This window comes from Herpetosiphon sp. NSE202 (genome assembly GCF_042688385.1).
Classification (GTDB): Bacteria; Chloroflexota; Chloroflexia; order Chloroflexales; family Herpetosiphonaceae; genus Herpetosiphon.
In genome coordinates, this window is the sequence record NZ_JBHUPY010000026.1 from 1 (window position 1) to 57671 (window position 57671).

Below are 57671 nucleotides of genomic sequence, written 5' to 3' on the forward strand. Positions count from 1 at the left end.
CCAGGCCGTGAACGCGACACACACCGAGGCTACTGCAGCACCCGCTGTGGGAACGTAGGGGGATGCGTACCATTCCAAACACCACCGTGAGTAATCCTCACGGTGGTGTTGTTTTAGCGTCGATTTATCAAGCAAAAAAGGAGGACACTTGGTTCAACCAAGTGTCCTCCTGCGTTTAACCGCGCCGTTTGCGGCGGCGTGGCGAACGCCGTTCAGCGTTAGTATCTCCTTTAGCTGCATCTGGCGTTGGCTTTTCTGCTGCTCGCTCAGGCTGGGCTGCTTGCTGCGCCTTGGGCTTTGCCGCTTGCTGCTGGCCTTGCTGTTGATTGGTATTGTTGCCGCCATTGCCGCGTCGCCGCCGGCGCATTGGTTGCTTTGGCTCATCGGGGTCGTTAGTCGATGGCTGGCGACCACGCGGTGTTAGCTGCTCAGGCACGCCTCCCAGCGATTGTTGGCGCACGGTTGCTGGTAATTTTGGCCGCTCAGGAGTTGGTGTTGTATCGCCCTTACGCTTGAAGGCATGGCGTGGCTTGCGCTCGCTTTGCTCATTCGGTGCACTTGGCGCTGGATTCGGCTCTGGATTGGGATTTTCTGAACGGTTGAAGCGCTTTTGGCGCTCAGCGCGGTCAAATCGTGGCCGTGGCTCGTTGGGATTTGCCCGCTGTTCGCGTGGCTCAGCTGAATGTGGGCGTGATTGCTGCGCTTGCTTGGGCCGTGGCTTGGGCTTGTCGCTTGAGCCGTTTGGTTCATCATCAAAGGAACGTAGCTCATCCAAGCCCCAATCTTCATTATCCCAATTGTTGTTGAGTGATGATTTGAGGGTTTCGCCAACTGGGCGGTTGAACCGCTTTTGGGCAATCGGCGCAGCTTCGCCTTGCTCAAGTCGTTCGCGGGCAATCGCTCCAGCTGCACTGGTGATCGTTTCAAGCTGATCGGCTTTGAAATCTAAATAGTTGCTCTCAATATCCACGGTCACGGTTTCGCGAATGGTGTTGACGGCAACCACATAGCCGATGCCTTCAGGGGTTTTGACCTGCTCGCCACGGGTTGGCAGCTCAGCCTTAATTTCAAGATATTGCTCTTGTTCATACGATAAACAGCAGAGCAAACGCCCACAAACGCCCGAAATCTTCGAGGGATTGAGTGGCAAATCTTGATCTTTGGCCATTTTGACCGACACCCGCGCAAAATCGGGCAAGAAGGTGGAGCAGCATAATGGCCTTCCACATGGGCCTAATCCACCAAGCAGCTTGGCTTCATCTCGCGCTCCAATTTGACGTAATTCGATGCGCGCATGGAAAATTCGTGCCAATTCGCGCACTAAATGACGAAAATCAACCCGTTGCTGTGAGGTGAAATAGATTGTCAAGCGTGTGCCATCAAAATTCCAATCGCTGCGAATTAATCGCATTGGTAAGCGATGGACGCTAATCCGTTCGGCACAAATCCGTAATACGTCGTCGCGGCGCTCAGCAAGCACGCGCATCCGATCGTAATCTTCGGTCGTCGGCTGGCGAATAACTGGTTTGAGTTCAGCAATCAAATCGGAATCAGGCAGATCTTCGATCGGCGCTGCCACTTTGCCAAGCTCAAGCCCGCGCACGGTTTCAACAACCACCGCATCGCCTAGCTCTAAATGGTGTTGATTCGGGTCAAAATGATAAATTTTGCCCGAATCTTTGAATTTAACTCCAACAACCAAGGGCATAGATCAATCCTAAAAAGTATGAAGGATGAAGGATGAGGTAGGAAGAATATTAAAACTATCAGAGTGTTAGTGTCATTAAGAAACGTAGATAGTTGCTTTGCAAACTTGGCAATGACCGAAATGAGCTGTTAGAAGCGATTGAGGATGAATTCATCCTTCATCCCTCATCCTTCATCCTTTGAATAATTATCCTTCAAAGCCTTCGCTAGGGAGCGTTTTTCCCATCACGCGGAAGACTTGGACAGTCAGGGCTTTGCCTTTGAGTTGCAATGGCCCAACTTCCTGGACTTGGTAGCTCGCACCAAGCTTGGCAATCGTGGCTTCGCTGGTGTAGACGCTGTTTGGCTCGGCTTTCCCTTCAAGCCGCGAGGCAGTGTTTACGGTGTCGCCATGAACAGTATACTCCAAACGTTCGCGCGTGCCGACGAGACCAGAAATAACGCGTCCAGTGCTGACCCCAATTCGAATCCGAAAGTGTTTGCTGGAATCGATTTTGGCCATGAGCTTTTGATGCTGCACCAGCATATCAAGCGCTGTATCAATTGCCCGCTGTGCGTGATCTTCATAATACACGGGAGCGCCAAAAAGCGCCATAATCCCATCGCCAATAAATTTATCGAGCGTCCCGCCATGCTCAAAAATCACGTCGGTCATTACGCTCAGATATTCATTCAGGAGGTTTTGCAGTTCTAAGGGCGGCAGGGTTTCGGTCATGGTGGTGAAACCCTGAATATCTGAGAATAGCACGCTGGCTTCTTGCTCAACTGGCTTCATGAAGATCTCGCCAGTTTCGTTAATTTGTTGGGCAACGGTGCGCGCAACATCGGGCGAGAGAAAACGGGCGTACTGTTGACGTAATTTTTCTTCGTTGCGAATCTGGTCGGTTAGGTTGGCACGTTCGATGCCCAACGAGGCTTGGTAGGCCACTGCGGTCAATAATTCGCGGTCGCGGATGCTAAATCGCTCAAGCCCAGGACTATCGAGGTGAATCAAGCCCAGTACGCCAGCGCGGCCAATTAATGGCACACACAGCACTGAGTGAATATTTTGGCTGATGATGCTATCCTGCGAGCCAAATTCTACCCGGGCATCGGAGGTGAGCAAGGCCACGCCCTCGCGTAGCACACGCCGCGCAATCGTCGAGCTAATCGTCAGCGATTGGGTTTCGCTAGGCGCACGCACGACCATTGGCACTAGCCCGTCTTGGCGCGTCATCAGCACCAAGCCACGTTCGGCGGGCACCAAACGCAGCACTTCATCCATAATGGTGTCGAGCAATTCGCCCAAATCAAGAATCATATTCAAGCGACTACTGACTTGATAGAAATTTTGTAAAATATCGTTAGCATCAAGATTGAGATCGGGCAGCTTGCCCGATGAGATCGAGCGGCTATTGCTTTGCAATGGCACCAGCTCCTCATCGGAAATAATCACGCTGGCAGCAGCCCGATCATCAAATTTAAGCTCAAATGGCCCGATGCTAATCAGGTCGTTCGCCCGCAGCGCTGCTTCCTTGACCCGTAGCCCATTGACAAATGTGCCGTTTGAGCTACCAGTATCGCGCACAAAAACATCGCGGCCACGGCTCTCTAACGAAGCGTGATGGCGCGAAACATGAGGATGGTTTAACACAATATCATTTTGGCGCGAACGACCAATTTGCAGCCCGCGACTTGTAATTGGAATATTCAGTGATTGCCCATCGATGGTCGCAAGCAAACGTGCCATGAAGTTCTTTCCTACTAGGTTTTGCCTGATCAATCTGTGTGCAAGTATAGCAGATGGCGCAATGATTAGACAGTATTCTTTGCCTGATTGTTGCTCACCCCAAGGCAGTATTTTAGCCCTTGGGGCAAGCAGTAATTAATAATCAAAAGATGCTGAAAAGCGCTCATCTGTCAGTTAGGTTGGTGGTGAAATGCCAACAATTGCCTAGGTTTGGTTAACGGATCTCTGCCTAATTGCTGGCGAAATGGTCGGTTGCGCAGCGGGCAACGTGCTATAATCGGACTGTGGCATCGACCATAGCACTAGGAGGTGTTCAATGACTGAACTCTGGAATAGCCTTAAGCAACAAATTGCCCAGCACAATTGGGGATTATTTGGGCCAACAAGCTATGTGCTGGGGGTTGATTTAGGCAGTTATGGTTTGCGCGCAGTGATCACCGATATTTGCGGCGAGCATCTTTTTCACGCCAATCGCGAACTGGCTGCCGAAAGCAACGCTACAACCGTGCTCGAACAAAGTTTTAGCCTGATCCACGAATTACTTGAAACCAATCAGGTTCCTGCCCAACAAATTGTGCGGATTGGAGTTGGCTTTGGCGGCCCAGTCGATGCAGTGCGTGGCATTACTCGCCGTTCGTATCGCATGCCTGGCTGGGATGATTTGAATGTTTGCGAGCAATTTGAAGCTGCATTTGATGCTCAAACCTTGATCGAAAATGATGCCAGCTTGATTGCCTTTGGTGAATATATGTTTGGCGCTGGCCGCGATGTGCAAGACCTGTACTATTTGCATTTGAGCACAGGCGTTGGCAGCGGCTTAGTGTTGAATGGCCAATTGCATCGTGGCGTAACCACGAGTGCTGGCGAAATTGGCCACGCCCGCTATTCCTTGAGCCATCAACGCGAAATCGAAGATTTGCTCTCGATTCGCGGCTTGCTGGCGCGGGCCAATGAGCTTGGCTTGCAAACTGATGATCTTGACATATTGTTCAATGATGCTGATGCTGGCGCGAAAACGATTAGCGAAGCAGTCGATGTGTTGGGCTTAGGCTTAGCTGGCGTGGTGCAATTGCTTGATCCAGCCTTGTTGGTGCTTGGCGGGATTGTAACGCGCAAGGGTGGCGATGGGTTATGTAGCGCGGTCGAAGCCCAAGTGAATCAACTGATTAGCCCAACGCCCCAGCGCCATGTGCCGGTGGTGCATTCGTTGTTGGGTGCTGAAGCCGTGGCGATTGGCGGCTTGGCCTTGGCTTTGCAAAGCCTGAATCAATAATATTCCCTCACCCCCAACCCCTTGCCCACTGAACGCGGGCGAGGGGAGCCGACGGTGGAATACCCAATATCCTGCTAAATTAGGAACTTCAAAGCCCGTCGGACGGGAGAGGGGTTGGGGTGAGGGAACGAACTAAAAACCCGCCGCAAGCTTTATAACTTGCGGCGGGTTTGTTTAAGCAGATTTTAGCTATCGCCGCGGAGCGAGCTACCTTGTGGTTTGACCTGCGGCGCATTATCATCGTTCAGTTCGTGACGGTTGATGGGCTGTGGCGAAGCAGTGCCAGCCAGATGGGGCGGCACGAGCGCTGGCAAATCTTTGCCTGCAGTGTTATTGGGCTGATCGTCGCGATGGGTTGCTTGCTCGGCCAAAAAGGCTTGATGGGCTGGATCTTTCGATGCTTCTGCTGCTTCTTCGGCAATTTGGTTGAGCACTGGAGCAACCACTTTTTCCAGTTGCTCATGATTGGCAGCAATAACAGCATTTTTGCGCTCGAAGGCCTCGCGTTCAGCGGCGACAACTTCGGGAGTAAATGGGCGTTCATGCTCAGTCATACAATCCTCCTTGATTATGCTGAGATCTGAATAAGCAAAGACTATGCCTTAAACAATTAGGACACAGGTTTTGCCTGCGTCCTGAGGGTGGGAACCGACCTAAGCGAGATTAAGCAGTCTTGCCGGCTGCGTTGCTCACTTCTTCAAGTGTGAGCTTATGCACAAGCAGGTATTCATAGGCACTGACGGCGGCACGAACGCCATCGCCAATTGCAATTAACACTTGTTCACCAAGCACACTGTTGCTTACATCGCCAGCGGCAAAGATGCCATGGCAGGGTGAGCTGTTATATTCATCGACAATCACAAAGCCATCTTCATCGAGCACATCAACATTGCCATTGTTGAGAAAGCCAGTGTTGGGCTGAATGCCAATATCAACAAACAGCCGATCGACTGGAATATGCTGCAATGATGAGCCACGTTCAATCACAATTTGCTTGACCGAATTAATCCCCACCACATCGCGAATCGTGGCTTGGGGAATAATCGTGACATTGGGCATGCGCCGAATTGCATCAATCAACTGGCCTTCGGGCAAGTGCTCATCGGGCGTGACCCAATAAATATGGCTTGAACTCAGCACAATCTCGGCAACCCCACGAATGGTGCGCGGGGTTATGCCATAGACCGCAACTCGTTGGCCTTGGGTTTGATGGGCGAAGGTTGTGATTGAATAACCTAAGCCCACCCCAAACAGATGTTGAATGCCTGGTAAAGGCAAACGATTGGGTGCCGCGCCGCTGGCAACCACGACTGAACGAGCATAGCGTTCGCCGTATTGTTGGGTATCGACCACAAACATGCCATTGGTTTTGCGCAGCCCCACCACGTGATCGTTAATGTGTGCGACTGACGATTGATGGTTTGAAAGCTGGCTAATCAGCCGTTCCACAAGATCGTGTCCGGGCAGAACGTTGATCGTGCCGTTGACTGTGCGGTTATGTGCCCAGCCCGCCTTGCCGCCGAGATCGGCGTAAATCATCAGCGTGCGTAATTGTTTGTTTTGGGCATAAAATGCCGCTGCCAATGCCGATGGTCCGCCGCCAATAATCAAAATATCGTACACGATACTCATGGTCGCGCTCCTATTCGACGATTAGCGCTGTAACCATCCCAAACATGCCGTGTTCGCTTTCAGCGTGCGACAAAATGTGGCAGTGGAAGGCCCAGACACCTGGGTCAGTACAATCGACAATCACATCCCAGCGTTCGCCTGGGGCAACGTTGAGCGTATCGCACATAAATGGTTGGGGTAAGTTCCAGCCATCTTTGGCGAATACCAACTGTGGCATCCCGTGCAAGTGCATTGGGTGAATCATCAAGCCTTCATTCATATAGCGAATCCGAATTTTTTGGCCCAATTTGGCGGTCAGCGGCACAGTTGCTGGGAAACCTTTGCCATTAATGGTGAAGCCTTGGGCGGTATCATTCAAGACCAAGGTAAATTCTTTATCGTAGGCTGGGTCTTGGCTCTTATCTTTTGGCTCGACGATAAATGGCCCAAGCAAGCCCATCGAGACTTGTTTGGTTGAGTTATGGTGCGAGTGATACATGTGCGAGCCAGAGTTGCGCACGGTAAATTCATAGGTATAGGTTGAGCCAGGCGTAATTGGTGGCTGGGTGATAAATGGTACCCCATCTTGATTGTTTGGCACAAACAACCCGTGCCAGTGCACAGCCGTGCTTTCATCAAGCTGATTGGTGACCAAAATCCGCACTTTATCGCCTTCGGTGACGCGAATTTCTGGGCCGGGCAATTGGCCGTTGTAGGTCCAAGCTTCGAGCTTGCGGCCTGGTTCAACTTCCCACATGGTTTTTTGGCAGGTCAACTCAAATACTTTGACATCGCCTTCCATGCGATATTCGAGTGGTTGCATGCTGAGGCCTTCGGTTTTAGCTGGAAACAGCTTAATGCCGGCTTCATGCATTTTATCCATTTCTTCCCAAGCTTTGGCCCCGCTATCGGTGGTTGGTGTACCGGCATTGCCAGTGCCATGGCCACCATTGCCGTGGTCGGTGCCAGCGGGAGCGGTTGTGGCGGTTGCTGGCGGAACAGTTGCTGGCTCGATGGTTGTTAGCGCACTTTCGCGGCCACACGCGACCATGGTTCCTGCGGCAGCCGCCATCCCCGTCCAGCGCAAGAAGCTGCGGCGCGAGGTTGGCGCATTTAATACTTGTTCGATAGGTTGTTGTTCGTTGCGGTCCATGATCGTGTATCCCCCTAAATTGCACGCCATATCGGCTTTGATATGCATCTAGTGTACTTGCCAATCGACCGCTGAAACTAAAAGATTTGTCTACCCTTCGTTGTCGTTCGGCTACTTTTGAAGTAAGAACATAGAGCATAGAGCATAGAACATAAGGATTGGGGGCTTAGGTTTTAACGCAGAGGCGCAGAGGGTTGAGAAGGATGAGGGATGAAGGATGAAGGATGAAGGATGAAAAACGTGGGAGTTGGGTTTTAACGCAGAGGCGCAGAGTGAGGATGTGAGGGGCCAGGATTCAGGGGTCAGAGGTTAGGGAACAGCTGGTAAGCGCAGTAGGCTTCGGATACGCTACAAAAAAAAATCTGTGGAATCTGTGGCTAAAAATAATCTTCGCGTCCTTCGTGTCCTTCGCGGTTCCTCTTCTTCGTGCTCTTCGTGTCCTTCGTGGATCAAAAAGGGCTCCAACAGCACCCAAAACTAGGCACTGCTGGAGCGTTCCTCACTCATCACGCAACAAATTTAGAGTGGTTGACCCCGTTCAGCTGCTTGCTCAACTGCGCGTACCAAGAAGATTGGTTGTTGGCTAGTGCGAATCAGCTTGGTTGCAACGCTGCCCATCCACATGCGGCTGAAGCCGCTGCGGCCATGAGTTGCCATAACGATCATGCTCGCAACTGCTTCGTTGGCAACTTCATTGATCATCTCTGCTGGGATACCGCTCACCACGAGGTGGCGCGTGCGCAGGCGTGGCGTTTGCAACGATTGCTCAAGCTGCTGCAAATATTTTTGGGCTTGCTCACGAGCTTGCGATTTTTCGCCAGCGCTCCACATTGGCACAACTCCCGCCTCGACCAAGCCCGGCTCGTCAAGACCAGGTGTAACGCTGAGCAACACCAGCTCCGCTTGATGGGCTTCGGCTAATTGGCTGGCCAAGGGCAAGGCTTGTTCAGCTAAGTCTGAGCCATCGAGTGGCACAATAATCGTGCGCAATTCGGGCGGAATTTTGAAGGTTTCAACCTTATTTTCATCGCCATGGATCACCAAAATTGGCACAGGCGTTGCTTGGACTACTTTTTCAGCGACGCTGCCCAGCACCCAGCGCCCAAGCCCACTGCGGCCATGGCTGGCGAGCACAATTTCGCGCACATTGCTTTGATCGGTCGCAAATTGCACAATTGCCTGGGCTGGGTCGCCTTCAAGCACGCTGGTTCGAATGCTCAAACCTTGTTGCTCATAGCGAGCTTTGAGTTCATCGAGATAGGTTTGGGCTGCTTGGCGCTCGTCATCGAGCCATTGGCGCGTATCAACTGCACTTGGCACTGGCCATGCATAGGCTGTGACCAGGGTCGGGAAGCCAACAACCCGAATTAAATGCAGGACACTGCTGTTACGGCGGGCTAAAACCACCGCATAATCCAAGGCCTGTTCCGCTAAGCGTGAACCATCAAGTGGAATCAACATTTGGCGTTCCATAATCAATCCTCCTTTGGATTGGAGAGCGACATTGCTCTCAACAAGGTGATCAAGTTCACCAAGTAGGGGCGCTAACGAGCTAGGTTTTTCGAGGTACGACGTGATTGGCAAGTTGCGTAAGCGTTGGCGCATGCTTGGCGAACTGCCCGATGCCACCACGGCAATTGCCGTTGATGGTTGCTCCTCACACAATTGTTCCAGCAACCGCAATCCATGCAGCCGATATGGAGCAGGATCAATCACAACTAAGTTGGGTCGATGCGCCTGAACACTAGCCCAATCAGCTTGTTTGACAATATTGACTTGGACGTTCTGGCCCCAACGGCGCTGAAAGCGCGCGGCGGTTGTTTGGGCTGAACCTTGATCTGGGTCAATGATGACGATTGAGAAGTTCATGGCTTGCTATCCTTATTATCACTATACATAGTGTAGCGCGGATAGCATGTCAATCGGGTTAAGAGAGGATAACCAAAGGGTGTTAAAATCCTTACCAATGCGAAAAGCCACGTTTCGCCATTGAATCGTGGCGGCTTTTGGGGTCGTTTGAGGCTTAGAGCAGCACGCTATAGGCGCTTTCGATATCGGCTTGATTGTTAATGTCGGTCAAAGTTTCGGCTGAAATTGCTTCATCGACCGTGAGCACCATAATTGCCGTGCCGCGTGGGCTTGAACGCCCAACGTGCATCGATGAAATGTTGATGTCAGCACTGCCAAGCAAGGTGCCAATCCGTCCGATAAAGCCAGGTCGATCTTGGTGGAAGGTGAACAACATCGAGCTAGTTGGCACCAAATCCAGCCAAAATTCGTTGATTTGGACGATGTGAGCTTCGCCACGCACCACCGTGCCACCGAAGGTATGCACCACGCCATCGGTTGTGGTCACGACCAATTGCAACAATTCGGTGTAGGTTTCTGCGTCTGGGCGATGGGTTTCGTTGATGCTAAGGCCGCGTTCGCGTGCCAAGAATGGGGCATTAACTGGCGTAACCCGCCCTTCTGAGCCACCTTCGAGCAAGCCCTGCAACACCGCCAATTTGATTGGTTCGCTGGTGAGGCCCGCCAAAGCACCGTTATAAACAATTTGATATGACTGGGCTGGTAGATCGATTAATTGAGTGCTGAGCCGAGCCAATTTGCGGCCAAGATCGAGATATGGTCCAACAATCGCCCATTCTTCGGGAGCAACGAACGGCGCGTTAACTGCATAGCGTGGCGAACGGCCAGCCAAGGCATCAACCACACCTTCGGCCACGTCGGCGGCGGTCAAAGCTTGGGCTTCTTCGGTCGAAGCGCCTAAGTGTGGCAAAACAATCGCTCGTGGATGATTGACAATTGGTCCAGTTGGTGGCTCTTTTGCAAATACGTCGAGCGCTGCGCCGCCAAGATGGCCCGATTCCAAGGCTTCGAACAAGGCTTCTTCATCGATTACGCCGCCCCGAGCACAATTGATAATATAGCTGCCTTTTTTCATTTGGCTCAAACGTTGGGCATCGAACAAATTGCGAGTGGCATCGATCAACGGAATGTGCAATGAAATAACATCAGCGCGGCTGGTTAATTCGTCGAGCGTCACTGGGGTCACGCCAAGTTGCGCTGCACGTTCAGCATTAATAATTGGGTCGTAGGCGATGATATTCATTTCTAACGCCCGCGCGCGGCGAGCCACTTCCGAGGCGATGCGGCCAAAGCCAACTAAGCCTAGGGTTTTGCCACGAACTTCCCAACCGCCATATTTGCTGCGTTCCCATTTACCATTTTGCAAGGCTGCATGGGCTTGGGGAATGTTGCGCGCAAGGTCAAGCATCAAGCCAATCGTCAATTCGGCGACGGCGATGCTATTCGATGCTGGGGCATTAACCACCAAAATACCTTGCTGATTGGCTGCTGCCAAATCGATGTTGTCGACACCCGTCCCGGCGCGGCCAACAACTCGTAATTTGGTGCCTGCTGCAAGCACTTTGGCGGTAACTTTGGTTTGCGAGCGCACGATCAAGGCATCGTACTCAGGCAAAACATCCAACAGGGTTTCTGGTGTAAGATCAAGACGAACATCAACCTCGGCGACCTCTTTGAGCGCCGCAAGGCCTTCGGCACCAATCTTCTCCGTGACCAGGATACGATCCATGAGGTGGTTACTCCTGTGGTAGTAAACAAAAAAGGGCAGATGGACACGCTCTGCCGCTGCCAGCATTGGCTGATGGGAGTTTTGTGTATTGTATCACAAGCAACAAATGGCGCTGTTGCTGCCAATGTATCGCCGAATGTATCTCGCGATGTATTCGTTGCTGACGCTAAAAGCCTATACTGCCTGCATCAACCCAAGGAGATACACCGATGAACCACCCAACAATTCAAAAAGATACTGGTGCTTGGATCGCGTTTACCTGGATTTCGTTTTTCATTTCGATTGCGGCCTTGATCTTGGGCATTTATCATGCGCCGGTCGATATTTGGGTCAAGAGCTTTTTGGCAGTTGCCGCCTTATTTGCCGTTGGGAGCACCTTTACCTTGGCCAAAACCATCCGCGACAACTCTGAAGCTGGCAAAATGCTCAATCGCTATGCCGATGCTAAAACCGAGCAAATTATCTCCAACTACGAATTTAGCTCGGCTCCGCGCAATGTTTGAGCGATGATTGACTAGATCTTTAACATGATCCCCTCACCCCAACCCCTCTCCCGTCCAACGGGCGAGGGGCTTTAACGCCGTGGTTCTTGCGCACTGCGTCGGTAAAAACCGGTGCTCCCCTCGCCCGCGTTCAGTGGGAGAGGGGCTGGGGGTGAGGGCATGCAATTGGTTTCCAAGCCAATCACTTAATCACACAGCCAATAGCCTACAGCCAATAGCCACATACCTCATAAGCGCTTATGTTCTATGCTCTATGTTCTATGTTCTTTCGCCCCTACCTTACAAACGCCTGTTGATAAATTGTATGCACTTTGACCAAAACAGCCTGGGCTTGTTGGGCGGCTGGAAGGGCTGTATTGCGGCCTTTGTTGATAAAACTGCCACTGGCAAATGCTTGCTGGTTGAAGGCGGCGCGATACAACTGCTCAGCGCCCGTACTTGGGTGCTTAAACAGCAAGCCGTGGATTGGACGTAGCCACCAAGGCAAGCCTGCATTGGTTTTGAGCGAGCCACGATTGGCCCCAGGACAAACGCTCAAAACGGTAATGCCTTCTCGTTCGAGTTGGGGGGCGAGCGCTTGGCTCCAGAGCGAAAGCGCAAGTTTGGAGCTAGCATATGGCCCAAAGAGCTTCTTGAAGCGTTGGGGCTTTTCCAGCTGATCAAGCTGAAATTGTTTGATCGTTAACAGGGCATTCGATGAGGTGTTGATGATGGTTTTGTGCTGGCCGCGTAAGAGCAATGCTTTCAGCTCCATGGCGATGATATAGGGCACAACACTTTGTAATTCGAAGCTTAATTCGCGGCCTTGCGGCGAGAAAAGCAAGCGTTCTGTAGTTCCACCAGCATTGTTGAACAGCAGGTCGATGCTGGTTTCGTGCTGTTTAATTGTTTGTAAGGCCGTGCGAAGTTGGCCAAAATCGCTGATTTCGGCCTGATAACTGCGCAGCATGCCAGCAGTTTGGGCCGCTTGAAGAATTGGCTCGTTCATGGGAAACTGTGAACGCATCAGGCTGATGATTGCCCAGCCCTCGTTGAGCAAGCGTTTGGTCAGTTCAAGCCCGATTCCCGAATTTGCTCCCGTAATTAAGGCCGTTTTGGGTAACGATTGGGTGGCCATCCGCGCCTCCATTGATTTATTTTATAGAACGCTATAAAATAAATCTAGCGGATCTATTCGTGATTGTCAAATTTTAATAGTGATCGATAGACAATTATGCAAGCAACCAGACCGCGAGGCCGACCGCGCACCTTTGATCGGCAAGCAGCCCTAGAGGCGGCGATGGAATTATTTTGGCGACATGGCTACGAAGGCACCTCGATTGCCGATTTGACGACGGCGATGGGTTTTACGCCACCGACGTTGTATGCAGCCTTTGGCTCAAAAGAAGATCTGTATCGCGAGGTGATTCAGGTTTTTCTGCTACGCAGCGAGCGGCGGCGCATGCAAGCGGCCTTGGCGCAACCCAGTGCCTATGCCATGTTGCGCTCGTATTTGTATGCTGCTGCTGAAAACTTTACCGATCCGCAAACGCCTGCTGGCTGTATGGTGGCTACGGCGGAGCTGCAATGTGCAACCGAAAATCAGCCAATTGCCCAAGAAGTTGCCCGCATTCGCCAGCAAATGTTGCTCGCCTTTGTCGAGCGCTTGAATGAAGCAAAAACTAGCGCCGAATTGCCAGCAATGATCGATGCACTGGCCTTGGCCAATTTTTATACAGCGATTGTGCAAGGGATGTCGGTACAAGCGATTGATGGCGCAAGCACCAACGATTTGCTTGCGGTTGCCGATTTGGCGCTCAGCGCGTGGCCGGGCGAAAAGTCAGAAGGCAAAAGTCAAAAGTCAGAAGCATGAGGGATGAAAGCAAAAGTCAAAAGGCAAAAGCCTAATCCTAAAAATCTGTGCCAATCTGTGGCAAAAAATACTCCTTCGTGCTCTTCGTGGATCGAAACTTAACGCAGCGGCGCAGAGGATGTGTGGCTCTAGGCTGAGGGCTATGGGCTATCGGAGATTGGTTGGATGATCCCAAAGCCAATAGCCAAAAGCCTAGAGCCAATCTCTCTTCGTGGTTAAAAAAGCTTCTATGCTCTATGCTCTTTATGTGTTCTATGTTCTTCAATATGCTATACTTGGGGCGTGTCTGTAGGAGACTGTACTGTGTCAACAAGTATTGCTTTAGCCCTCTTCTTTGTCTTACTAAGCCCCATTTTAACTGCGATTCTGCTGCGTTTTCTGCGCACGCGCCTAAGCGCCTTGCCCTTCTATTCGATTGCTGGGGTGCTGTTTGGGCTAGCTGCCTTTGCCGCAATTTGGCTGGTGAGCCAACATCAAGCCAGCGTTCAGCTTGGCAGTTTGGTGATTATTCAGCAGCAAGGGATTGATCTCGATCTGCCGCCTGAGGTTGAAGCAACCGCCCAGCAAACCCAAGTGTTGCCAACTGTAGCTGCAACCGCAACGCGCCCAGCGCCAACCGCGACAATCCGCCCGAGTGCTACGCCAACCAGCGAGCCAACCGCAACCACGGAAGCAACCAGCGAACCGACTGCTACAGCTGAGGCAACCAGCGAACCAACTGCTGAACAACGTACCTACACCGTTGAAGATGGTGATACTTTGCGCTCGATTGCTGAGGCTTTTGATGTGACGATTGCTGAATTGCTTGAAGCCAACGATTTAACTCCCCAACAAGCTGATCAGCTTCAGCCAGGCGATGTTTTGATTATTCCATAGTGAGGTGTTGTGCGCGTTATTGGCTTCGTATTGGGTTTGTGTTGCTTGGTTGGTTGTGCTTCCACAGCGCCTAATCCGCCAACAACGCGCCCTGAGATTGCAACCGCAACTAGCGTGAGCGCGAGCGCAACCGCACTTGCGCCAACACCAATTGCATTAACCGCCACTCCGATGGCCTTGGCATTGACATGGCAATCGTACACAGCCTATCGGGTTGAAGCTGGCGATAGCTTAGAATCGATTGCTGAACGAGGTGCGAGCTTTCCGCTGTTTATTAGCCGCTACAATCGGCTCAATCGCCCAATTGGCGCGGGCCAACTCTTAATTGTGCCGCGTTTAGAGAGCGATCAAGTTAATAGCTTGCCCTCAACTTCTGCGCTGATTCGCCGTGGCCTCACCAATCAAGCTTGGGTTGGCCTTAGCTGTGATTTAGGTGCTGCGGCTAGACCAATTGAGCCAATCGTGAAGACTCTCGCGAGCAGTGCAATCAGCATCACTTTTTTTATTGACCACAACTGGATTGAGCAAAATCCGCAAGGCTTGCAACAGCTGGCCACAGCGGGCCATGAATTGGCGAATGGCGTAGCGCTGGTACAACTTGAGCCTGAAGCGTTGAGCCAAGCCTTGCTGCGCACCGAAACCAGCCTGACTAATCAGCTCGGCATGGATGCTTCAATTCGCCCGTATCTGCGGATTTGGGGCCAAGCAAGTGGCCCAGAATTGGCCGAACTGGCTGCTCAAAACGGCTATTTATTGCTTGACAATGCTCAAGAACGCGACGCTGCCAAATTGGCTGAAAGCTTAGCTGACCCTCAGCAAGCAGCCAGCTATCGCGGGGAGTTGATTGCGCTTGATTGCAACAGCGCTGAAACTGCCGCCGCCTTGCCATTAATTATTGAACGCTTGCAGCAAGCAGGTTTGCTGACGCAGCCAATTGCAGAAATGATGCAGCCATGAGTTTATTGATTGCGCTCTTGCCCCTATTTGGCTTGGCCCTGTTGGCCGATGGCCTAGTTGCGCCTAAGCGTTGGCATTTATTTTTAGCTTGGTTAATTGGTGTAGCGAGCGTTGTTAGCCCGCATGTGGGGCTTTCGGCGTTGGCATTATTACTGGTTGGTGGCTTGCTCGGCCAAACATGGGGCCAGCGGTTAGGTGGTGTTTTATCGGCGTTTGGGCTTGGTTTATTGGGTTTGCAGGCTGATAGTTGGGCGTGGCAAGCGGCCAGCGTAGCAGTTAATCTCAATTCAATCCATATTGGGTTGTTAATTGCTGGAGCCGCTTGTGCTTTTGGCTGCTGGCCTTGGCCCGCCAAACCTACGCCACCCGCTAGCACGTTGGCCTTGGTGCAGCTTGGCAGTTTATTGCGCTTATATAGCCTTGTGCCTTTGGATTGGGCTTGGACAGCGGTTGCAGCCATGATTGGAGCTGGCTCGGCGCTTTGGTTTGCTTGGCAATTGCTGCCAGCGCAAGCGGTCGAGCAACGGCGAGCATTGGTTGTACAGGTTGTGTGGTGTTTGGTGCTGACAACTAGTTTATTGGCTAGTGAAGCTGGCATTGCCGCAACGTGGGCCTTGGCGCTGGCGGCATGTTTGGCGCATCCCGTATTCCAACGCCATAGCAATTTGGCGAGTGTGGTTCCGCTGGCGATGGCGCTGTGGTTGACGGCGGCGGCAAGTTTGGCTGGCGGCTTGGCCTTGCTCAGTTGGGTCTGTTGGATTGTGCTCATGCTGCTTAGTTTGAGTACTTTTCGTTTGCCACCACAAGTTTCGCGCTGGCAATGGCCTTTGATGGCATTGCAACTTGGGCTTGGCTTGGGCTTGCCATTCTTACTTGAGCTGTTGTTGAAGCCGGTTTGGCGTGAGCTTGGCGCAGGCTTGACCATTTTTGGCAGGCTGGATATTGCGCCGTGGACAGGTTTGGCGACGCGCAACCCCGGCTCGCAAGTGGTGGCAACCTTGCCTTCGCTGGTGCTTGCAGGCTTGCTTGTGGTGGGCATTGCGCTGAGTTATTTGGCCAATCGTTGGCGTAGTCAGCCAACCAACGCCGACCAAGAACCGTTGCGCGAACAAACGATGTGGCAATTGGTGAAGCGTGGCTTGCCATGGGGGAGCCAACCCCGCGATGAGTAGCGAAGCATGGCGTTTGGGGGTTGCTGGCCAGTGGGAGCGGCTTTTGCTCTATCCTGGCGGCTTGAGTGCGCTGCTTGCGGTTGGCTTGGGCTGGCTGGTTTGGTGTTGGCTGACTCCGCGCACCAATTCGGTTGGCGCTGCACACCCTTTTGCTTGGCTCTTGCTGCCATTGCCCTTGTTGGCGCTGAGCCTGTGGCCATTTGCCGAATCAAGCGAATTGCGGGCGACGCTTGATCTGGTGAGTTATTGGTTGTTGCTTGATCTGCCGTTACTCTGGGCGATTGGCCAAGATTGGCGCAACGGTGCGCAGGCTGGCTTGCGCGCTGCCCGTTGGTTGGTTGGCCTGATTACTGGCTGGCCGCTGCTGGGCTTGGTTGGCTGGATCATCGTAAGTTTGCATGGCGGTTTATTGCCCAACGATCTTTTGATCTTGGGCGAGGGTTGGCTGGGCTGGTTGGCGCTAGCACTCTGGTTGGCTGGCTTGCTGCCCTATCTGCAACTTGGATCTTGGGAAACCGCGCCAACGCAAGGGGCTTTGGCTTGGGCCTTGGGTGCACGCCGATTGGGCCATTTGACCTTGCCAGCTTGGTTAATTCAATCGCAATTAACTGGGGCTTGGCTTGGCTCGGCTTGGGGTTTTGGCGCTATTTTGCTCGCTTTATGGCTGCTGCTGCTTGGTTTGACCGCTTGGTTGCGCCGCTATCAACAAGCCAAACTTGGGGCATGGCTTTGGAGCGGGGCAATGCTTGGCTGCCTAGCTTTTGGCCTAAATAGCTGGTTTAATCGCTAAGCCCCAATAAATCGGCGTTTGTTTGATTTGATAGTGCTGAATGCCTGTCTCGTGCAGCATTGCTTGAATTTCGCTGCCGCGCCATGCCCGCAACACTGATAGCGGGCCATCGTGCTTGCCAAGACTGGTCAATGGGCCTAATCCAGCGAGCCACGCCCCCCAATAACCCAACCAACTCCGTTTCAGATCGACAAGCACAATGCCGCGTCGCGCGACGCGCTGGGCCTCTTGCAATAGCTCAATTATTTCAGCGCTGGTGCAATGATGCAGCATTTGTGCACAAAAAACGATGTCCATGCTGCGATCGGCAAAAGGCAAACTTTGGCCTGCGCCAACCACGGCCTGCTGATTGCTGCGCACAATGGTTTGGTTGAGATCAAGGCTGATTGGGTGGAGTGATTGTCCTTGTTGCTGGCTCGCTGTTTGGAGCCAGCGCCCAATTTGGCCGTTGCCAGCCCCAAGATCAAGTATTGTGTTTTGGGCTTGGAGTAATGGTTGCAGCAAGCGCCAACCCAAGCGATAGCCACCGCTCAAACGATAGAGCCACGCCATTTCGGCTAAATTGGCTGCCAACTCTGGATGCTCAGTCAAATCGTCGAGCAATTCGGCAGATTGTGAACGTCGGGGAATCCAAGCCATCGTTGTTTCCTTGAGTGCTACCAATTAACCACTGACCCTCGGTATAATACCGCGTGATGCATCACTCTGATGCATGTGTATTGATGGAATGATTATGCGTTTGCGGCGTTCTTGGCTCACTGTTGCGATTCTTTTTGGCCTGATGGGCTTAGGGTTGGGGCTGCGGCTCGCCGCTTGGCATTGGCATGAATTTCGGCCACTTGGCGGCGATGAACGCGAATATTTGGATTTGGCGATTGCTTTGGCCCAAGGCAAGCCCTATTACGATTTGCAATTTATGCGCCCGCCATTGTTTCCTTTGGGTTTGGCGGCTGCGGTTTGGCTCGTCGATGGCGATTTGCAGGGCTTGCGGCTGATTAATGCGCTGATTAGCACCGCCACAATTTCTTTGGTTTGGTGGTGGACGCGGCTGTTGTTGCGGCGCAACGATCTGGGCTTGATTGCTGCTGGCTTGACAGCTTGCTCGTTTACCTTGGCCTTGAACGCGACCGAATTGCTCAGCGAAACGGTGACCCTCGCTGGCTTAATGCTGGTGTTTGGGTTAATTACTTTGAGTTTGCGTCGCCCGCAACTGCGTTGGGCGATTGCCGCTGGCGTAGCGATTGCAGTCGTCAGCTTAATTCGCTCGGTAGCGTTACCTTTGCTTCCATTAGGTTTATTGCTGCTCTGGCGCAGCGATAACCCACAGCGCTGGCGACAGATGCTTGGTTTGCTGGCAGCAACCGTATTGACCATCGCGCCATGGACAATTCGCAATGCGCTGAGTTATGGCGGCCTCATTTTGATCGATACAACTGGCCAAGAAAATCTCTGGCTGGATAACGATCCACGTGGCCGTGATCTGGTTAAAGCCGAATTGTATGCGTTGGGCGATGCCCGCATCGAACGCAGCCAATTGGCCTCGCAGCAAGGCATTGCGGCAATTACTGAGCATCCTGCTTGGTTTTTGGCTAAGTTTGGCCGTGAGTTTTGGCATAGTTGGGGCTTGGAGCATAGCGACGATTTGCTGGCGCGGCGCGCGATTTGGCAACCAGCCAGCGAAGTTTGGTTGCGCTTGATTTTTGGCGATGGCTGGTGGTTGTTGCTGATTGGCTTGGGTTTGGCTGGTTTATGGTCGTTGCCCTGTGAGCGATGGCTGAAATTGCTGCTGCTGGTGTGGGTTGGCTACACCGTGTTTACTTCATGTTTATTTCATGTTGAATATCGTTATCGTTTGCCTTTGCTGCCCGTGCTCTTGCCCGCAGCGGCGTGGCAACTGCGCCAATTGCGTTGGGCTTGGCCGCAGCCGCGCCAGTGGTTGGCGTTGGCAACGGGCGCAAGCGTATTGGCCTTGAGCTTGAGCTATGCCAATTATCCCCAAGAAGCTTGGCGTTTAGGCCAAAAACATTGGTATTTGTGGCGGGCCGAGCGTTATTTAGCCGCTGCCAACGGCTTGCCAGCAACTATGAACCAACAAGCAAGCTCGGGCGTGGCAGTATTCGAGGCGCAAGCAGCGGCCAGCAACGCCTTGCGCTTTGACCCGGATTCGGCCTTAGCGCGAGTCTTGTTGGCGCGCATCGCCTTTATCAGCGATCAGCCCGCTACTGGTGAGCAACAATTGCGCGCGGCAATTGCTGTGTTGCCAGCCCATGCTTATGCCCATTTATTGCTGGGCGATTATTTGCGCCAGCAAGGCAATTTGAGCGCAGCCCGCAGCGAATTGGCCTATGAAACCAGTTCGACCGAAGATTTGCAAGCGTGGTCACGCCAACGCATGCAGTTTCTGCCCATCACCAACACCCTCGATTTGGGTTCTGGCCTCGATTTGGGCTTGATTGCCGATTGGTATGCTGCCGAAGATGGCAGCCGTTGGTTTGGCGAGCAGGCCACAGTTTGGCTGCACGCCCCAGCTGATGCCACAATGCTCCGCTTGCGCATTGCCAGCCAACGCCCAGTTAGCCTTGCTGCTCCCACATTAAGTTTATGGGCGAATGGACAATTAATCGCCGAAATCGCGATCGATTCCAGCTGGACGGTTCATGAAATTGCTTTGCCAAATAGTTTGCGCAACATACCATTGGAGCTAGAATTGCGCAGCGGTAGCACCTTCGTGCCGCACGATCTGGAGCCGACCAATCCCGATGGGCGCGATTTGGGCTTGCGAGTCGATTGGATTCGGGTGGAATAGGCTTTTGAATTGGCCAAGATTCTGCTATAGTCGGAGTCTATTCCCTCACCCCCTAGCCTCCTCTCCCGCAAGCGAGGCGAGGGGAGGCAGCCATTGTTTACCAAGAATTGCGCAGAAGCATGGGGTTAAAGCCCCTCGCCCGCGTCGAGTGGGAGAGGGGTTGGGGTGAGGGAACGTACCGATTTAGTAGCTGAGGGCAACATCCCAATGAAGTTGATTGATTTACCCTATAGCTCACGGCGCTTGCCAGCGATTGCGCGGCGCTCGATGGTGGCGACCAGTCAACCACAGGCGGTTTTGGCAGGCTTATCGATGCTGGAACGGGGTGGCAACGCAGTTGATGCAGCAATTGCTGCCGCCGCAATGCTCACCGTCGTCGAACCAACCTCGAACGGGATTGGGAGCGATGCCTTTGCCTTGGTGTGGGATGGTCGCAGCTTGCATGGGCTGAATGGTTCTGGGCGTGCGCCGCAATCTATCAGCCTTGAAACAATGCTCCAAGCTGGCCATGAAACAATGCCAGCCTATGGATGGCCCAGCGTTACTGTGCCCGGTGCGCCGCGAGCATGGCGCGACCTGCATCAACGTTTTGGCCGCTTGGATTTTGAGGAAGTATTGATGCCAGCGATTAGCGCTGCTGAAGATGGTTTTGCGGTTACGCCGATCGTTGCGCACTATTGGAATCTTGCTTTGCGCCGCTACGAAGCCATGACCGACCCAGCGACCAGTGCTTGGCTCAACACCTTCTCGTATCGGGGGCGTGCGCCGAGCACTGGCGATATGTGGCGTTCGCGCCGTCAAGCCCGCACGTTGCGCCGCATCGCCCAAACCGGAGCCGATGATTTTTATCAAGGCGAATTGGCAACACAGATTGTGGAGTGGGCACAGAAAACAGGCGGTTTTATCAGCGCCGCCGATTTAGCCCAACACACTAGCACATGGGTCGAACCAATTAGCACCAGCTATCGCGGCTACCAAGTCTGGGAGATTCCGCCGAATGGTCAAGGTTTGGCGGCACTGATGGCCTTGAATATTTTGGAAGGCTTTGATCTGAGCCATAATGCCCGCGACACGATTCAATCGTATCATTTGCAAATCGAGGCCATGAAATTAGCTTTTGCTGATGCCCACCGCTATATTGCCGACCCAGAGCATGTTGAGGTACCAACCAAAGCCTTGCTTTCCAAACGCTACGCCGCCAGTCGCCGCAGCCTGATTGGCGATTATGCGCTCGAGCCGCAGCATGGTGAATTGCCAAAAGGTGGCACGGTCTATCTGTGTGCGGTCGATGGCGATGGCATGATGGTCAGCTTTATTCAATCCAACTACATGGGCTTTGGCTCTGGCGTGGTTGTGCCCGAAACCGGAATTGCCTTGCAAAATCGGGGTGCTAATTTCTCGCTTGATCCCCAGCATCCCAATGTTTTAGCGCCGAATAAACGTCCATTCCACACGATTATTCCCTCGTTTTTGACCCGTGATGGCGAGGCGGTTGGGCCATTTGGCGTGATGGGCGGCGCGATGCAACCCCAAGGCCATGCCCAAATGATTCTCAATCGGGTTGATTGGCAGCTTAACCCGCAAGCAAGCCTTGATGCTCCGCGCTGGCAAGTTGGCGCTGGGCGCAAAGTATTTCTTGAATATGGCGTGCCTCAGTTTATTGCTGAAGGCCTGCGCGCAATGGGCCACGAGGTCGAAATTCATGCCGAAGGCGGCATGTTTGGGCGTGGCCAAATTATCTGGCGCTTACCAAATGGCTCATTAATGGGCGGCAGCGATATGCGCGCCGATGGCTGTGCCTTGGGTTTCTAACGCCGAATATTCGATCTGCTTTGTAAACAGCTATAGCCTGGCTATAGCTGTTTTTTTGCCTTCTTAATGGCCTGAAATGATAATTTTCACTCATTGTTACTGCCAAAAACATCACTCCAATTGCACGGAGAACTAGGTCATGGATAGGACTAAATAGCATTGACGGGGAGCTAGCCTGCGTGGCAAGATCGTTAGTGATCCTTCCGTTCTCGCCACATCTGTTTCTTGCTGAGGAGTATTGGTATGCAATTGCGCTCGTTGCGGTCGTTATTGACTGTGGATCGTGCCCGAATTGGCTCGTTGTTAAGTGTTTTCTTGGTTGGCTTGATGGCATGGATGCTGCCGCAAGCAGGCGCACGCCCAACCTTCGCCGCCTCAAACGGCGTGGTCATTAGCCAGGTTTATGGCGCGGGTGGTAATAGTGGTGCCACTTATACCCATGATTTTGTTGAGTTATTCAATCGAGGTTCAGCAGCTGTTTCCTTGAATGGCTGGTCGATTCAGTACGCAGGAGCTACAGGGACAGGGAATTTCAGTGGCAGTGTTACCACATTACCAAATTTTTCACTTCAGCCTGGTCAATACTATCTTGTACGTATGGCTGGCGGAACAACTGGTGCTGCATTGCCAACCCCTGATGCTACTGGGAATGCTACAATGTCTGGTACTGGTGGGAAAGTTATTGTTGCCAATACCACAGCTGGTTTAGCTTGTAATGGTGGTTCTACATCTTGTGATGCTGCCCAACAAGCACAAATTGTCGATTTAGTTGGCTATGGCGGAGCGAATTACTTTGAGGGTAGTGGGCCAACACCTGCCCCCAGCAATACCACCAGCGTCATTCGCACAAATCCATGTGTTGATGCAGATAATAATGCTAGCGAATTTACCGCAGTTGCGCCAAACCCACGCAACAGCGCCAGCACAACTCTGACGTGTTCAGCAGCAACCAACACGCCAACCAACACGCCAACGAATACCGCAACGAACACGCCAACCAATACCGCGACGAATACGCCAACCAATACTGCGACAGCGACAGAAACTCCGGCTCCAACCAGTACCCCAGTGCTTGGCGGCGATAACAATATTTTGTGGGATTATCTCTATCACAGTGCAACAAGCGCAAATCCCCAAACCGAGCTTGTGCCCGGCGAAAGCTATAGCTTCTTGCATAGCGCTGCTGGCACAATCAACGAAACAACTGCGGTAACGATTTCTGCATTAACCGATGCGCTGGATGTGCAAAACGCCAGCCTGCGCTACTGGGATGGCGCTACTTCAACCACCATTCCGATGACCCGCAGCAAATCGTTGACTGCAAGTTTTCGCAACCAAGCAAGCCATAGCTACGACTTATGGCAGGCCAGCATTCCAGCCCAAGCAGTGGGCACAACCGTTTTCTATCGGGTGATTGTGCAAGATGGCGGCTCAACGGCCTATATGAAGCAAACAAATGGCCAATATGTGAACCCACTTGGCCAGCACGTTCGTGGCTTTAACGATGATCCCGAGGATTATAGCTACACGGTTGTAGCCTCAAATCCAACTGCAACCCCGACAAGTACCGCGACCGAAACGCCAACCAATACCGCAACCATCGCGCCAACGGCGACCGATGAACCAACGGCGACGGCAACCGTCGCGCCAACGGCAACCGATGAACCAACTACGACTGCAACCATCGCACCAACGGCGACCGACGAACCAACTGCGACGGCAACCGTCGCGCCAACGGCGACCGATGAACCAACTACCACCGCAACCCTTGCACCAACGGCAACCGATGAACCAACTACCACCGCAACCGTTGCACCAACGGCCACCGATGAACCAACTACCACCGCAACCGTTGCACCAACGGCCACCGATGAACCAACAACTACCGCGACCCAGACGGCAACGCCAACAATCACGGTGACGGTAACGGTGACACCTGGTTCGCCAACCGCCACCGCGACCCAAACAGCCACGCCGACCATTACGGTGACGGTAACGGTGACACCTGGTTCGCCAACGCCAACCAATACCCCAACCAGCACGGCGACCCAAACACCAACCCACACGCCAACCGCGACCTTGGTTCCAACGGCAACCAATACCGCGATTCCAACCCAATACAAAGTCTATTTGCCTTGGACTGGCAAATAACGCTCGGTTCATCAACGGGGTTCCCAAATGCGAGCAAGCGGCAATCAAAGCGCCGCTTGCTCGCTAAAGTGGGAGCTAGCAAAAAAAAATTATGCATGTGAAACTAGAAGAGCGAAGCAAAAACGAGGCTAGAACGGTGTATAATCTGCGGTACACAAAGCGAGCATTGGCTCGGCACTAATTTTTTTGCTGCCTATTTGGTATACGTTGCGTTGATCGATAGCGCTTTATCCACCAAGCTTGATCTCAAAGGCAAGCTTATGCCGTTCGGCTACAAGCTGAATCGTTGAGAGCAAATAGGCAAAATCAATCGGTTTTTCAACATAACCATCGCAGCCAACCGCCAAGCAGCGTTGCCGATCGCCAGCTAAGTTGTAGGCAGTAATTGCAATAACTGGAATCGCGCGGGTTTGGGGTGAGGCTTTGAGTTGGGCGGTTGCACCCCATCCATGCAGTTCGGGCATCGACATATCCATCAAAATCAAATCAGGCTTTAATTGCAAAGCCAACATCAATCCTTCAATGCCCGTTTTCGCGGTGCTAATCTTAAAACCCCGTCGTTGCAAGCGGGTTGTGAGGATGGTGCGGTTGTCTTGGTCGTCATCGACAATTAAAATGTGCATAGCTTGCTCCTACCATCAATCAAGCGCATTCAAGAAACGCGCTCCAGTGATTGATACTCTGATCTTGTTGTATACCATAAAGTCCTAGCTGTAAATAGTTACTTTCGGGTGATATTGCTCACCACAACGGTGGCTTTAAGCAGTTGGATAGTTGGTTTGATCAAGCTTAATCGCTTGTGTAGCGCAGCTTTTTCATTTCAGGTTGCAGCATAACCAATGCTACTATTAAGGACATTCAACGATGAAATCAGTCTATCATCAGTATGTGCATAAAAGTGTACGTGGCAAAATTAGCCTTGCCTTATTAGCCATTATGCTGCTTGTGGTGCTGATTTTGTTAATTCCGCTGCGCTATATTGTCAATAGTTCGAGCCTGTTCGCTGAACAACAAGAAATGCAAAACCACCTCGAACGGGTTCGGCGGGCGATTAACGCTGAGCTAACCCAAATCGATGCCCTTGTTTTGTCGATGGCAACGTGGGATGAATCGTATAATTTTATCAATCAACGCACACCAACGTACATCGCCGAAAACACCAATGATGATGTTTTTCAGTTGTATAACATTCAAGCGATGCTCTATACCGATCAACAAGGCACGATCGTCTTTGCCAAAACTTACGATTCCAAGCAAGCCAAACCTGTTGCCGTGCCGTTTGAGTTTTTTGATATTAATAATTTTTACCCCCAACTGCTGCAACATCCTACGCTTGATCAAGGCAAAACCAGCGTCGTGCGGGCTGGCACCAAACTCTGGCTTTTGGCAGCGCGCCCAATTATCACGAATGAAGGTCAAGGCCCAGCTCGTGGCACATTAATTTATGGGCGGTTGGTTGATCAACAAGTGGTTGATCGAATCAATTATCAAACGCTCTTACCAGTGCAATTAAGCGATTATCGCTTTTTAACGCCCAACCGTCAGCAGGTGGTGAGCGAGCTAGCCAACGATCAGCGCTTAGTTTCGCGGGCCTTCAACGAGAATACGCTCGAAGGCTTTGTGGTCTTTCCTGCGATCGATAATCAACCGTTGTTAGTAGCAACCTTGGCCTTGCCGCGCACAATCTACATTCAAGGTCAACGTACCTTTTGGCTGATTGCCAGCGCGGTGGGGATTGCTGGTTGTTTGGGCTTGCTCAGCCTGTTTTGGGCTTTGCGGCGCTTTATTTTCCATCCGTTGACCTCAATTGTTGGCGATTTGCGCCAGATCGACCCCAGCCAGCCCAATCAGCAACACATTAATTTTGCCAGCCCCGATGAATTAGGTCTATTGGCCAAAACTGTCAACCAAGCGCTGGATTCGTTGGCCATGGCGCAGCGCGAACAATTGGCCGCCGAAGCCAAGCGCAGCACCTTGCAAGCAGAAATGCTCGATAATCAACACAGCCAATTACAAACCCAAGCCGCTTTGCTCGAACTGCAAAAGCAAACCTTGGCCGAACAAGCCTTACCATTAATTCCGGTTTCCCGCGAGGTTTTGGCCATGCCATTAATTGGCCAAATTGATCTGGCGCGGGCTGAGCGCTTGCAAACCACAATTTTGCTAGGCATTGAAACCCATCGCGCCCGTAGCGTCATCCTCGATCTGACGGGCGTTTCGCAGCTTGAGCAACAGGCAGCAATCGCGCTTGGCCAAACTGCTCAGGCCGTGCAATTATTGGGTGCACGCTTGTTGCTAACAGGGGCCAATCCGGCGATTGCCGAAGAAATGGTGGCTGCTAATATCAATTTTGGCCAGATCGCAATTTATCAAACGCTGGCCGCAGGCATGCAAGCAGCATTGCGCTAAATCCATTCGCATTAATTAAGATTTTGGCTCTGCCGCATCCAAACCCCGCTTCAGTCCCCGAACGAGGGGTGAATTTTGCCATGATTTGGCTCAATAACAGGGCTAGAGGTGAGGAACATATGGCAATTCTTCCCACCCAAATATCAGCATTTGGTTAAGCTTTGGCCGCTGTTAGCCGAAGTAAGCTAGAATATGCTAAAATGTACAAGCCTGCATAACCCATCTTTCAGAGCGTTGTCGAATGCGGGGGCGTATGTTGTCCCTCGTGCAGGGATTGATCCGCTAGCTCTATCACCCCAAATGGTGGGACTGCATCTTAAAAGTAGGAGTCGATGGCTATGACTGAACTCGTTCGCGCTCAACCGGCATTTAAAGTTGATTTTGTCCCATCACTTGGGTTGGATCTGCTTTCGACAATGGGTCTGATTGGAATTGTTCACGATTTTGAGGGCTTAGATGCTTGGCTGGTTGAAGCTGCTGCGAGTGTGCCACCACGCTTACGCCACGATATTCAGCTGGCAATGCGCTTGGGCGTGTATCCCTATGTTGTGGTTGAAACGGTGGCTGGCCAACTTTTAGCCCCTGGTGCTGCTGGCCACGACGATTTTAATGGCTTGATCGATGATCTCAAAGCGCTTTCGGCCCAAGAATGTGCTGCTATCGTGCATAAAATTGTGCAACGCACTGCCGCCAATGCAGATATTGAATTATTGCATACGCCAGCAGAAATTATTGCTGATCAAGAGCAATTAGAAGAATTATTGGCTAAAATGCAATTTCCAGTCGATACCGAAGAATTAATCGAATTGTTGCAACAGCCAACCGAATGGCGTGATTTATTGGTTTCAACAATTCAGCGCTTCTGGGATCGCATTTATCGCGAGCAATATGAATTGCAACAAGCTCGCCGTGAACGGAATGCCCATTATCATCGTACGCATCAATATAGTGTTAACTTCCGCGATTTATTTGCTGGTGTAACTGGCCGCCGCTTGCCAGACCATATTCACGAACGGCTTGGCACAATTAGCACCGTACGCTTTGTGCCTTCACAATATATCGGACCATATTTGTCGTTTCTGTTTAATAATTCATTACTTACTGTGTTTTATAATAGTAGCACCACACCTGCCGAAGGCGATGAGCAAACTGAGCGTACTCAAAGCCTCTATCAACCATTAGCCGCCTTGGCCGATAAAACGCGCCTGCAAATTATGACGTTGTTGCATGGCCGTGAATTATATGCCCAAGAAATTGTCAATTTGCTTGATATTCATCAATCGGCGGTTTCGCGCCATTTGAAGTTGATGGAAACCTCTGGTGTGCTGAATGTGCGGCGCGATAAAGGCGCAAAATATTATTCAATCAATCGCCAACGGATTGAGGAAATTTCAGCGCGCTTGCGTGAATTTGTCTAAGCATTCGTGCTAACGCTCCGTGATTACGGGGCGTTTTGCATTTAAAGGAGCCTATCATGTCAATGCTTGACCAAGTTGATTTATCGCTGCATTTGGGCAAAAAATCCTACGAGCGCCAACTTGCTGAATTGCAATTTAAAATGTTACGCTTACAACGCGCCGTAACCCAAATTGGCCATCGCATGGTGTTGGTTTTTGAAGGCTGGGATGCCAGCGGCAAAGGCGGCGCAATCAAACGCCTGACCGAAGCGCTCGATCCACGCGGGTTTGTGGTGCATCCAATTGCTGCGCCCACGCCAGAAGAACGCGCCCACAACTATCTTTGGCGCTTCTGGAACCGCATGCCGCGTGATGGCCAAATGGTGCTCTTTGACCGTTCGTGGTATGGCCGCGTGCTGGTCGAGCGGGTTGAGGGCTTTGCGACGATGCGCGAGTGGAGCCAAGCCTATGGCGAAATCAACGATTTTGAACGAATTTTACATAACGATCGAACCTCAATTTTGAAATTCTTCCTGCATATCTCCAGCGAGGAGCAAGAAAAACGCTTTCGCGACCGCGAACAAGATCCGCTCAAAACCTGGAAATTAACCGAAGAAGATTGGCGCAATCGCGAAAAATGGCCAGAATATGCGATTGCCACCGATGAAATGTTGGCTCGTACCTCAAGCGAAAACGCGCCATGGCAAGTCATTCCTGCCAACGACAAACGCTGGGCACGGATTGCGATTCTCAAAGCTGTGGTCGAAATGCTGGTTGCCGATATGCCGTTCGAGTTTGACGACGACAATGTGTTGGTGCTTGATCGTTCGGGAGCCTATGCCTTGGTTGATGCTGGCAAACTTGATGCCAAAGCGGTTGAAGCAGTCATTGCCGAAGAAGAAAAAGTGCGTAAATTGCTCAAAAAGCAACGCAAAGCCGACTAACAAGCGGATTTGCGTCAAGCTTGATCCAAAATGTTGCCTAAATAGTTGGCTAGCCCGTACAATACAGCCCGACACATCAGATTAAGGAAGCTAACAATGCACAATTTAGCAATTTATGGCTTTGGTGGAGTCGGGCGGGCGGTGCTAGCCCAAGCATTGCCCCATTTTACACTGGCCTTGGTGGCCGATCGTTCTGGCTATGTGGTAGGGCCGTTGAGCAACGAACGCTGGTTGGCGGTTGCGGCAGCCAAAGCCCAAGGCGCAACTTTAGCCAGCTTACCAGAAGGAACCAGCGGCGATTGGCGAGCTGCCTTGCCTGCTGGCTGTTTGGTGGCTGATACCACCGCCGAAGCCAACGCCGCCCAATTGGTCGAATTAGTTGCCAGTGGCCAGCGTTTAGCCTTGGCCAACAAAAAACCATTGTGCGAAGATTTGAACCTGTTTCAAGCCTTGGTTGGCAAGCGCCGCACCCGCTACGAAGCCACAGTTGGTGCAGGCTTACCAATTGTCGTCACCACCAATTTGCTGCGTGACACTGGCGATCAGGTGCAACGGATCGAAGGTTGTTTGAGTGGTACCTTGGGCTTTTTGCTCTCGTCGATTGAACAAGGCCAGCCCTATTCCGCCGCCGTGCGCGAAGCCAAAGCCTTAGGCTGGACGGAACCAGACCCGCGCGATGACTTGGGCGGGGTTGATGTTGCCCGCAAAGCCTTGATTCTCGGACGGACATTAGGCTATCAATGGAACTTGAGCGAGATTGCGATTGAGCCATTGTATCCTGCTGAGTTTGCAGGCTTAAGCATTGCTGAATTTATGGCCCAACTTGAGCAACTTGATGCTGGCTATGCCCAACGCCAAGCTGATGCTGTGGCCCAAGGCCAAACCTTGCGCTACGTGGCCTCGATTACGCCCGCTGGTGCGCGGGTTGGCTTGCAAGCAGTTGCCAACACTAGCCCGCTTGGCTCGCTCAAAGGCCCAGATAATATGGTGGCTTGGACGACCAAGCGCTACCAGGAACGCCCATTGGTAGTGCGCGGGCCTGGCGCAGGCGTTGAAGTAACCGCCTCGGCAGTCTTGTTCGACCTCTTGGCCTTGCGCTAAAAAAAGACCGTGGTCAATGAAGACCACGGCCCAAACCCTCTTGAGAGCTACAAGCTATTGCCCCGCCATATCCCGCCGTTGAAACAGTAATATTCCAAAAATAATTGAGCCAAAGATATAGGCCGCTACCACGATGATACTGGTTGTCAGCGATACTTGGGTTCCAAACATACCTTCAAGCATGCCGAGCGTCATGGTTTTTTGCTCACCATCATATAACCAATTGGCTTCAAGATTGCTAATGTGTAAATTAGGGAGAATTTTGGCAGCTAATTTGGAAAGACTTGCGGCAACACTAAATATAGTATTCCCAACAATCCCAAACACAATCCCCATAACCGTTGAGCGACTGGCCATGGTTACCAACAGCGTAATTGACGAAAAGACAATCAACTGCAAAAAGATTGGCACAAGCGATTTGAAGAGTCCTGATGCTGAAAACTGATCCATATTGCTGATATCACCACCAACAATCACATTGGCAAGCACCCCTAGGAGTGCACCCAAAATCAGCGAAGTGGCAATCAATACGGTCATAAACAGCAAACAGATCACAACTTTGATAATGATGAAATCACTGCGGCGCGCGCGGCGTGGCAGCAGCACTTTCCAAGTATCATTGGTGTATTCAGCGCCAATGCTGTTGCTCATAAAGACAATTGCTAAAATCGAGCCAAGTTGGCTCAGCACAATTAATGGTACTTGTAAGCTCGTGGGAAACAAGGTTAGTTGACGAATTTGTTCAGCAAATTGGCTATCCATACCTTCGTACAAGGATATCCCAACCATGCCCAAAAAACCAAGCAAAATAATACCTAAGGTAACGAGAAACAAACCAATATTAGCTGGACGTTTATAGGTTTTTGTCCATTCAGCGCGAAATAAATTCCACATTATTAGCGACCCCCTACCACAACTTCAGTCAATGGTTGTGGCGCAGCTGCGCCACTGTTACCAGTAATTTCCAAGAACAACGATTCGAGCGAGCGTTGGCGCACCACCACTTGGAACACATCAACATCAGCTTGCACCAATTTGCGCATTACTTGTGGCACATCCTGCGGCTCGGCGTTGATATTAATCCAGTGCTGGTCAAAGCTGGTGGCTTTTAATTCGGGGAATTCTTTCAAAATGGCCATGGCTTTTTCAAATGGTGCAGCTTCGATTGCATAGCCTGGGCCGCCTTCAGCAGCGAGCAAATCGCGCACCCGACCTTGTTTGATTGTTACGCCTTTTTGAATAATTGCCACATTCGAGCAAACTTGTTCCACTTCAAACAACAAGTGGCTCGAAAGGAAGACGGTGCGGCCTTCTTGGCCCATGCGCAAAATCAAATTCCGCATTTCGACCGTCCCCGCAGGGTCAAGCCCGTTGGTTGGCTCATCGAGAAACACTAGTTTGGGGTCGTTGAGCAGGGTTGCTGCCACGCCAAGTCGTTGCTTCATCCCCAACGAATAGGTTTTAACTTTATCTTTTTCGCGGCCACGCAAGCCGACAAATTCAATTAATTCATCATAGCGAGCTTGCGGTAAATCATGACCGCCAGAACGGGCTAAGAGACGCAAATTTTCTAAGCCCGACATAAAGGTATAAAATGCTGGCGATTCTACAATTGCCCCAACATATGGTGCAATGTTTTGGCGAGCATGTAAAATATCATGGCCAAAAACTGCTGCTTTCCCAGCTGTTGGTCGGATCAGCCCCAATAACATGCGGATGGTGGTGGTTTTACCCGCACCGTTTGGGCCTAAGAAGCCGTAAATCGTACCTTCTGGAATATGTAAACTTAAATTATTCACTGCTGGGACATTTTTATAGACTTTCGTCAATCCTTCAGCGGTAATTGCGATTCCACTCATAGAATGCTCCTCTATAGGCTGTGATGTTAGTATAACGTTAACATTACACACATTGTTGCATTATATTATTTATTTTGTTCATCATCAAGCGGAACAAGGCGCTCACGTAAGGCCATGATTGCCGCTTGCGTGCGATCTTGCAAATGTAACTTGGATAAAATATTGCTGACGTGGGTTTTAACCGTACGCTCACCAATGACCAAATGATCGGCAATTTCAGCATTGCTCATGCCACGAGCAATACACGTTAACACTTCGCGTTCGCGTTCGGTCAGCGTATCCAACGGCGAGCGCCGCGAGCTGGTAAGTTCGGTCATCAGGCGCGAGGCAACCATCGGGTGCAAGGTCGCTTCACCGCGCCGTGCCGCGCGAATCGCCGCTACCAAGGCATCAGGCCCAACATCTTTGAGCAAATATGAGAGCGCTCCCGCCTTGATTGCCGGAAAAATTCGCTCATCTTCGCTATACGATGTTAGCACAATTACTTGGGTTGACGGCGAGGCTCCACGCACTTGGCGGGTTGCTTCCACGCCGTCGATGCCAGGCATCAGCAAATCCATCAACACCACGTCGGGCAACACTTGGCTGACAACCTGAACGCCTTCCTCGCCTGAAGCAGCCTCGCCCACAATCTCAATATCTGGTTGCGTATCCAAGAAGGCGCGCAATCCGACCCGTACCACGACATGATCATCAACTAAAACAATTCGAATTTGCTCGTGCATGCTCCGTCCCTTCGTGCTATTAACGCGGCTCCACCAGAAGCCCGGTTTGGCTGCGTGGTACAACGATGCGCAGGCTTGTACCTTGGCCCGGAGCGGCGGTTACTTCGACTGTGCCGCCAACTGCATTGGCACGCTCCTGAATGCTAATTAAGCCAAGCGAGTGCGAGTTGCGTGGTTGCTGCAGATCAAAGCCACGGCCACGGTCGCTCACTTCTAAAATGGTGCGTTGGGCCTCGTATTCGAGGTTGACACTGGCACTATTAACCCCGCTATGCTTGGTAATGTTGGCCAACGCTTCTTGACAGATGCGATAGAACGCTTGCTCGTGATCTAAGGGAATGCGCCGTTCGCCGTTGATGTTGAGCTGAATTTGCAGGCCTTGACGACGAGCAGCCTCTTCGACCAGTTGACGTAAGGCTGGAACCAAGCCTTGATCGCCAAGTGCTGCTGGCCGCAAAGCGAAGATCAAGCCTCTGGTTTCGTGCAAGGCGCGTTGGGCCATTTGGCTGAGTTGTTCAACTTGGCTACGCGCCTTATCGGGCTGGGCTGGCAACAAATTGCGCGCTGCTGCTGCCAACATCGTGACGCTAAATAGTTCTTGGCTGACGCTATCGTGTAAATCGCGGGCAAGCCGATTGCGCTCTTCGACAATTGCCAATTGGCCTGCTTGTTCCACCAACGCTGCATTACGATCAGCAAGTTGACGTAACATTTTGACGTTCGATTCGAGCTCTTGGGCCATGCTATCAAAGCGGCGGGCTAATTGGCCAATTTCATCGCTGGCTGTGTCGTTGACGCGCACACTCAAGTTGCCTGCGGCCAAACTATCGGTGGCTTTGGTGAGCTGAACCAAGCGGCGCACAAAATTACGCGCCACAAACCAGCCATACACCATGCCAATAATTGCATTAGCAATCAGCGAAACAACCGAACTAACCATAAAAATAATCACCATCAGCAGCGCAACAATCACTTGATTTTGGCTCAATGGCCGCGAACGAACGTACAATGCGCCAATCACTTGGTTGGCTTGGTCACGAATCGGCGTTGCAATTACTAAATAATTGTCATAATTCCACGTTAGCTGATCAATGTCGTTGCTGCCTGCCAGTGCTGCCTGCACAACCCGCCGATCATTGCCAATCACCGAATCATTCCATGGTTGGCCAGCAGGGGTATTGCGGGGAAACGTGCCACCGAGCACCGTTCCCTTGGCATCGAGCAGCAGCAAATGATAACTTTGGCTGAAATCATTGGTTGCCTCTGGGGTAAAGGCCTCAGCAGGCATCAAAATAATCTCTTGCGAAAGATCACTGGGCGTATTATTAACCGTATTGCTGATTGCCAATTCGAGATTATTTTGCAAAAACTGGCCGCGCAACGAGCCAAAACGATAGCGCAAAACGTGTTGGATTGTGCGCGAATCGGTTGGCTCTTGCAGCATTGCGCTAAATTCAGCTGCATGATTTTGCGCGGCGCTGAGGAGCGTCGGTGCATTAAGCGGTGGCGCAGCACCCATGACCACGATAAAGGCTAAGGTATTGATCAATAGGGTCAGCGCTACGCTGATCCACACATATGACCATGTGAGTTTCCAGCGTAGCGTGCCAAAGCGTTGGCGCAAGCGATGGCGCAAGCTTAATTTATGATGCTGCTGCTGCACTCGCCGCCTCTCGTCGCCACGTTGTTATTGCAAATAATAAACAGCCAAGCTGCAAATCAAAGGGCTGTGAATCATGAAAATTGGCAATCATCGTCCGATTCCAAAAACCTTCGGTTTTAATTTCACCAACGATCTGCTGATTCAGATACACCTGATAGGTACTTTTCCAAGCCGATGGCCGCTCAAAGCGCAATGGTTGGTTGGCATAATGGCCTTCGAGAATTGGTTTCCAAAAACCAAAGCGCTGAATCCGCATTAATTCTTGCCCATTGACTGTGATCAGAATCGGGTAGCCCTTGGCTTTTGGATTGTCAAGGCTATAGAAATTAGCTCCAATTTGCCATTGGACTGTGCCGCGCCAACCCTTAAATTCCACTTCGAATGGGGCATGATAAGGGCTGCTAATTTCAAGTTTTCTGGCAGTCCAACTACTATATCGAGCTTGCAGCATTGTATTCTCCAATCAGCACAGTGCTTAATAACTACTATAAATCAGTGATTTGGATTGTACATCCGAATCAGGGGCCAACTGAAACTGTAAAATTTGCAACTCGCCCTCGTCCTTTAGTACGAGCCTCGCCATGAGCAGGTTGCGCTCCACGAGTTTCGCGCTCAAGCAAACGCAATTCACATGGCCAAAGTTTGGGTATAATGCGCAAGAATAACTACACCATGGAGTTGTCTAATGGCCTATTATGTTGAAGAGCGCCCTGGTGGGCCAGCGCTTGCACCTCGTCGCCCTACAATTAATGAATTTTTTCTCTCGACCTATCAAGTTGGTCCATATGTGGGCTGCGAATTTGGGTGCGCCTATTGCGATGGCTGGTCGTTCAGTCAGCGGCCATTCAACGAGGTTATCCGCGCTAATGTTGATTTGCCCGACCGCTTTGCTGAGCAATTAAGCTCTATTTCGCGTGGTGATCTGGTGGCATTTAGCCTTGGCGATGCTTATCAACCTGCCGAAAAAACCTATCGCTTGACCCGCCAGATGTTGCAGGCTTGCCAAGTTGCCAAACAACCAGTGCTGATTTTGACCAAAAGTTTGGCCGTAATGGATGATTTGACCCTCTTGCAACGCATGAACGAGCAGGGTTTGGCGATTGTGGTGATGAGTATTCCCACCGTTGATCCCTTGCTTTCTGAAAAATTAGAGGGCAAAGTGGCCCCGCCGTCTGCGCGTTTGGAAGCCCTGAATACGCTCAAACGAGCAGGCATTCCGACGGGCGTGGCAATGTTGCCGGTCATTCCCTACTTGACTGATACCGATCGCCAATTGCCGATGACCTTGAATGCGATTGCCAATGTGCAGCCAGATTTTGTGCTTTGGGAATATTTGTGGCAGCCCAATGAACGCCATCGCCAGCGTATGGCCGACCTGCTTTCGCGCTTGGGCAATTATCCCGCTTCCTATTATCGCGAATTGTATGGCAAGGAGATGCAGCCCAGCCTTGAGTACCGCCGCGAGATGCACCGCGATATTTTGGGCCGTTTTGAAGAACTGGATCTGAACCCACGCGCACCATTAGCGCTCTATCGCGACCATTTATCACCAAATAACGTTGCATCCTTGATGCTCAAACATCAAGCCTTTATCGATCAAATCAAAGGCCGTGAATTGTTGGCCAGCCGCCATTCCAATTTGGCCGAAGCGGTGTTTAATGGCAAAGCCGATGAACCGGCGCTCGCGGTTAGCCCGTTGTGGCCAATGCTCCGCGAAGTGTTGAAAATTAGCGACAGCCGCGAGCGGCTCGACCAAATTCTCGACAAAGTACGTAGCCCCGATTCCCCTGTTCCTCCCAGTAACGAGTGAACCATGAAGGGGCAATTGGAGTACATAAGGTGAGCAAAAAACCGCCTGTAGAAGTTGCAAAACTCCTACTCGACAAAGCTACGAACTCAGGTAGGATGTAATTCTCTGAGTTCCCAATGTCTAAATTTGCCCTGACCGCAGGTTTAGGCTGATTCACGCAGGTGTCATGAGTGTTCAAACACCCACCATCCGATTGCCCGATTCGACTGTCCAAGCGGCCTTATTGCCAACCGAATTGATCTTAATCGGCCTCGTATGCTGGTTGGGGTTTTGGGTTTGCTGGCGTTGGCTGCGTCGGCGCACTGCGCTGAAAATTAGCACCCAATTGAGCTTATGGCACTGGCCGCAAAGTCAACAAACCTTAATCATCGATCAGCATGCCAAGCTTGTTTCAATTAGCCCAACGTTGAACCAACAGCTTGGTTACAGCGATTTATCACTCAATGGCACAGCATTCGCCCAACTTTTGCACCCCGATTCATACCACCAGTTTCGGCAAGCCCTGAATCAGCCAACCAGCCAAACTCAATGGCAACCCTTGCGCTATCGCCATGCCGATGGCTCGTGGCAAACTTTAGAATCGTGTTGGCATCAAGTTGGCCGCTATTGGATTATCAGTTGCCGTGAGCGTGAAGCTGCCGCGCTTGATCGAACGCCACCAACAATCGATTGGTTGACTGGCTTGCCCAATCGCCAAAGCTTGGTCGTTCAACTACAACACTTGATTGCGCAGCGCCAGCTTGATCAACATCAGTTTGCGGTGTTGTTCGTCGAGGTTGATCGATTTAGCGCGGTCAATGATGCCTTGGGCTACGATGTGGGCGATCAGGCGCTGCAAACGATTGCCCAACGCCTGCAAGCGACGCTTGGCCCTGCCGATTTGGCAGCTCGTTTGGGCGGCGATGAATTTGTGGTGGTGCTTGCTCAGGTGCAGCATGCCCAACAAGCGCTGGAGCATGCTCAACGCATTCAAGAGCAATTTAGCCAGCCCATGCTTTTGGCCGATAAACCAATTTATACCTCGCTGGGCATTGGCGTAACCCTTGGCGATGGTCAAGCCCAAGCCGAAACCCTCTTGCGTGAAGCAGATACGGCGATGTATCAGGCCAAAACTGCTGGCATTGGCCAAATCTTTTTGTTTGATCGAGCCTTGCATGCGGCGCTGACTGAGCGTTGGCAACTGGAAATTGATTTGCGTGGAGCCTTGGAGCGCCACGAGTTAATTTTGCATTATCAGCCAATTACGGCTTTGCCAACTGGCCAGATGGTTGGGGTTGAGGCGTTGTTGCGTTGGCATCACCCTCAGCGTGGAATGATTTTGCCCAACGAATTTATTCCCTTGGCCGAGGAAAGCGGCTTAATTGTGCCGATTGGCTTTTGGGCGCTCGAAACTGCGTGTCAGCAATTTTTGGCTTGGCAAGCTGATCATTCACGTTCTGGCTTACAAGTGCTTTCGGTCAATCTTTCGGCGCGCCAGTTGGCCAGCCCAGCGCTCATTCAAACGCTTGGCGAGATTATTAAACGCACCGGAATTGCCCCAGCCCAATTGGAGCTAGAAATTACCGAAAGTATGGTGATTCATGGCTTGGAATCGGCGCGGGCGCAATTGGACGCTATCAAAGATTTGGGCGTAAAGCTGGCAATTGATGATTTTGGCACTGGCTATTCGTCATTGAGCTATTTACACCATTTCCCCTTAGATACGCTCAAAGTTGATCGTTCATTTGTTAATGCCATGAGCGGTGGCAGCCGCAACGTCGAAATTGTGCGCGCAATTATCATGCTTTCGCAGCAATTGGCTATGAATGTGATTGCTGAAGGCATCGAAACCACCGAAGAAGCGGCAACCCTGCGCGATTTGGGCTGCGATTATGGCCAAGGCTATCATTTTAGCCGCCCGTTGACCGCGCCCGATATTAGCTCGTGGCTGCATAGCCAACCTCTGAGCCTCTGAAACATGGGGCAATCTAGCTCGTAACATAACCTGAATTGAGTGGATTTGAAGCTCCTTGGCTGAGAGATGCTTTATGCAAATCAAAGAAACGCGGATACTCGCGGTCGTTGCTGGTGGGCTTAATTGGATTATTAGTTTGATGGCCGCCTTTGGTGCTGAAGATAGTTGGTTTCAAGCAGGCCAATTTTTCTTTTTGGGCGGCTTTTTTGTTTTATTAGGTTTGCAAGTTAGCTATGAAGGTTCTGCGCTGTATAAAAAATTGGCGTGGGCTTCGCTTGCGATAAGTATGATTTTTGCCGTATTGCATTTGATGAATTAAATAAAAGCCCTGCTGCGTTGGCACACACAGCAGGGCTTTTTTGTTTAGTAGCGCGATCTATGACATGCCAAACAAACGATTGCCTGGCAAGCGCATAATCCCAACCACGATCAACACTAAGACCGCAATTGTACCAAGCGCCATCAAGCGATAGCGAGCTGCTGGAATTTCACCACGTTTGACTTTGGCATTAACTACGTGGGCTAAAGCTAAGGCCAGCACCATCATGGTTGGGTGCTCAAAGCGCACCGTCGTAGGATTGAGTTTATCCCACGATTGGCGGGCAACATACAGCGCCAAGCCACCAAGCAACTGAATATCAATTGCAATTGTGGTGAAGAGCATAATTTTGCGGGCGGTGTCGCTCCATGGTTGTTTGGTCAGCCAACCCCACAAACCATAGCCAACGGCAACCAAAATCGCCAACATAACAATCCAACGCCAACCTGAGTGAGCGCTCAGCAGAAATGTTTGCATGAGTCGGTGATCCTCCAAAACACAAGAAATCGAAAGCACTGTGCTGAATGCTATCATAGCATAGCCTAGCTGCGTCAAGCATTCAATCGTTGCCATTTATGAACAACAAAAAAACCACCCTCGGTGCTCAGCACCAAGGGCGGTTTTGGGGGTCATCAATTAGATTTTGTTGTTGCGAATCAACCACACGCCTGCAACGACTAAGCCAACTGGAATCAGCACTGGAGCGATGTCGACCAAGATGCTGCTCAGGAACAAGGCCCCACCGATGACCAAGGCGCTCTTGAGCCATAAGTTGCGGCGAGCTTTGATCACATCTGGGCTAACCGTGGCAACTGGCGTTGAAAGGTTGCTAACTGGAATGCTTTGGCCAACTGGTTGACCAGTCACTGGGTCGAAGCGATATGGTTCAGCTTTGATTGCTTGGCCAGTCATTGGGTCGAAGCGAGCATTGACGCTTGGTTGAACCCCGACGCTTTGGGCAACTTGATAGTTGACTGGTTGTTGGACAACTTGGCCTGGTTGAGCCAAGTAGCTCACTGCACCGCGAGGCATAATGAACCACAACAATGGGTAGAGCAAAATGCTAATCCCAGTCCAAACCAACAAGACAAAGCTCAGGCGAACCCAGATTGAATCGACGGCTAAATATTCGGCAATCCCACCACAAACGCCAGCAAAACGGCGGTCGGTAGCGCTGCGGGTCAAACGGTTTGAAACTTGCGTAGTCATTGGTGTAGCTCCTTCAAAAGCAATTGTTTGATTATCTGCTAACTAGGACGCTAGGCTATTTTGAATTGTTGCAGCGAGATTCCAATCAGTTTTATTGTGGTTTGATTATTCTTGCAGTGAAGCTGATGCTGTGGTATAATCCCGCCTGTTGGCGACATAGCCAAGTGGTAAGGCAGTGGTCTGCAAAACCGCGATCCATGGGTTCGAATCCCATTGTCGCCTCCAAACGATCAAACGCTGGTTGATGTATTCAGCCAGCGTTTGGTGTTTTAGCTGCTTTAAAGAGTTGGGTTTGAAGAACGAAGCGCCGCTATAATACAAGCAATCAAATAGCCTTGTAGGATAGGAGCCTCGCTATGCTACCAACCACAATTCGCACGATCATCGCTGAAGCGATCAATTTGCCCTTGACCGAGCCTTTTGCCATTGCCAGCGGCAGCCAAGCAGTTGCGGCCAATGTGTTAATTAAAATCGAATTAGCCGATGGCACGCTTGGCTTAGGCGAGGCGGCTCCTTTTCCGGCGGTTAGTGGCGAAACCCAAGCGAGCACCCTGATTGCCATCCAAGCCTTACAACCAAGCCTGCTTGGTGCAGATGTGCGGGCATGGCGAAAGTTGGCGTTGCTGCTCAATCAGCTCGATCACGAAGCTGCTGCTGCTCGTTGTGGCCTCGAAATGGCCATGCTTGATGCCTTAACCCGCCACTACAAGGTTCCATTGCACATCTTTTTTGGTGGTATGAGCCAGCAGCTCGAAACTGATATGACAATTACTGCTGGCGATGAAGCGCATGCAGCAGCTTCAGCCAAAGCGATTGTTGCCCGTGGAATTAACGTGATTAAGGTTAAAACTGCTGGCGAGAATGTTGACTACGATCTGGCCCGAGTGCGGGCAATTCATCAGGCTGCGCCGCATGCACCCTTAATTGTTGATGGCAATTGTGGCTACGATCTGGATCGCGCTTTAGCTTTTTGCGCTGCTTGCAAGGCCGAAGCGATTCCGCTGACGCTCTTTGAGCAACCATTGCCACGTGAAGATTGGGCTGGCATGGCCAAGCTTAGCGCTCAGGCGGGCGTTGCGATTGCCGCCGACGAATCGGCGCGCTCGGCCAGCGATGTGCTGCGAATTGCTCGCGAAGGCACTGCCAACGTGATTAACATTAAATTGATGAAGGCTGGCGTGGCTGAAGCCTTGAACATGATTGCGATTGCCGAGGCGGCAGGTTTAGGCTTGATGATTGGCGGCATGGTCGAAAGCATTTTGGCCATGAGCTTCTCGGCCAATCTGGCAGCTGGCAATGGCAATTTCCAGTTTGTTGATTTGGATACGCCGCTGTTTATTGCTGAACACCCGTTTGTTGGTGGCTTTGAACAGGCTGGTGGACGCTTAATTTTATCCAATGTCGCTGGCCATGGCGTGAATTTGGCCTAAATCAGCCCCCCATAACCACCCAATGCTCAGCATTGTACGCATTTTGGGCTAGCTTTTTAAGCTTCGTTGCACTAGACTTGCTGTAACAAAACCAATTGAATGGCGTAGATAAATTGCTCATTCTAATGGGCTGAAATGCTATTTTTGCTTAACAAAACCATAACATTGGAGCATTCTTGATCTTTGGATAGAACGGAGTTGTTATGCGTAAGGCATGGGTGGTTGCAATAGGCTTTTTTATGATTTGTGCATTCGTCGTTGGGGCCGTCAGCAACGGCTGGCTGGATTCTTCAGCACCGTTGGCAATTTTACCAACCAGAATGCCGAGCACGCCCGACCCAAGTCAGGCAATTAAGCTCCAAATAGTCTATAGCAGTGAAAAAGATATTTGGCTCAAGCAAACAGTTAATACATGGCTCGCGACCAAGCCTACTGTCGATGGCAAACCAATTCAGGTCGACTTGATTGCACGTGGCTCGCAGGAGATTGTGAGCCAATTGGAGGCTGGCAGTTTGCGCCCAACCGCGATTAGCCCAGCAAGTAGCCTGCAAATTACCCAAATTAATGCGGCCCAAATTGATGGCAAAACCAATTTGGCTGCTGATACCCAACCGTTGCTGATTTCGCCGCTAGTGCTGGTGACCTACGAAGGCTCGCCTGCAGCGAAGCTGGTTAAATCGCAAGATGCGCAATTTTGGCAAACGCTGCATGATGGTGTATTGCTGCCGCAGCGCAACCAGAAAATTCTCATGAGCCAAACCAGCCCAACCACCTCGAATAGCGGGTTTCAAGCCTGGGTTTTGATGGCCTATGCCTATCATAATAAAGCTAACGGCTTAACCGCTGCTGATATTAACGATCCCAAGTTTGTCGAATGGCTGCAAGGCTATGCCAAAAATGTCGAACAATTTGTCGAAAGCACTGGCTCGCTCATGCAAAAAATGGTGCAGGTTGGACCAGCTAATTATGGTGCTGCTATCGTTTATGAAAGCACAGCCTTAGAATATTTGCCTAAATCACAGGGTCGCTTTGGCAAATTGCTGTTGTTGTATCCACCTCAAAATTTATACAGCGACCATCCTTTGGCCATTTTGGATGCCTCGTGGAGCAGCGCTGATCAACGCGAAGCTGCTGGCTTGTTGCGTGAATTTCTCTTGGAAAAAGACCAACAAACGACTGCCGTGCAGCAAGGCTTTCGCCCAGTCGACCCTGATGTTGCAATTGATGCAGCCGATTCACCATTTGTAAAATACCAAAGCGCTGGCGTGCAACTGAGCATTGCCAATCTGGCCGCTGAGCCAGATGCCGCCACAATTAAAGCGGTGCTCGATTTGTGGAATTCGATTGAACCAAGTGTTAAACGTTAACCAGCGGAGCAATTTTTCTAGAGATTGGACGTAGCCTTATGAATTCACGGCATCCTTTACGTGTTGCGGCCACCAAGCCCCTGCCCTTAGTTGTCTTGGCAGTTGGGATTGCCATGTCGCTGACGATTTATCCTTGGTTGATTGTGGTTGCACTTATTGCCTATGGGTTGATGCTCTGGGCGTTGGCCAGCGACCCCAATATTTTGGCCCAAAAGCCCGAAGCACCAAAATTGGCCAAAATTACCAGCCGTACCTTTCAATCGCATTTGGATACGATTGATCATACTCGCCGCGAGATTACGCGCTCGACCAATGTAACTGCTGGGCCGTTGCAACGCCTATTGCAGCCAATTGCCGAGCAGGCCAATGAGTTGTATCAACAAGCCCATGGCTTAGCTGATAAAGGCCAATTGATCGAGCAATATTTGTATACCTCGCCACCGCATGGCTTGCAACCGCAAATCGATAATCTTGATCAGCGAATTGCCATGACCAAAGACAGCTATACCGTTGATCAATTGAAAGAAACTCGCGCCGCCTTGATTGATCGGCAGCAAAATGCCCAAGCTTTGGCAACCTACTATGATCGCATTACGGCTCAATTGCAAAATATTGCTGCCAACCTTGATAATGTGTTGGCTGAAACCGTGCGTTTGCGTGCATCCGAGGCTTCGAGCGCAACCCAAACCTCGCAAGAAGTTGCCGAGCGGCTGAGCAATTTGAACGCCGATATGGATGCGTTTCAGCATGTTTTGGAAGGCGCAATGTCGCAAAGTGGCGTTGCCTAAACAGCTACCTGGGAGAATTGTATGGTTATAGGCATCTATCTTGTGCTTTGGCTGGCGATTGCGCTTGGCATTTGGTTGGCGAAACGTAAAAAAAGTTCAATCGAACGTATGCGCCATTTGTTGGGCATTGTCGTGATTGAGCCGATTGTAACGATCATTATGCTGCTGGTGGTTTATCCAGTGCTCCTACGATGGGTCTGGAATAATAACCTCATTAGCGTTGAGCAGTATCAGTTGGTGAACACCAATGCTCCATTGCAAACCCTGCTGCCAATTGTTTCAGTCGTGATTGGCTTGCTGCCTTTATTATTGCTCTTCGATGAGCAAGCAGTGGTGCGCAAGATTGCTTGGCAAGCAGGATTAATGGTGCTTGGGCGTTGGCTCTACCTGATTATGGTGCGGATTCTGCTGGCGAAAGATTTTAATCCATGGCTCGATATGCTGTTAATTGTCAGCTATTTGGTGTTGCTGGCAATAACAATTTACATTGGCAATGCTTTATTAATCGGGCGCTTAGATCGCTTAATCAAGCCAGTGGCGATTGAAACCGAGCCATTATTTCAAGGCCAACCGATTGTCTATGCCGACCCTAGTCAGCAGCCAATGATCTATCTTGATCCGCCCAAGGATCAGGAACGCTGATGGTGTTATACTCGCAATTAATTCGAGAATATCGACTCAACGACGCTGCGGTATACTAGCTGCACGTCGTTGTTGCGTTTTAGAGGATACTTCATGTCGCCCAACTATCGTTTATTAGCGCTTGATCTTGATGGAACCTTGCTTGATGCAAGCTTAGAGCCAAGCGCCGCCACCAAAGCAGCGATTGCCGATGCCCAGGCCGCTGGTGTGCATGTGACCATTGCAACTGGCCGGATGATTCGTACTGCTCAGCCATTTGCTGATATGCTCAACATTACCACGCCGTTAATTACCTACCAAGGTGCGCACGTGCAAACTGCCGATGGGACGGTGCTTTACGATAACCCTTTGCCCTCCGATTTGGCCGCCGAAGTGGTTGAATTGGCCTTAGCAGAGGGCTTGTATATTCAGGCCTATATTGACGATCAATTGTGGATTGTCGAGCGCAGCCCAGAGGTTGAGGAATATTTGGGCTTTTCGCTGGTTGATATTCCGGTGAATGTCGTGCCAAATTTGGTGGAAATTGTGCGCCAAAAGCCCGTTACCAAGCTGGTTTGGATTACCAACCCAACTGAGCTAGAACGCACGATGCAAGAATGGGGTGCACGCTGGAAAGGCCGCTTGGAAATTTTTCGCTCGCACGACCATTTTGGCGAGGCTTCGGCGATTGGCAGCTCCAAAGGCGTTGGCTTAGCAGTTTTGGCTGAACATCTTGGCATTGCGCAAGCAGAAGTTGCCGCAATTGGCGATCGCGAGAACGACGCTTCGATGTTGGCTTGGGCGGGCTTTGGCATGGCGATGGGCAATGCTGATCGTTTTGCTTTAGCGGCAGCAAATCATACGCTACCAACGCTGGCCGAAGATGGCGCTGCCTATGGCATTCGGCGCTTTGTGTTGGGCGAAGAATAGACCCTTATTTAACCACGAAGGACACGAAGAGCACGAAGTTAGGGTTTATTATTCTAAGCATTTGATACAGAATTTAAGCAGCCAAGAAATTTAACATTCGTGTTCTTCGTGCTCTTCGTGGTTAAAGCAACCGCAAAACTTCTATGTTCTCTGTTCTATGCTCTATGTCCTGCTCTCAGCCTAATTGCCTAGGAATTTCCGCCTGATGGCTGATGACGGGCTGCGGTAGAGCGGTTATAGTGGGCCTATCACCGAAATTAGTAGATCGAATAGGAAAGGAACGAGCACCATGCGACGGCTACTCACCAACCCACAACCAAAACGCCAGCCTATCAAACATTACTCGCCGATAGCCCACAATTGTGGCTCATTGCGTAATGTAGATTTAGGCTACCGTTTTGCAGGCGAGATGAGTTTGACGAAGGATGGATGGCGACCGCTAGTGTGACGCGTACTGACACACGCTAATGCTAAGGTCGTCACAGCAGTGGCGACTATTTTGTTTTAGCGAGAGGTTTGCTCATGACGCTCGAAGATCCCACCCGCATTGATATTGTTGCGGGTTCGCTCGACCCCGCCCGCCCTGGGTTGGATTTATGGGTCGTAGACACTGGTTCAATCAGTGATGACAGCCTTCGCTATCGCTTGCTGATTGCCAAAGTGTTGATCTACGCAAATTATATTGCCAGCCCCATGTTTACGGTGCAGCATCCAAAAATTAAACGCGCTGATGTGTTGGTTCGGGTGGTGTGCTTAACGCCGCCAACCAAACTAATGCGCGACGTAACCGGCATTGTTTCGTGGTTTGACCAAAGTTTGCGCGTGCCTGTGGTGGTCGAAGATGCCGCTAAAGTTGCCAAGCACTTGGATACCTGCCACGGCGAAGTGCGCAGCTATGTGCGTAAAGTGTTGGAATTGGCGCACATTGAGACAGCGCCCGAACCAACAACTTCATGGCGCTTGCCATGGCGCAGCAAAGCCAAGAAAACCGCTTGAGGGAGAGAACGAGCGGAGCAGGAATCGACTTTAGTTCAAGGAATCGCTAGCCAATGCTTGATTACAACATCAATGGCGTAGCGCTTGTGGGAGAGAACAAACGAGCTGGCGAGGTGTGGTATTTTCAATCTAGTTTGCTTCCTCGCCTGCTTGTGGGAGACAAGTGAGAGTTTGCTGAGGTGCTTGTGGGACATACTTCGCTTATTCCGAAGTTCCACGCCTCTTCCTCAGCAGCCTTGCGTTCAGCATACCGTTTGAAGGAGTCGTATGCAGCTACCTGAGGAACCGTGCAATGTTAACTTGGCGAATGCGGGCTTTAATCAGCCGCTTCTTAGAACCATTGTAACCATGAGTTAGTCTCACCTGAGATGATTCACGAAGCTGGAACCGCGAAGGGCGCGAAGATCGCGAAGTAAGATTTTAACGCAGAGGCGCAGAGAAGATTTGGCTATTGACTGCTGGAACAATTTGCGGGTTGTGCAACAGTGGTGGAATGGAAAAAGGCCTGATCTCTAGCCCCTGAACCCTGACCCCTTGGCACTAGGCTATTGGCTGGTGGCTAGCGGAACAATTTGCGGGTTTGATTTCATCCTTCATCCTTAATATGGAGCCTATAGCTCAGTTGGTAGAGCAAAGACTTCTACGGTAACTTCCTCGTTCGCGAGGTGCTAGTAGGAATTGCTTCGGGCGCAGGTTCGAGTCCTGCTAGGCTCCCCTATTGTGGCCCCATGGCCAAGTCGAATCGATGTGATGTAGTTGCCCAAACCAAGTCACAGCGTTTGATTCGCAAGCGTGATTCGGCTTCGGCCATGGTTTTTTTCGAGAGAAGTGGTGTTTCCTTCCTTATAATCTGGAGGTGGTCATGAACGTTGTTCGCCGCCTGTTTGCACCCGCCCCTGCCGATGCTAACGGGCTTAATTACCATGGCTTGCCAACCTATCAACGCAGTTTGGCTGAACATTATGTGCAAATGTTATTGACCAATACACTTGGCTCGACATTTTATGCCTCGAAAGGCACCAATTATGCCTTGACGCTGGATTTGCACCAAGCAATGTTAGCCCAGAACCCTCTTTTTGCTGCGCAAGCCTTGGTCTATGCCCGCGAACAAGGAGGCATGCGCCTTCAGCCAATTATTGGGTTGGTTGCTTTATCAACTATCAATTTGGGCTTATTTCGCCAAATTTTTAACCGAATTATTCTTACGCCTGGCGATTTGCAAGATTTTGTGCAAATTGTGCGTTCGCACCAGATTCGGCCTGGCATGGGTCGCGCTATCAAGCAAACAATCAATGCTTGGTTGCTCAACCTCAGCGAATATCACGCGATTAAATATGGTGGTACGAATGCTGGCAGCATGACCTTGCGCGATGTGCTGCGGCTCACGCGCCCGCAACCAGTCGATGATCGCACCAATGCCTTGTTCAGCTATCTAATCGATCGCGAACGCTGGCGCGAAACTTGGGCCGAGCAAGCGCCTACGCTCTTGCCACAAATCGCTGCGCTGGAGCAATTGAAGCGCACGACTGACCCGAACGAACAGCGGGCCTTGGTTGAAAGTGGGCGCTTGCCCTACGAAATTGTGACTGGTGCCATTAAGCCAGATCGCGAGTTGTGGCAAGTGTTGATGGAGCAAATGCCCTACTTTGCCTTGCTGCGCCATTTGGCAGCCCTACAACGCGCTGGCGTGTTTCACGATCAGGCAATGATTGACTATGTGGTTGCCCGTTTGAGCGACCTTGAAGCCTTTCGGCAGGCCAAGATTTTGCCTTTTCGCTTGCATGCTGCTTGGATGGCCTTCCTACCAATGAACGAGCAAGAAGGCCTGATTCGCCAAACCCTTGCGCAGATGCTCGAAATGGCCTTTGAAAATATGCCCGCAATTCCTGGCCGCGTGGTAATTGCACCGGATATTTCTGGCTCGATGCGCGGCACGCTCAACCCCAAATCACACGTTCGCTATGTCGATATTGCTGGCATTTTCGCTGGCTCGCTGTATCGCAGTAATCCTACGGCGCAACTGCTGCCATTTGATACGAAGGTTGTCGAGATCAAGCTTATGCAGCAGCCCAGTTTGCTGCACATTACCCAGCAAATTTCGGTCAAGATTGGCGGTGGCACGGCGGTTTCAGCACCGATTTCCTTGTTGTATGCCCGCCGCGAGGTCGTTGATGTGGTAATTGCGCTGACCGACAACGAGGAATGGGCACAGGATAGCCATGGTGGCAAAAGTTTTGTGAGTGTTTGGCGCAAATATTTGGCCGAGATCAACCCCAACGCCCAAGCATTTTTGATTACGCTTGCGCCGTATCCGCATGCGGTTGCGCCGCCCGAGGAGCCAAATGTGAGCTTTATTTTCGGTTGGGCCGAGCATGTGCCAGCCTATATTGCCCAATCGTTGCTTGGCTATGCCGACCAGCTGAGCGCAATCGAGCAAATCACCATTTAAGTTGATATAGGTACTATTAAAAGATAGTACCTATATTGTTGTAACCTAGGACTATCGTTGGCGTACCATATTGCGAGCACAACGCCCTGTTGTGTTGAGTGAAAGGGATTAATTGGCTATGTTAAAACGTATGCGTGTTGCGCTGGTGGCATTATTGGTGATGGTGACGAGTTTATCAGCAGCTGCTGCTGAACGAGTTGATAGCTTGCCCGCAGTTAAAGCCCAATCAAGTGGTCGCAGCGAATTGTTGATGCAAATCAATAGCGAGCCATTGATGGTGGCGAAGGTCGAGCAAGAAAACCCCAATCGGGCCTATATGGTCATTCGCCCAGTTGGTTTCTTATCGGATATCGACTTGGTTGAAATGGTGCTATACGATGGCACGCTCTATAGCCGCACCGGAATTGAAACCCAATGGTATATTGAAGCAACTGGTTTGCCCGAAGCCGCACCAATTGAAGATTTGCCCGAAACGCCAACTGGCGATGTGCCTGTAACCCACATGGGGGCAATGCCAATTGCTGGTGCGCCAACCGAGCAATATCAAATTTGGCTCAATAGCGATGCTGCTGGCACAAGCTACCTTAAATTTGATTTGTGGGTTGGGGTTGAAGCCAACTATCTGCATCAAATGCAATTAGGCATGTATAGCAACGACCCTGATTTTGGTGCTTTATCGCTTGAAGTCATCCAACGTTCATACGATTTCGATAGCAGCATCAAGGTTTATGCACCAGCCAACGCGATTGAGCGCCAAGTCGATTATGGCTTGGTTGGTGTGTCGTATGCAACGCCGGAAGCTAATCTGTTGCTTGCGCCATTTACCACCAACGCCGCCCGCACATGGCTTGCCGACAAGCACTAAACTCAATGGTACATTGGATGATCTCCCATGTTCACTCACCCCCCAACCCCCTTTCCCACTGGAACGCGGGCGAGGGGGAGCATCCCTGTATCACCGATGCATTGAGCAGAACCAGCATGTTAAAGCCCCTCGCCTGCGCCACGGGAGAGGGGTTGGGGTGAGGGAATGCTACCAGTTGCCAATCCAATGAACCATTACACATAGCCAAGAGCCTAACTCCTTTGCCTTTTTGTGCTATAGTTTTGGCGTAACTATTCAGACTTTTAATATTTCATCCCTCATAATTCATCCTTTTCTCTGCGCCTCTGCGTTAAGAAATCGATTCCTAGCCCCCAACAACCGCTCCCCAATCCCCAACCTTAACAATCCTAGCCATCCTAGTGCATTTAAGCCACATTTTCGTGTATGATTAACCAATGCACGGCTCAGCAATCGGGCTATGCACAACAACCAACGATGCAATGACGCATGGCTGCTATCAATGTTGATGGCTTTAGCAGAAACCAATTGGTGTGTAGATGCAGACAGAACATTCCGATCTCCTTCCACGATATACCACTGCGCTCATTGGGCGTGATGCTGAAACTGCTGAAATTGGGGCCTTACTGACCCAAGGCCAGCGCTTAATTAATTTGGTTGGCGCAAGTGGCGCAGGCAAAACACGCTTGGCCGTCGATTGTGCCCGATTCTATGCAGACCACTTTGCTGGCGGCAGTTTTTTTGTCTCATTGGTGCCGATTCGGGCGGCTGGCCTGGTATTGGCCACAATTGCCGAAAGCCTTGGCATTGCCCCAACCAGCGATCAGCCATTAATCGCGACGATTGCTCATTATTTTGCCCCCCAACCAAGCCTCTTAATTCTCGATAATATCGATCATGTGATTGAAGCTGCTTCTGATGTGCAAGCCTTGGTGGCAGCAGTGCCTCAATTAACAGTCTTGGTAACCAGCCAAGTAGCTTTGAATGTGGCTGCTGAAACGATCTATCGCGTGCCATTATTGAGTGTTCCGGCGGCAGATGCCCATTTGAGTGCTGACGAAATTATGCAATATGGCGCGGTGCAGTTGTTTAGCGAACGCTTGCGCCGTTTGCAGCCGATGCTCAAATTCGACCAAACCCAAGCCCAAGCAATTGCCGAAATGTGTCGTTTGGTGCAAGGCTTGCCCTTGGCGGTGGAATTGGTTGCGAGCCATAGCCGTAGCTTGCCGCCCTCGGATTTAGTGCGCATGGTGCGTCATCATTTGCGCTTAGGCGCTGCCATGGTTGATAAAAATAGCACCATGCAACGCAAAGAAATTTTGTGGCCGGTGCTCGATTGGTGCTATCGGCTGCTTTCGCCGACGCTGCAAGTTTTGTTTATTCGCTTGGGGATTTTTCGCGGCAGCTGGACGCTGGAATCAGCTGAGGCGATTTGCGCTGGGATTCCTGATGTGCCAATTAATGTGGTCGAAGGCTTGCAGACCTTGGTCGATAAATCATTGGTGCAACTCGAAACCTTGCCCAATGGCGAGCAGCGCTATCTGATGCTGGATGCTGTGCACTCGTATGCTGAAGGGCGTTTGCAACGGCGACGGGAAGCCAACCATCTGCAACGTTTATATAGCGCCTATTTTACCCACTTGGCCGAAAGTGCCGAGAAACCATTGCTCGGAGCCGAACAACCGCTGTGGATGGCGCGCTTGCAAAGCGATATTTACAACTTGCGTTCGGTGCTCGATTGGGCGGTCGAGCAACATCCTGCCACGGCCTTGCGAATTGCTGGCTCGCTCTGGTTATTTTGGTTTACCAAAGGCTATGCCCAAGAAGCCCGAGCGTGGATTGGCCAAGCATGGCTGCGCGAGCACGAAGTTGAGCCAGCGGTGCGCGCCAAAGCCGCGATTGCCGCAGGCATTTGTGCCCAATATTTTGCCGATCACGCTGATGCTAGACTGTGGTATGAGCGTGGTCAAGCCTTGTTTAAACAAGTTGGCGATAGTTTTGGCGAAATCCGCGCTTGGCACAACCTAGCATCATTAGCCTATCAACAACGCCATTATCAACAAGCAGTTGAACTTGGCGAGGATGTTGTGGCGCGTTGGCGGGCAATTAATGATCATTCTGGCGAGGCAGCAGCGCTCGGCAATTTGGCAAGTGCCTACATTGGTTTGGGCCGTTTTGATGATGCTGAACGTTGCTATCAGCAAAGTTTGCAAATTAATCGCACAATTGGCCATCAAGTTGGGATTATTCTCTGTCAGAGTTCGCGCGGCATTTTGGCATGTGCGATTGATAATTTGGCATTGGCCGAACAAGTGCTTGATGAATCGCTGAATCTGGCCTTGCAAAACGATGCTCGCAATCTCATTCCTGGGGTGCAAGGCTCGTTGGCACGGGTTTGGTATAAGTATGGTCAACAGCAGCGTGCTTTTCAGCTGTTGCGGCCAGTCTTCGATCTTCAGGCTCAAATCCAAAACTTGGAGCAATCAGGCGATGAAATGTTGACGCTGGCAGCGATTCTGGCGGAGCAGTATCCCAATTTGGCCAACCAAGCCTTGGCATTTGCTGAACGTATGCAAGACCCTTACAATCAGGAGCATCAACCTGATCCTGCTTCGTTGCGCGAGTTTGAACGGATTGCGGCACGCGTTGCTCAGTTTGCTGGCGAACCAACCCCGCCAGCACATTTGCCAACAATTAGTGAATTTCTCGATCTGGTCGATCAAACGGTTGATCCACGGGTGTTGGGCTAGCATTTTCAATACTTGGCTTGTGAAAGAAGTGATGGCCCAGTTCCTAGCGCACAGGTGTACTGGTTCATTAGGTTGACAACCATGTTCCCTCACTCCCCAGCCCCCTCGCCCACTGAACGTGGGCGAGGGGGAGCACCCGTTTTCACCACGCAGTGCGGCAGAACCACGCGATTAAAGCCCCTCTCCCGCCACGTGGGAGAGGGGTTGGGGTGAGGGGATCAAGCTGCCGTTAACGCAATGAACCAGTACACCTAGCGCACAGGAACTGGGCTTTAGTGATGGTACTCATTAAACAACTTCGATGAGTTGCTGTTCAATGATCTCGCCAATGGGCCAAAGTGGGTCGCCTGCTTGGGCAAATTGTTGTTCGAGTGCAGCCGCATGCTCAGCAGCCACCGCAATCAATAATCCCCCAGAGGTTTGTGGATCGTACAATAAGGCTTGATGCGCCAGATCAACTGTTTCAGCATAGTGCACCTGGATTTGTTGCTCGACATAAGCGCGATTGGTATGCAAGCCACCAGGCATGATGCCTGCTTGGGCGTAGCGATAGGCTCCTTGGAGCAGCGGCAATGCTTGGCTATTAATCCGCAGCCCAACCTTGCTATTGCGCGCCAACTCCAAGCCATGGCCAAGCAAGCCAAAGCCGGTAATATCGGTGGCGCTACGAATGCTGCCAAGCGCTGCGATATGTTCCGCCGCTCGTCGATTGAGTTTGAGCATGCTCTCAATCGCCAGTTCAAGATCGGCTGGATCGCCAACTTGACGCTTGCTGGCGGTGCTGATCACACCTGTGCCAAGTGCTTTGGTCAAATAGAGTTGGTCGCCTGCTTGAGCTTGAGCTTTGCGGGTAATCAGCGCGGGATCGATTAAGCCAGTCACGCAGAGGCCATATTTTGGCTCATTATCAATAATCGTATGGCCGCCAGCCAACACTGCTCCTGCTTCGGCAACTTTATCTGCGCCGCCTTGCATAAGTGCCTGAATAATGGTTGGCGATAGATCGCGTGGAAAGCCTGCAATTGCCAAGGCCAAAATTGGCTTGCCGCCCATTGCATAAATATCGCTCAATGCGTTCGCAGCTGCAATCGCCCCAAAACTATAAGGGTCGTCAACAATCGGTGGAAAGAAATCCACTGTTTGGACTAAAGCTTGCTGCTGATTGAGTTGATAAACCGCCGCATCATCGCTGACATCGAGGCCAACTAACAGCTGCGGACTGGTTGGTAAGCGCAAGCTACTAATTAAATTGCTGAGAGCACCTGCCCCCATTTTGGCCGCTCAGCCAGCGCAAGAAGCAAGCTCGGTCAGCCGAATTTGGTCGCGATCTGCCATGATTTTGCCTACAATCAACCGGGATTAAAGAATTTTAGAAATGCAAGTGGTTAATATTATACACATATTAAGAATCGCGTATAATAGGGCATCTCCAAAGGCGGCCCCTATTTTCTCCGATGGTCCTAACAGTGAGGTTCTGGCATGCACACACACAATGGACGTTGGTCGCGTTCGTTAGCGGTCGGTTTTGCAGTGGTGGCAGCGTTTGTGTTAGCACCAATTGCTTCGATTTCGGCGCATAGCAACCATGATCATAAGATCTATGTTGCGCCGTTCGGCAGAGATGAAGGTGATTGTTCGAAGATTTGGCAGCCCTGTTTAACCATCGAATATGCGATTAATCGTGGCACTGGCAAGGGCGACGAAATTCGGGTTGCTGCTGGTGATTATCAATTTGATGCGCGTTCGGTTGGTTTATTGCTGAGCCGCCAAATTCCGGTGCGCGGTGGCTATAGCGCCCGCGATAATTTTACCCAGCAAGATCCCAACGCCAACCCAACCTATGTGGCAGGCATTCCGACGCGCTACCGTGAAAAGTTGGCAGCGATTGGTTTTGCGCGGGTTGAAGATCGCGATGGGCTAAATTCAGTTGAACTTGATCGAATTCAAATTCCAAGCGAATTGGAAACCCCAAGCGCCGCCCAACCCTGTGTCAATGGCATGGCAGGGATTTTTGAATGTAAAGGAATTGACTTTTTGGGTAGTGTTCCACTCTCAAACTTTAAGGTCAATAATGTCGGGGCAACCGATGGCAGCAATCTGTGGGGCCACGTCGATCTCAACACCAATCGCGAATATGCGGTTATTGGGGTCAACAACGGCACAGGCGTAGTTGACGTAACAGATCCGACCAATCCAGTTGTGATTGGCACCGTGCCAGGCAATAACTCACAATGGCGCGAAGTGAAGGTCTATCAATACTTCAACACCACCCAAAATCGCTGGAATGCCTATGCTTACCTTTCGACCGAAAATCGCAGCCAAGGCTTGCAGATCGTTGATCTGAACCACTTGAGCGATCCCAATCCTTCGGTGAGTTTGGCAGCAACCTACACCGCTGATTTTGGCTCATCGCACACGGTGTACATCAAAAACGTCGATTACAGTACCAATGTGGCCTTGCCCGGCAAAACTGCTGCGCTCTACATGAACGGCGTGGGCAAAAACGGCAGCCGCTTGAGCTCAGGCGTGTTCCGTGCGTTTGATATTAGCAATCCACTTACGCCGCAAATTATTGATAGTGGCGTGCCAGATACGAATGTCAGCTACACCCACGACGATACCAGTATGATTATTACCGATTCGCGAACCTCGGCATGTGCTCCTGGTCACCAAGCCTCGTGCGAAATCATGTTTGATTTCAGCGAGTCGTCGGTCGAAATTTGGGATATTACCAATTCGGCCAACCCATTCCACATTAGCTCACGGCCTTATTCGGGCAGCGGCTACACCCACTCAGGCTGGTATAGCGACGATAAAATGTACGTTTTCATCCAAGATGAATTGGATGAATCAAATCAAGGCCATAACACCCGCGTGCGCACGATGGATATTCACGATTTGGATAACCCAACCATCAGCGCAGTTTGGGATGGCCCAACCAAAGCAATCGATCACAACGGCTATACGATCGATAACGACTACTACATGTCGAATTACTTGCGTGGTTTGACGATTTTGGATGTAACCAACCCTAATAGCATCCAAGAATCAGCGTTTATTGATACCTATCCGGGGAGCAATGCTGCCAACTTTGATGGTGCTTGGGGCGTTTATCCCTACTTGCCAAGCGGCACGTTGCTGATTAGCGATATTTCGCGTGGCTTGATTATGGTGCGTAAATCGGCACCTCCAGCCCAAGCTGTTGCAGGCTTGGCAGTAAGCAACGATGGCCCAACGGTTGTTGGCCAAGCTACCAATTTCGCGGCCACGATTACTGCTGGCACGAATGTCAGTTATGTTTGGAATTTTGGTGATGCTTCAACGGATGTGACAACCACAACCACCAGCTTGAGCCATACCTACGCTACGATTGGCAACTACACGGTTACGGTGCGCGCAAGCAACACCACCAACTCGCTTTCAGCAAGCACAACCGTCGTGGTTGAAGCACCAGCCCAAGTGCAATGGTCGCTTTGGTTGCCCTACGCAATTCGCGCTGAATAACTTTATTCCTTTGGAGATCACAAAGCGGGGCATGCGCCCCGCTTTTGTTGTTGTTTGATTTAGAGCGCGGTGCGGGGTTGTTGTTTGTGCCAAACCCGCTTGCCAAGTGCTGAAAGCGCAATTTCAACCGCAACCGTCGCCGTGCGATTGCGATCGTCGAGTATCGGATTGACTTCGACAATATCGAGCCCAATCATGCGCCCCGATTCGGCAATGAGCTCCGCTGCCAAGTGGGCTTCGCGGTAGGTTATACCGCCTGGAACTGGTGTACCAACGCCTGGCGCAACTGCTGGATCAAGCACATCAAGGTCGAAGCTGACGTAAAAACCATCGCGGCCTTGATTGGCAACGCTGATTGCCCGCACCATGGTTTCATACATGCCATAGCGATCAATATATTCGGTGGCAAACACCTGCACGCCAGCTTCAGTTAAGAGTTGGCGTTCCTCAGGGTCGAGATCGCGCACCGCGACCAAGGCCACATGATGCGGATTGATCATCGAATTTGCCAAGCGCTGGCCGCTCAAATGGATTAAACGTTCGTCGCCATAGCCACACAGCGCCGCCAAGGGCATGCCATGAATATTGCCCGATGGCGAAGTGCTGGGAATATTAAAATCGCCGTGAGCATCGATCCAGAGCACCCCAATATCACGATTGTGAGCAGCACCGCTGACCGAGCCTAAGCCAATGCTATGGTCGCCGCCGAGCACAACTGGCACATGGCCTTGGCTACACGATTGGTCAACTTCGCTGGCTAATTGAACTAAGGTATCGCGGATTGGCTCGAAATAGCGCAAGGTGAGGTCGCCCACGGGTAGGGTTTCGGCAATACTGGCCGTCAGGTTGCCTCGATCAATGACGGTATGACCAAGCTCCTCTAATTGTGGACGTAAGCCTGCATAACGAATTGCGCTTGGTCCCATGTCCACGCCACGCCGCCCTTGACCCAAATCGAGCGGGACACCGATAAGATCGATTAGCACAAGAACCTCCTAGTAATGTCACTTTCATGCAGCATCGAATGAAAGTCTGTTGCTATTCTAGCGCATGGCGTGGGTTTTCGGCTAAATTGCTCGAAATATTGGGTCGGCACAGGCTTAATTCTTAAAAAACCGTGCGCACAAAAAACCAACCATATGCTGTAATAGAGTTACTTGATAGGCAGATGCTGTGATCATAAGCGGCTTGAACAGCGCTTGAGTGTGTGGATGTGCTGTAATGGGCCGAAAGGTTAAATAGATTTAACTTTTATCACCCATGTTTCACCCATAAGGTGGAGCGTGGCTCCTCACAGAAATAGCGCCTGAGTATAGGCCATAATTCCCACGACAAGCATGCTGCTATGCGCTATAGTTCACAATCAGAGGACGAGTTATGAGCGTTATGCCATCTGGTGTATGGCTGCAATTGTTAAGATGTCACCACATTCCCATGCAACGTGACCTGTCGCTTGACATGCCTCGCAGATTTCGGCACGATCATAGGCGTAGCACCAGCAAGAATTTGGCATAGCAGGTTGATCTGCGCTCGCTCATGTTCTCGAAAGGATTTGTGATGATCAAACGACAGTTTCATGCCCGTGTGGTTGTGATGATAGTGCTCTTCAGTCTGTTGACTGGGGGGTGGTTGCTGCAACCAGCGACTCATGATGCCGCCGCTCAAACGCGCTCGACAATTCAATATAGTTATAATGCTGAGCGCCAACATGTACATTCTGGCAGCATTAGTTTTTTTCGCCAAACAATTTTCAATTCCAGCTCTGCATTAACTGGTGCTTCGCTCTTCGATAGCCCAACTGGCATGGTTTTTGGCCCCGATGGCCGCTTGTATGTCAGCCAATTCAATGGGCGGATTTTTGCAATTACGCTCAATCCAACCACCCATCAAGCAACTGCGGTTCAAGTTATCGAAACTATCTACAATTATCCCAATACCAATGAAGATGGCTCGCCAGCAACTGGGGTTAATGGCCGCCAACTGATTGGGGTTTTGTTTGATCCAGCCTCAACCCCAGCGAACATGATTTTGTATGTTTCGCATAGCGACCCACGCTATGGCTACAACAGCGATACGACTTCGCAGAAAATCAACACCCGTTCGGGCACGATTAGCAAATTGGTTAGCACCAATAATTTTGCTACTTCAACCGACATCATCAAAGGCTTGCCCCGCTCACGCGAAAATCACAGCACCAACAGCATTGTCTGGGGGCCAGATGGCTGGATGTATATTTCGTCGTCGAGCAACACCAACAATGGTGCGCCAAGCGCCCACTTCAGCAATTTGGCCGAATATTATCTCTCGGCGGCAATTTTGCGCGCCAATGTGCGCAGCGCAGGCTTTCCAAGCGCTGGGATTGATGTTAAAAACGTCAATAGCGCCTCGGCCATGACTCCCTTTGCTGGTCAGTTTGAAATTTATGCAACTGGCTATCGCAATGTCTATGATTTTATTTGGCTGAACAATAAGTTGTATGCCAATGTCAACGGCGGTAACGATGGCTATGGCGATACGCCAAGCGCAGCTCAATGTCCTGGTGGGGTTGAAATTAACCCCCGTTATTTGCCCGATACGCTCAAAATTGTGACCCAAGGCTCGTATGGCGGGCA

At 51.1% G+C, this 57671-nt stretch carries 47 protein-coding genes and 2 tRNA genes (1 of these 49 running past the window's edge); 30 read left to right on the top strand and 19 right to left on the bottom strand.

All coding sequences use genetic code 11. The features are described 5' to 3' along the window. Positions 1-175: 175 nt before the first annotated feature. Together ACFMKP_RS23375 and ACFMKP_RS23380 are read right to left on the bottom strand one after the other, a co-directional pair. A complete protein-coding gene (locus tag ACFMKP_RS23375; protein WP_382295876.1) occupies positions 176-1708 on the bottom strand; it encodes a stage 0 sporulation family protein in 1533 nt (510 codons plus the stop codon). A 186-nt stretch (positions 1709-1894) separates the two neighbouring features. Continuing rightward, positions 1895-3436 carry an adenylate/guanylate cyclase domain-containing protein gene (locus tag ACFMKP_RS23380; RefSeq protein ID WP_382295879.1) on the bottom strand — a complete coding sequence of 514 codons (1542 nt, stop codon included), beginning with the start codon at positions 3434-3436 and terminating at the stop codon, positions 1895-1897. Positions 3437-3752: 316 nt separating this feature from the next. Between ACFMKP_RS23380 and ACFMKP_RS23385 the strand changes: the two genes are divergently transcribed. Continuing rightward, positions 3753-4709 carry an ROK family protein gene (locus ACFMKP_RS23385; protein WP_382295882.1) on the top strand — a complete coding sequence of 319 codons (957 nt, stop codon included), beginning with the start codon at positions 3753-3755 and terminating at the stop codon, positions 4707-4709. Between the two features lie 185 nt (positions 4710-4894). Here ACFMKP_RS23385 and ACFMKP_RS23390 read toward each other — a convergent pair whose 3' ends face one another. The 5 genes from ACFMKP_RS23390 to serA form a co-directional block, all read right to left on the bottom strand. After that, positions 4895-5263: a hypothetical protein gene (locus tag ACFMKP_RS23390; RefSeq protein WP_382295885.1), complete on the bottom strand. Its 369-nt coding sequence runs from the start codon at positions 5261-5263 to the stop codon at positions 4895-4897. A 109-nt stretch (positions 5264-5372) separates the two neighbouring features. Further along, positions 5373-6341: an NAD(P)/FAD-dependent oxidoreductase gene (locus ACFMKP_RS23395; protein WP_382295888.1), complete on the bottom strand. Its 969-nt coding sequence runs from the start codon at positions 6339-6341 to the stop codon at positions 5373-5375. 10 nt (positions 6342-6351) lie between these two features. After that, the gene (locus tag ACFMKP_RS23400; protein ID WP_382295891.1) at positions 6352-7473 is read right to left on the bottom strand and encodes a multicopper oxidase domain-containing protein; all 1122 of its coding nucleotides are present in this window, start codon (positions 7471-7473) and stop codon (positions 6352-6354) included. A 519-nt stretch (positions 7474-7992) separates the two neighbouring features. Further along, the gene (locus tag ACFMKP_RS23405; protein WP_382295894.1) at positions 7993-9342 is read right to left on the bottom strand and encodes a universal stress protein; all 1350 of its coding nucleotides are present in this window, start codon (positions 9340-9342) and stop codon (positions 7993-7995) included. Positions 9343-9496: 154 nt separating this feature from the next. After that, positions 9497-11071 (bottom strand): phosphoglycerate dehydrogenase, encoded by a 1575-nt coding sequence (gene serA, locus ACFMKP_RS23410; protein WP_382295897.1) that lies wholly within the window; start codon positions 11069-11071, stop codon positions 9497-9499. Between the two features lie 209 nt (positions 11072-11280). Between serA and ACFMKP_RS23415 the strand changes: the two genes are divergently transcribed. Continuing rightward, on the top strand, positions 11281-11574 hold the full coding sequence (locus ACFMKP_RS23415; RefSeq protein ID WP_382295900.1) for a YiaA/YiaB family inner membrane protein: 294 nt from the start codon (positions 11281-11283) through the stop codon (positions 11572-11574). 274 nt (positions 11575-11848) lie between these two features. On the opposite strand, the gene ACFMKP_RS23420 is transcribed toward ACFMKP_RS23415, so the two are convergent. Continuing rightward, positions 11849-12691, bottom strand: coding sequence for an SDR family NAD(P)-dependent oxidoreductase (locus ACFMKP_RS23420; RefSeq protein WP_382295902.1), 843 nt, complete (start codon positions 12689-12691; stop codon positions 11849-11851). Between the two features lie 96 nt (positions 12692-12787). Between ACFMKP_RS23420 and ACFMKP_RS23425 the strand changes: the two genes are divergently transcribed. From ACFMKP_RS23425 to ACFMKP_RS23445, 5 genes are all read left to right on the top strand, one after another. Continuing rightward, complete coding sequence (locus ACFMKP_RS23425) at positions 12788-13426, top strand: TetR/AcrR family transcriptional regulator (RefSeq protein ID WP_382295905.1); 639 nt, start codon at positions 12788-12790, stop codon at positions 13424-13426. A 303-nt stretch (positions 13427-13729) separates the two neighbouring features. Then, a complete protein-coding gene (locus tag ACFMKP_RS23430; RefSeq protein ID WP_382295908.1) occupies positions 13730-14302 on the top strand; it encodes a LysM peptidoglycan-binding domain-containing protein in 573 nt (190 codons plus the stop codon). Between the two features lie 9 nt (positions 14303-14311). Next, positions 14312-15259 carry a polysaccharide deacetylase family protein gene (locus ACFMKP_RS23435; RefSeq protein WP_382295911.1) on the top strand — a complete coding sequence of 316 codons (948 nt, stop codon included), beginning with the start codon at positions 14312-14314 and terminating at the stop codon, positions 15257-15259. Continuing rightward, positions 15256-16431 carry a hypothetical protein gene (locus tag ACFMKP_RS23440; RefSeq protein WP_382295914.1) on the top strand — a complete coding sequence of 392 codons (1176 nt, stop codon included), beginning with the start codon at positions 15256-15258 and terminating at the stop codon, positions 16429-16431. The genes ACFMKP_RS23435 and ACFMKP_RS23440 overlap by 4 nt, the downstream gene beginning before the upstream one ends. Then, complete coding sequence (locus ACFMKP_RS23445; RefSeq protein WP_382295917.1) at positions 16424-17221, top strand: hypothetical protein; 798 nt, start codon at positions 16424-16426, stop codon at positions 17219-17221. Before ACFMKP_RS23440 ends, ACFMKP_RS23445 begins: the two co-directional genes overlap by 8 nt. Here ACFMKP_RS23445 and ACFMKP_RS23450 read toward each other — a convergent pair. After that, a complete protein-coding gene (locus ACFMKP_RS23450) occupies positions 17198-17860 on the bottom strand; it encodes a methyltransferase domain-containing protein (RefSeq protein WP_382295920.1) in 663 nt (220 codons plus the stop codon). The two genes, ACFMKP_RS23445 and ACFMKP_RS23450, sit on opposite strands and share 24 nt — an antisense overlap. Positions 17861-17954: 94 nt before the next feature. Here ACFMKP_RS23450 and ACFMKP_RS23455 point away from each other — a divergent pair, with 94 nt between their 5' ends. The 3 genes from ACFMKP_RS23455 to ACFMKP_RS23465 all read left to right on the top strand — a co-directional run bounded on the left by ACFMKP_RS23455 (position 17955) and on the right by ACFMKP_RS23465 (position 23990). Next, positions 17955-20027 (top strand): glycosyltransferase family 39 protein, encoded by a 2073-nt coding sequence (locus ACFMKP_RS23455; RefSeq protein ID WP_382295923.1) that lies wholly within the window; start codon positions 17955-17957, stop codon positions 20025-20027. 207 nt (positions 20028-20234) lie between these two features. Further along, positions 20235-21839: a gamma-glutamyltransferase family protein gene (locus tag ACFMKP_RS23460; protein WP_382295926.1), complete on the top strand. Its 1605-nt coding sequence runs from the start codon at positions 20235-20237 to the stop codon at positions 21837-21839. A 243-nt stretch (positions 21840-22082) separates the two neighbouring features. After that, complete coding sequence (locus ACFMKP_RS23465; protein WP_382295929.1) at positions 22083-23990, top strand: lamin tail domain-containing protein; 1908 nt, start codon at positions 22083-22085, stop codon at positions 23988-23990. A 227-nt stretch (positions 23991-24217) separates the two neighbouring features. Here ACFMKP_RS23465 and ACFMKP_RS23470 read toward each other — a convergent pair whose 3' ends face one another. Further along, the gene (locus ACFMKP_RS23470; RefSeq protein WP_382295932.1) at positions 24218-24613 is read right to left on the bottom strand and encodes a response regulator; all 396 of its coding nucleotides are present in this window, start codon (positions 24611-24613) and stop codon (positions 24218-24220) included. A 241-nt stretch (positions 24614-24854) separates the two neighbouring features. Between ACFMKP_RS23470 and ACFMKP_RS23475 the strand changes: the two genes are divergently transcribed. The 4 genes from ACFMKP_RS23475 (at position 24855) to ACFMKP_RS23490 (ending at position 29841) form a co-directional block, all read left to right on the top strand. Further along, on the top strand, positions 24855-26399 hold the full coding sequence (locus ACFMKP_RS23475; RefSeq protein WP_382295935.1) for a CHASE4 domain-containing protein: 1545 nt from the start codon (positions 24855-24857) through the stop codon (positions 26397-26399). Positions 26400-26737: 338 nt separating this feature from the next. Next, positions 26738-27817 carry an ArsR/SmtB family transcription factor gene (locus tag ACFMKP_RS23480; protein ID WP_382295938.1) on the top strand — a complete coding sequence of 360 codons (1080 nt, stop codon included), beginning with the start codon at positions 26738-26740 and terminating at the stop codon, positions 27815-27817. Between the two features lie 56 nt (positions 27818-27873). Further along, positions 27874-28740, top strand: coding sequence for a polyphosphate kinase 2 family protein (locus tag ACFMKP_RS23485; protein WP_382295941.1), 867 nt, complete (start codon positions 27874-27876; stop codon positions 28738-28740). Between the two features lie 96 nt (positions 28741-28836). Continuing rightward, on the top strand, positions 28837-29841 hold the full coding sequence (locus ACFMKP_RS23490) for a homoserine dehydrogenase (RefSeq protein ID WP_382295943.1): 1005 nt from the start codon (positions 28837-28839) through the stop codon (positions 29839-29841). Between the two features lie 54 nt (positions 29842-29895). Here the strand turns inward: ACFMKP_RS23490 and ACFMKP_RS23495 are convergent, their stop codons facing one another. From ACFMKP_RS23495 to ACFMKP_RS23515, 5 genes are all read right to left on the bottom strand, one after another. Beyond that, complete coding sequence (locus tag ACFMKP_RS23495; protein ID WP_382295945.1) at positions 29896-30735, bottom strand: ABC transporter permease subunit; 840 nt, start codon at positions 30733-30735, stop codon at positions 29896-29898. Between the two features lie 2 nt (positions 30736-30737). After that, positions 30738-31700, bottom strand: a complete 963-nt coding sequence (locus ACFMKP_RS23500; protein ID WP_382295948.1) for an ABC transporter ATP-binding protein — start codon at positions 31698-31700, stop codon at positions 30738-30740. 65 nt (positions 31701-31765) lie between these two features. Next, a complete protein-coding gene (locus ACFMKP_RS23505) occupies positions 31766-32425 on the bottom strand; it encodes a response regulator (RefSeq protein WP_382295950.1) in 660 nt (219 codons plus the stop codon). Positions 32426-32444: 19 nt separating this feature from the next. After that, entirely contained in the window at positions 32445-34088 is a 1644-nt protein-coding gene (locus ACFMKP_RS23510) for a histidine kinase (protein WP_382295953.1), read from the bottom strand. Further along, positions 34069-34539: a hypothetical protein gene (locus ACFMKP_RS23515; RefSeq protein ID WP_204756824.1), complete on the bottom strand. Its 471-nt coding sequence runs from the start codon at positions 34537-34539 to the stop codon at positions 34069-34071. The genes ACFMKP_RS23510 and ACFMKP_RS23515 overlap by 20 nt, the downstream gene beginning before the upstream one ends. 234 nt (positions 34540-34773) lie before the next feature. Between ACFMKP_RS23515 and ACFMKP_RS23520 the strand changes: the two genes are divergently transcribed. The 3 genes from ACFMKP_RS23520 to ACFMKP_RS23530 all read left to right on the top strand — a co-directional run bounded on the left by ACFMKP_RS23520 (position 34774) and on the right by ACFMKP_RS23530 (position 38171). Then, positions 34774-35898, top strand: coding sequence for a radical SAM protein (locus ACFMKP_RS23520; RefSeq protein ID WP_382295957.1), 1125 nt, complete (start codon positions 34774-34776; stop codon positions 35896-35898). A gap of 166 nt (positions 35899-36064) precedes the next feature. Then, positions 36065-37852, top strand: a complete 1788-nt coding sequence (locus tag ACFMKP_RS23525; protein ID WP_382295960.1) for an EAL domain-containing protein — start codon at positions 36065-36067, stop codon at positions 37850-37852. Between the two features lie 73 nt (positions 37853-37925). Then, complete coding sequence (locus tag ACFMKP_RS23530) at positions 37926-38171, top strand: hypothetical protein (protein ID WP_382295963.1); 246 nt, start codon at positions 37926-37928, stop codon at positions 38169-38171. A gap of 57 nt (positions 38172-38228) precedes the next feature. On the opposite strand, the gene ACFMKP_RS23535 is transcribed toward ACFMKP_RS23530, so the two are convergent. Both ACFMKP_RS23535 and ACFMKP_RS23540 read right to left on the bottom strand, forming a co-directional pair. Further along, positions 38229-38648, bottom strand: coding sequence for a hypothetical protein (locus tag ACFMKP_RS23535; RefSeq protein WP_382295966.1), 420 nt, complete (start codon positions 38646-38648; stop codon positions 38229-38231). A gap of 159 nt (positions 38649-38807) precedes the next feature. Then, complete coding sequence (locus tag ACFMKP_RS23540; protein ID WP_382295968.1) at positions 38808-39380, bottom strand: PspC domain-containing protein; 573 nt, start codon at positions 39378-39380, stop codon at positions 38808-38810. Between the two features lie 150 nt (positions 39381-39530). Here ACFMKP_RS23540 and ACFMKP_RS23545 point away from each other — a divergent pair. The 11 genes from ACFMKP_RS23545 to ACFMKP_RS23595 all read left to right on the top strand — a co-directional run bounded on the left by ACFMKP_RS23545 (position 39531) and on the right by ACFMKP_RS23595 (position 51555). Beyond that, positions 39531-39605 (top strand) — tRNA-Cys (locus ACFMKP_RS23545). Positions 39606-39736: 131 nt separating this feature from the next. Continuing rightward, entirely contained in the window at positions 39737-40810 is a 1074-nt protein-coding gene (locus ACFMKP_RS23550) for a dipeptide epimerase (protein ID WP_382295971.1), read from the top strand. Between the two features lie 203 nt (positions 40811-41013). Next, positions 41014-42177, top strand: coding sequence for an extracellular solute-binding protein (locus ACFMKP_RS23555; protein ID WP_382295974.1), 1164 nt, complete (start codon positions 41014-41016; stop codon positions 42175-42177). Between the two features lie 38 nt (positions 42178-42215). After that, entirely contained in the window at positions 42216-42965 is a 750-nt protein-coding gene (locus ACFMKP_RS23560; RefSeq protein WP_382295977.1) for a hypothetical protein, read from the top strand. 21 nt (positions 42966-42986) lie between these two features. Beyond that, on the top strand, positions 42987-43607 hold the full coding sequence (locus tag ACFMKP_RS23565) for a hypothetical protein (protein ID WP_382295980.1): 621 nt from the start codon (positions 42987-42989) through the stop codon (positions 43605-43607). Positions 43608-43700: 93 nt separating this feature from the next. Continuing rightward, entirely contained in the window at positions 43701-44516 is an 816-nt protein-coding gene (locus ACFMKP_RS23570) for a Cof-type HAD-IIB family hydrolase (protein WP_204756814.1), read from the top strand. Between the two features lie 522 nt (positions 44517-45038). After that, positions 45039-45512: a hypothetical protein gene (locus ACFMKP_RS23575; RefSeq protein WP_382295984.1), complete on the top strand. Its 474-nt coding sequence runs from the start codon at positions 45039-45041 to the stop codon at positions 45510-45512. 607 nt (positions 45513-46119) lie between these two features. Then, positions 46120-46226 (top strand) — tRNA-OTHER (locus tag ACFMKP_RS23580). A gap of 148 nt (positions 46227-46374) precedes the next feature. Further along, complete coding sequence (locus ACFMKP_RS23585) at positions 46375-47961, top strand: TROVE domain-containing protein (protein ID WP_382295987.1); 1587 nt, start codon at positions 46375-46377, stop codon at positions 47959-47961. Between the two features lie 118 nt (positions 47962-48079). Further along, complete coding sequence (locus ACFMKP_RS23590) at positions 48080-48826, top strand: hypothetical protein (protein ID WP_382295990.1); 747 nt, start codon at positions 48080-48082, stop codon at positions 48824-48826. A 518-nt stretch (positions 48827-49344) separates the two neighbouring features. After that, complete coding sequence (locus ACFMKP_RS23595; protein ID WP_382295993.1) at positions 49345-51555, top strand: ATP-binding protein; 2211 nt, start codon at positions 49345-49347, stop codon at positions 51553-51555. A gap of 288 nt (positions 51556-51843) precedes the next feature. Here ACFMKP_RS23595 and selD read toward each other — a convergent pair whose 3' ends face one another. Beyond that, positions 51844-52890: a selenide, water dikinase SelD gene (gene selD, locus ACFMKP_RS23600; protein ID WP_382295996.1), complete on the bottom strand. Its 1047-nt coding sequence runs from the start codon at positions 52888-52890 to the stop codon at positions 51844-51846. 144 nt (positions 52891-53034) lie between these two features. Between selD and ACFMKP_RS23605 the strand changes: the two genes are divergently transcribed. Further along, positions 53035-55059 (top strand): choice-of-anchor B family protein, encoded by a 2025-nt coding sequence (locus ACFMKP_RS23605; protein ID WP_382295999.1) that lies wholly within the window; start codon positions 53035-53037, stop codon positions 55057-55059. 59 nt (positions 55060-55118) lie between these two features. Here ACFMKP_RS23605 and rocF read toward each other — a convergent pair whose 3' ends face one another. Continuing rightward, a complete protein-coding gene (gene rocF / locus ACFMKP_RS23610) occupies positions 55119-56045 on the bottom strand; it encodes an arginase (RefSeq protein ID WP_204756805.1) in 927 nt (308 codons plus the stop codon). Between the two features lie 571 nt (positions 56046-56616). Here rocF and ACFMKP_RS23615 point away from each other — a divergent pair. Next, positions 56617-57671, top strand: the 5' portion of a protein-coding gene (locus tag ACFMKP_RS23615; protein ID WP_382296002.1) for a malectin domain-containing carbohydrate-binding protein. 2095 nt of this gene lie beyond the right edge of the window; the window shows 1055 of its 3150 coding nt (coding positions 1-1055); the start codon lies at positions 56617-56619; the stop codon falls past the right edge of the window.

Bases quoted from the DNA above. Each gene is read 5' to 3' on its own strand.
- ACFMKP_RS23375 (WP_382295876.1), bottom strand. From the start codon at position 1,708: ATGCCCTTGGTTGTTGGAGTTAAATTCAAAGATTCGGGCAAAATTTAT.
- ACFMKP_RS23380 (WP_382295879.1), bottom strand. From the start codon at position 3,436: ATGGCACGTTTGCTTGCGACCATCGATGGGCAATCACTGAATATTCCA.
- ACFMKP_RS23385 (WP_382295882.1), top strand. From the start codon at position 3,753: ATGACTGAACTCTGGAATAGCCTTAAGCAACAAATTGCCCAGCACAAT.
- ACFMKP_RS23390 (WP_382295885.1), bottom strand. From the start codon at position 5,263: ATGACTGAGCATGAACGCCCATTTACTCCCGAAGTTGTCGCCGCTGAA.
- ACFMKP_RS23395 (WP_382295888.1), bottom strand. From the start codon at position 6,341: ATGAGTATCGTGTACGATATTTTGATTATTGGCGGCGGACCATCGGCA.
- ACFMKP_RS23400 (WP_382295891.1), bottom strand. From the start codon at position 7,473: ATGGACCGCAACGAACAACAACCTATCGAACAAGTATTAAATGCGCCA.
- ACFMKP_RS23405 (WP_382295894.1), bottom strand. From the start codon at position 9,342: ATGAACTTCTCAATCGTCATCATTGACCCAGATCAAGGTTCAGCCCAA.
- serA (WP_382295897.1), bottom strand. From the start codon at position 11,071: ATGGATCGTATCCTGGTCACGGAGAAGATTGGTGCCGAAGGCCTTGCG.
- ACFMKP_RS23415 (WP_382295900.1), top strand. From the start codon at position 11,281: ATGAACCACCCAACAATTCAAAAAGATACTGGTGCTTGGATCGCGTTT.
- ACFMKP_RS23420 (WP_382295902.1), bottom strand. From the start codon at position 12,691: ATGGCCACCCAATCGTTACCCAAAACGGCCTTAATTACGGGAGCAAAT.
- ACFMKP_RS23425 (WP_382295905.1), top strand. From the start codon at position 12,788: ATGCAAGCAACCAGACCGCGAGGCCGACCGCGCACCTTTGATCGGCAA.
- ACFMKP_RS23440 (WP_382295914.1), top strand. From the start codon at position 15,256: ATGAGTTTATTGATTGCGCTCTTGCCCCTATTTGGCTTGGCCCTGTTG.
- ACFMKP_RS23445 (WP_382295917.1), top strand. From the start codon at position 16,424: ATGAGTAGCGAAGCATGGCGTTTGGGGGTTGCTGGCCAGTGGGAGCGG.
- ACFMKP_RS23450 (WP_382295920.1), bottom strand. From the start codon at position 17,860: ATGGCTTGGATTCCCCGACGTTCACAATCTGCCGAATTGCTCGACGAT.
- ACFMKP_RS23455 (WP_382295923.1), top strand. From the start codon at position 17,955: ATGCGTTTGCGGCGTTCTTGGCTCACTGTTGCGATTCTTTTTGGCCTG.
- ACFMKP_RS23460 (WP_382295926.1), top strand. From the start codon at position 20,235: ATGAAGTTGATTGATTTACCCTATAGCTCACGGCGCTTGCCAGCGATT.
- ACFMKP_RS23465 (WP_382295929.1), top strand. From the start codon at position 22,083: ATGCAATTGCGCTCGTTGCGGTCGTTATTGACTGTGGATCGTGCCCGA.
- ACFMKP_RS23470 (WP_382295932.1), bottom strand. From the start codon at position 24,613: ATGCACATTTTAATTGTCGATGACGACCAAGACAACCGCACCATCCTC.
- ACFMKP_RS23475 (WP_382295935.1), top strand. From the start codon at position 24,855: ATGAAATCAGTCTATCATCAGTATGTGCATAAAAGTGTACGTGGCAAA.
- ACFMKP_RS23480 (WP_382295938.1), top strand. From the start codon at position 26,738: ATGACTGAACTCGTTCGCGCTCAACCGGCATTTAAAGTTGATTTTGTC.
- ACFMKP_RS23485 (WP_382295941.1), top strand. From the start codon at position 27,874: ATGTCAATGCTTGACCAAGTTGATTTATCGCTGCATTTGGGCAAAAAA.
- ACFMKP_RS23490 (WP_382295943.1), top strand. From the start codon at position 28,837: ATGCACAATTTAGCAATTTATGGCTTTGGTGGAGTCGGGCGGGCGGTG.
- ACFMKP_RS23495 (WP_382295945.1), bottom strand. From the start codon at position 30,735: ATGTGGAATTTATTTCGCGCTGAATGGACAAAAACCTATAAACGTCCA.
- ACFMKP_RS23500 (WP_382295948.1), bottom strand. From the start codon at position 31,700: ATGAGTGGAATCGCAATTACCGCTGAAGGATTGACGAAAGTCTATAAA.
- ACFMKP_RS23505 (WP_382295950.1), bottom strand. From the start codon at position 32,425: ATGCACGAGCAAATTCGAATTGTTTTAGTTGATGATCATGTCGTGGTA.
- ACFMKP_RS23515 (WP_204756824.1), bottom strand. From the start codon at position 34,539: ATGCTGCAAGCTCGATATAGTAGTTGGACTGCCAGAAAACTTGAAATT.
- ACFMKP_RS23520 (WP_382295957.1), top strand. From the start codon at position 34,774: ATGGCCTATTATGTTGAAGAGCGCCCTGGTGGGCCAGCGCTTGCACCT.
- ACFMKP_RS23525 (WP_382295960.1), top strand. From the start codon at position 36,065: ATGAGTGTTCAAACACCCACCATCCGATTGCCCGATTCGACTGTCCAA.
- ACFMKP_RS23530 (WP_382295963.1), top strand. From the start codon at position 37,926: ATGCAAATCAAAGAAACGCGGATACTCGCGGTCGTTGCTGGTGGGCTT.
- ACFMKP_RS23535 (WP_382295966.1), bottom strand. From the start codon at position 38,648: ATGCAAACATTTCTGCTGAGCGCTCACTCAGGTTGGCGTTGGATTGTT.
- ACFMKP_RS23540 (WP_382295968.1), bottom strand. From the start codon at position 39,380: ATGACTACGCAAGTTTCAAACCGTTTGACCCGCAGCGCTACCGACCGC.
- ACFMKP_RS23550 (WP_382295971.1), top strand. From the start codon at position 39,737: ATGCTACCAACCACAATTCGCACGATCATCGCTGAAGCGATCAATTTG.
- ACFMKP_RS23555 (WP_382295974.1), top strand. From the start codon at position 41,014: ATGCGTAAGGCATGGGTGGTTGCAATAGGCTTTTTTATGATTTGTGCA.
- ACFMKP_RS23560 (WP_382295977.1), top strand. From the start codon at position 42,216: ATGAATTCACGGCATCCTTTACGTGTTGCGGCCACCAAGCCCCTGCCC.
- ACFMKP_RS23565 (WP_382295980.1), top strand. From the start codon at position 42,987: ATGGTTATAGGCATCTATCTTGTGCTTTGGCTGGCGATTGCGCTTGGC.
- ACFMKP_RS23570 (WP_204756814.1), top strand. From the start codon at position 43,701: ATGTCGCCCAACTATCGTTTATTAGCGCTTGATCTTGATGGAACCTTG.
- ACFMKP_RS23575 (WP_382295984.1), top strand. From the start codon at position 45,039: ATGACGCTCGAAGATCCCACCCGCATTGATATTGTTGCGGGTTCGCTC.
- ACFMKP_RS23585 (WP_382295987.1), top strand. From the start codon at position 46,375: ATGAACGTTGTTCGCCGCCTGTTTGCACCCGCCCCTGCCGATGCTAAC.
- ACFMKP_RS23590 (WP_382295990.1), top strand. From the start codon at position 48,080: ATGTTAAAACGTATGCGTGTTGCGCTGGTGGCATTATTGGTGATGGTG.
- ACFMKP_RS23595 (WP_382295993.1), top strand. From the start codon at position 49,345: ATGCAGACAGAACATTCCGATCTCCTTCCACGATATACCACTGCGCTC.
- ACFMKP_RS23605 (WP_382295999.1), top strand. From the start codon at position 53,035: ATGCACACACACAATGGACGTTGGTCGCGTTCGTTAGCGGTCGGTTTT.